This window comes from Micromonospora trifolii, assembly GCF_022229005.1.
In the GTDB taxonomy this organism is placed as follows: domain Bacteria; phylum Actinomycetota; class Actinomycetes; order Mycobacteriales; family Micromonosporaceae; genus Micromonospora; species Micromonospora trifolii.
In genome coordinates, this window is sequence record NZ_JAKKFD010000004.1 from 1 (window position 1) to 57,377 (window position 57,377).

Sequence of the window (57,377 nt, forward strand, 5' to 3'; positions counted from 1 at the left end):
CAAGGACGAGCACGGCTCCGACGAGCGTGGCGGTTACGGCAAGGACGAGCGCGGCTCGGACGAGCGTGACTGGGACGAGGAGCGCGAGTTCGTCTACTACGGCGAGGCCAAGGTCGACAAGGACGCCAAGCCGGGTCGCTACGAGCTCAAGGGCTCCTGCGGCGAGGGCGAGCTCGTCGTGCTGCCGCACGGCGGTGTCGACGGTGGTGACGGCGGCGTCAGCACCGGCACCGACCGGGGTCTGGCCACCGGCGGGGCGGGCCTGCTCGGCGCTGCCGCGCTGGGCGGGATCGTGCTGATGCGTCGTCGGCGGACCGATGGTTCGCTCGTCTGACGTGACGGCGACACCGGCCGGCGGCCGCCACGGGAAACCGTGGCGTGCCGCCGGCACGGCCGTCGTCGTCACCATGGCCATGATCGGCGCCGGCATGATCGGCGCCTCCCTCAAGACCACGCCCACTCCCCGACCGCCGCAGCCGCTGGCCCAGGCCGGCCCCGAGGCCACCCCGCCGGCGAGCACCGCCGACGATGCGCTGCCGGTCGACGGGCAGCCGGTCGGTCAGGCCGCGGCCGGGTTGGCCCGTTCGGCGCCGACCAGCATCGAGATCCCCCGGATCGGTGTCAACGCGACGATCATGTCGTTGGGCACCAACCCGGACGGCACCGTCCAGGTCCCTCCGCTGGACAAGGCCGACCAGGCCGGGTGGTACGAGCCCGGAGCGAGCCCGGGCGAGACGGGCAACGCGGTCATCGTCGGGCACGTGGACTCGGCGGTGCTCGGCCCGGCCGTCTTCTTCGACCTCGGCGCTCTCACCCCCGGCGACACCGTCACCGTGCGCCGCGCCGACGGAGTGCCGGCCACCTTCACTGTCGACTCGGTGAAGTCGTACCCGAAGACGGCCTTCCCCACCGAGCTGGTCTACGGACCGACCGACCGGCCCAGCCTGCGGGTGGTCACCTGCGGCGGCCAGTTCGACCAGGCCGCGAAGAGCTACCCGGACAACATCGTCGTCTTCGCCACCCTGGCGGCCTGACCGGCGGCGCAACGAAACGCGGTCCGGCCGGTCGGGTCACCCCGACCGGCCGGACCGCGTCCGGCGTACCTGACTCAGGCGGCCGCGGAGGTCCGTACCAGGGTGCGGATCTGGCGCAGCAGCACCGACAGGGCGGCGAGATCCGCCCGCGACTCGTCGAACTCACCCATCGCCCGCCGGGCCCGGTGGATCGAGGTGGCGTTCGACTGCTCCCACTGCTGTACCCGCTCGTGCGGCGGCAGGTCGCCCGGGGTGGAGTCGAGTACCTCCGCGGTGAGCGCGGCCAGCGCGGCGTACAGGTCGTACCGCAGCGCCATCCGGGCCAACGTCTGCCAGCGGTCCTCCCGCGGCAGCAGGGAGATCTTCGACAGCAGCGAGTCCACCCGGAACAGGTCCGACAGCACGAAGTAGACCGAGGCCACCTCGCTGACGTCCCGCCCGCTGGCGTTCGCGGTCTCCACCACGTCCATCAGACCGAAGCTGTACATCAGCCGGGTCGCCCGCTCCGCCAGCTCGCGGGGCAGCCCACGCTCGGTCATCGAGTCCATGTGCGCGGCGATGCCCTGGCGCTCGTTGCCGTAGAACAACTCCTCCAGCCCCGGCAGCAACCGGGTGACCCCGTCGCGCAGTCGGGCGATCTCGGCCGGAACGTCGATCGGCGAGCGCCGGTTGGAGACCAGCCACCGCACCGCCCGGTCGAGCAGCCGACGGGTGTCCAGGTAGACGCTGGTCTGCAGCTCCGGCGCCACCTTGTTGTCCAGCGCCTCGACCGCGTCCCACAGGTCGCGCAGGCCGAACACCTCGCTGACCACCACGTACGCCCGGATCACGTCGGCCGCGCTGGCCGCCGTCTCCTCGACCACCCGGAAGATGAACGAGATGCCACCCCGGTTGATCGCCTCGTTGACCAGCACTGTGGTGACGATGTCCCGGCGCAGCCGGTGCCGGCCCATCCGGTCGGCGAACCGCTCGCGCATCGGCGTCGGGAAGTAGTTGACCAGGACGTCGGTCGTCCACTCCTCGTCGGCCAACCCCTCGGTGAGGATCTCCCGCTCCAGGACGATCTTCACGTACGCGAGCAGCACCGCGAACTCCGGCGCGGTCAGGCCGGATTCGCTGCGGACCGCCAGCTCCTCGTCCGGCGGCAGCGCCTCCAACGCGCGGTCCAACCCGCCCGACCGCTCCAGCTCGTTGATCATCCGGCGGTGCACCGGAAGCAGCGAGGCGGCCTGGGCCTGGGCGTTGTTGATCGCCCGAGCCTGGTCGTAGTTGTCCCGCAGCACCAGCTCCGCGACCTCGTCGGTCATCCCGGCCAGCAGCTCGTCCCGGTCGGCCATGGTCAGCTCACCATCGGCCACCGCCGTGTTGAGCAGGATCTTGATGTTCACCTCGTGGTCGGAGGTGTCCACCCCGGCCGCGTTGTCGATGAAGTCCGTGTAGATCCGGCCACCGGTCAACGCGTACTCGATCCGGCCGAGCTGGGTCCAGCCCAGGTTGCCGCCCTCGCCCGCCACCCGGCAGCGCAGGCTGCGCCCGTCCACCCGGATCGCGTCGTTGGACTTGTCGCCCACCTCCGCGTTGGTCTGGGTGGAGGCCTTGACGTAGGTGCCGATGCCGCCGTTCCAGAACAGGTCCACCGGGGCGGTCACGATCGCCTTCATCAGATCCTGCGGCGACAACTGCGTGACGTCGTCGTCCAGGCCGATCGCCGCCCGGACCTGCGGCGTGATCGGGATGGACTTCGCGGTACGCGGGAAGATGCCGCCACCTGCCGAGATCAGCTCCGGGTTGTAGTCCTCCCAGGAGGACCGGGGCAGGTCGAACAGCCGTCGACGCTCCGCGTACGAGGTGGCGGCGTCCGGCTCCGGGTCGAGGAAGATGTGCCGGTGGTCGAAGGCGGCCACCAACCGGATGTGCTCGGAGAGCAGCATCCCGTTGCCGAACACGTCGCCGGACATGTCGCCGACGCCGACCACAGTGAAGTCCTGGGTCTGGGTGTCCAGGCCCAGCTCCCGGAAGTGCCGCTTGACCGACTCCCAGGCGCCCCGGGCGGTGATGCCCATCTTCTTGTGGTCGTAGCCGGCGGATCCGCCGGAGGCGAATGCGTCGCCCATCCAGAAGTTGTGGGTCTTGGAGATCTCGTTGGCAATGTCGGAGAACGTCGCGGTGCCCTTGTCGGCCGCCACGACCAGGTACGGGTCGTCGCCGTCGTGCCGGACCACGTCCTCGGGCGGCACGATCTGCCCGCTGACGATGTTGTCGGTGACGTCCAGCATCGCGCCGACGAACTCCTGGTAGCAGGCGACGGCCTCGTCCCGGTCACCCGGCTTCTGCTTCAACACGAAGCCGCCCTTGGCGCCGACCGGCACGATCACTGTGTTCTTCACCATCTGCGCCTTGACCAGGCCCAGCACCTCGGTACGGAAGTCCTCCCGACGGTCGGACCAGCGCAACCCGCCCCGGGCCACCGGCCCGAACCGCAGGTGCACACCCTCGAAGCGGGGCGAGTAGACGAAGATCTCGAACTTCGGTCGCGGCGCGGGCAGGTCCGGAATGGCCTGCGGGTCGAGCTTGAACGCCACGTACGCCTTCGGTCGCCCGTCGGCGCGCTTCTGGTAGAAGCTGGTCCGCAGGGTCGCCTCGATCAGCGTCAGGTACGAGCGCAGGATCCGATCCTGGTCGAGGCTCGCCACGTCGTCCAGCGCGCCCCGGATCGTCTCCACCAGCTCACCGCTGCGCTGCTGCCGCTGCTCGGTGCTCGACTCGCCCGGCGCGAACCGGGTCTCGAAGAGCTCCACCAGCAACGCGGCGAGCTTCGGGTACGCGATGAAGGTCTGCTCCATGTAGTCCTGCGAGAAGACAGTGCCGGCCTGCCGCAGGTACTTCGCGTACGCCCGCAGCACCACCACCTGCCGCCAGGTCAGCCCGCCGCGCAGCACCAGCTCGTTGAACCGGTCCACCTCGGCCTCGCCGCGCCAGGCGGCCGCGAAGGCGTTCTCCACGTGCGGGCGCACCTCGGCCAGCTCGTGATGCCCCTCGGGCAGCATGAGGCCGAAGTCGTACAGGTAGACCCGACCGTCGATCCGGTCCACCTCGTACGGGTGCTCGTCGACCACCCGTACGCCGAGCGAGTGCAGCACCGGCAGCACTGCGGAGAGCATCATCGGCTCGCCGTAGCGGTAGACCTTGAACCGGACGTCCATGGCCTCGGCCAGGTCGGCGCCCGGCACCCGGGTGCCCGGCCGGGGCGCCAACTGCTTGCGGAACAGGTGCATCTCCAGCTGGCCGGGCTCCTCCAGCAGCTCAAGCTTCGCCAGGTCCTTCATCGCCTCGTACGGCGTGTGCCCGTCCTTGTAGCCCTCCGGGAACGCGTCGGCGTACCGGGTGAACAGGTGCTTGGCCTGCTCGTCGCCGAGCTTGCGCTCCAGCACCAACCGGTAGTCGTCGTCCCAGAGCCGGGTCGCGTCGGCCAACTCCTCGGCCAGCAGGTCGGCGTCGATGTCGCCGGGCGGCCGCGTCGGGTCGGTACGGACGATGAAGTGCACCCGAGCCAGCATCGACTCGGTGACCCGGGTGGTGTAGTCCACCCCGACGCCGTTCAGCTCACGCAGCAGGATGTCCTGCATGCGCAGCCGGTTCTGGGTGGTGAACCGGTCCCGGGGCAGGTAGATCAGGCAGGAGATGAACCGCCCGTACGCGTCCCGACGCAGGAAGACGCGCAGCTGCCGGCGGCCGGCCATCCGCAGCACGCCGACAACCGCGTGGTAGAGGTCGTCGGTCTTGATCTGGAAAAGCTCGTCGCGCGGGTAGGTCTCCAGGATCTGGATCAGATCCTTGCCCGAGTGGCTGCGCTGGCTCAGGCCGGAGCGGTCCAGCACCTCGGCCACCTTGCGGCGTACCACCGGCAGCTCCCGGACGCTCGTCCGGTAGGCGGCCGTCGAGAACAGGCCCAGGAAGCGGCGCTCACCGATCACGTCACCGGCGGAGTTGAAGATCTTGAAGCCGATGTAGTCCAGGTACGCCGAGCGGTGCACAGTGGCACGGGAGTTGGCCTTGGTGATGATGAGCAGGCGCTTCTCCAGCACCTTCTCGTGCGCCTCGGGCGTCATCGACGACAGCGACCGCGCATCCGGCGAGTCGGAGCGCAGGATGCCCAGACCGGTGCCGAGCACCGCCTCCAACGCCTTGCCGTCGACCGGGTCCGCGGCGTCGCCGCCGTCGGCGTCCACCAGCCGGTACTCGCGGTACCCGAGGAAGGTGAAGTGGTCCTGGGCGAGCCAGCGCAGCAGCTCCACCGAGTCGGTGATGTCCTTCTCCGGCACCGGTGGGCGGTTGTCGGAGGTACGGGCCGAGGCCAGCTCGTCGGCGAGCGCGAGGGCACGCTGACGCATCTTCGGCCAGTCCTCCACCGCCTCCCGCACATCGGTGAGCACCCGCTGCAACTCGCGGCGCAACCGGTCCCGTTCGGCCGCGTCCCGAACCGGGTCGATCTCGATCCGCATCCAGCTCTCGATGATGTCGCCGGAGATCGCGTCGTCCGGCTCCACATCCGCGGAAACCTCGGTGAGCCGGCCCAGCGGCTCCCGCCGCACCACCACCAGCGGGTGCACCAGCAGGTGAACGTCGAGGTGGTACGAGTTGAGCAGCGCCGTCACCGAGTCGACCAGGAACGGCATGTCGTCCGTGACGATCTCGACGACAGTGTGGTGCTGGTCCGCGTGCGGTTCGTGGATCCGCAGCTTCAACTCACCCGGCACCCGCTGCTGGGCGAGATCCCGGTGTGCCCGGGCCGCGTCGAGCATCTCTTCCGCCGTGAAGCCGACCAGCTCCTCGTCCGGGGCGAACCGCCAGAAACGGCCGACAAGTGTCGCCGCGTCGTGGTCGTCCCCCGCGAGCGCGACGGCCTGGGCCACCAGGCGCTCCGCGTTGGGGACTGGTTCGTCGAGCTCGGCGTCCTCCACGTCGTCGGCCAGCGCCTCGGCTGGCAGACCCAGATCGTAGATGGTGTCGATGCTCGACCCGGTCAGCCCGGTGACGCCCGTGTCGAGTCGGCCGTAGCCGTCCCCGTCGGTCGCCGAATCGAAGCTGTCATCGTCCCGGCCGGAGTCATCCTGCCGGAGGTCGGGTTCCGGTTTGATCGCCGGACGCCGGTCCATCGGTGCCACTCCCCTCGACCCACCGCGTTGTGGGTCACTCTGCCGCCCAGCCTAGGCCCTGCCGTTGTGCGCCTTCGTCGGCGGACCACTGGCCAGACGTCCGGATCGGGACTTTGTCCTTTCACCCGTTGCGGGTCCGAGGTTGGCCGGCTGCGGGATACCCCGCCACGCGATGTTCATCACACGGGCGCGGCCCGTCTTTGAGCGCGGCCGAGCACCTGGGGGACGTTGGGGACGGCGTTCGCGTACTACCGTGCGAGGGCAGTCCGAGATCGGAAGGACCAGCTTCATGCCCTTGTCGTACCCCCGGCCCCACCGGCCGAACCCCGCCCGACGGCTGACCGCCGCCGTCGCCACGGCCCTGCTCGCGGCGGGTGTCCTGGTCGGTTGTTCGGGTGACGACGGGCCGCAGCGCTCCGTCGACGCCTTCCTCGCGGGCTGGCGCAGCGGTGATCTCCAGTCGGTTGGTCTGATCGACCCGCTCGGCTCGAAACTGCCGTCGGCCGACGTGGCGCGCGAGATCAAGGACCTCTCCGGTGAGCTGGCGGCGACTCCGCCCACGCTGACGCGTCGCGGCGAGCCGAAGATCACGAAGGACATCGCGACAACTACCGTCCAGGTGGAGTGGACCCTGCCCGGTCAGACCCGCTGGGCGTACGACCGGGAGGTGCGGCTCGCCCACGGCGACGACGACCAGTGGCAGGTGATCTGGGACCCGAAGGTGGTGCACGAGCAGCTCACCAAGGGCGACCGGTTGGCGCTGCGTCGCGACGCCGGTGCCCGCGCCGCGCTGCTGGACAACGCCGGGAAGCCGCTGGTGACCCCGCGCCCGGTGGTCCGGGTGGGTGTGCAGCCCAACGGGGTCACCGACCTCAAGAAGCTCGTCAAGGACCTCGACGCGGCGTTCAAGGCGATCCGCCCTGCGCTGGTCCCCGGCGTCGACCTGGCCGACCTGCCCGACCGGGTGGCCAAGGCCGAGCCGGGTGCCTTCGTCGAGGTGGTGTCGCTCCGCGAGGAGGCGTACCGGCAGATCAAGCCCCGGATCTACGACCTGCCCGGCACCAAGTTCGTCTCCGACAAGATCGACCTGGCGCCCACCCGCGAGTTCGCCCGCGCGTTGCTCGGCTCGGTCGACCCGGCGCAGGCCGACGACCTCACCGCACACCCCGACCGGTACGTCGTCGGCGATCTGGTCGGGCACGGCGGGCTTCAGGGCCGCTACGACGAACGACTGCGCGGCGGCCCCGGGCTGACAGTGGTGGTCGAGCGTCCGACCGAGGGCGGCAAACTCGAACCCACCGGCACCGAGCTGTTCCGCCGGGAGCCGCAGCCCGGGCAGGCCCTGAAGACCACGCTGGACGTCGCCGTCCAGAACGCGGCCGACGGGGCACTGCGCGCCGAGTCGCGCCGGTCCGCACTGGTGGCGATCCGGATCAGCGACGGTGCCGTGCTCGCCGCAGCGAACGGCCCCGGCCCGGCCGGGGAGAATCTGGCCTTCGACGCCCAGGTGCCTCCGGGCTCCACGTTCAAGATGGTCAGCACGCTGGGCCTGCTGGACCGGGGCGCTGTCACGCTGGACGGCCCGGTGGACTGCAAGAAGACCTTCACCGTGGACGGCCGGTCCTTCAAGAACTCGGACAACTTCGAGCTCGGTTCGGTGCCGTTCCGCACCGACTTCGCCAAGTCCTGCAACACGGCGTTCGCCGCGCTGGCCCCGAAGCTCGGCGGCGACGGGCTGGCCGCCGCCGGCCGCTCGCTGGGCCTGGAGGGTCAGTGGGACCTCGGCACTGACGCCTTCACCGGCAAGGTCTCCACGGGCGGCAGCCTGGCCGAGCAGGCCGCCGCGTCGTTCGGGCAGGGCACCACGCTGGTCAGCCCGCTCGCCATGGCCGGCGCCACCGCCGCGGTCGCCCGCGGCCGCTTCGAGCAGCCGAAGCTGCTGATCGACCCGGCGCCGGCCAAGCCGGCACCGGCAGGCGAGCAGCTCAAGCCGGAATCCGTGGCGGCGCTGCGCACGATGATGCGCGAGGTGGTCACCGCCGGCACCGGCAGCGCGCTCAAGGACGTGCCGGGAGAGGTGTACGGCAAGACCGGCACCGCCGAGTACGACGACAACCCGGCGCACACCCACGCCTGGTTCGTCGGTTGGCGGGGCGACGTGGCGTTCGCCGTCTTCGTGGAGAAGGGCGGGGCCAGCACCGCCTCGGCCGTCCCGATGGCGGAGCGCTTCCTGCGCGCCCTCCCGACCTCCTGACCCCACGCCCTCCCGGCGCCCAACCTTGATCGACTCGGTTTCGCTGAACCTGCGGTGCCCAAGCCCCTCGGGCACCCCCGGAATCACGGAAACCGAGTCGATCAAGGCTATGGGGCCGGGGGCCGGGTCAGGCGGTGTCGGCTTCGTGCCTTTCGGGCGGGTTCTGTGTCGACGGGGTGGTACGTCGGAGGAGACCTGGGCCGGCCGACGCCGGCGGGCCGACCGGTTCGCGCTCGACCAGGGCCGCGACAGCGGCCGCGACACCCGACGGCTCGGCGTGGGCCCGTCCACCAGTGCCGGCTGACTCCGCCTCGGCCGGTACGTCGTGCGGCACCGCGCTCACCGACGAACCGACGCCGTTGACACCGACGCCGGCAGACCCGACATCGGTAGACCCGAGCCCAGCAGGCCCGACATCAGCGGGGTCGGTGTCAGCAGGGTCGATGCCAGCGGGGTCGATGTCAGCGGGGAATTCACGCCTCGCAACCCGCTCAGCACTGTCGAGCCCGTCAAGCCCAGCCAGCCCGTCGAGCCGCTCGGCACGGGCGGGACGCTCGGCACGGTCGAGCCGCTCGGTGGCGGTCGCGGGCCGGCCGTTGCCGCGCCGCGGGGAGGGCGTCGGCCGGGCCGACAGCAGTCGGGGCGGCACGGCTTCCGGGGCGGTCACCGGTGCCAGACCGGCGACCACTGTGTTGACGATCTCGGCCGCGTACGAGCCGTCCGGGTCGTAGTCGGGATCGAAGACGGTCAGCTCCACACCGAGGCAGTGCGGGGTGTCGACCAGACCGGCGAGCAGGATCTCCAGCTCGACGAAGGCGATTCCACCCGGGTCGGGGGCGTCCACTGCGGGCATCACCGCCGGGTCGAGCACGTCCACGTCGATGTGCACCCAGTAGCCCGCGCAGTCGGCGAGTTGCTCGTGCGCCCACTGGGCCGTCCGGGCGGCACCTTCGGCACGCAGCGCCGGCACCGGTCGGGTGGTGATCCCGGCGGCCTGGAGGTCGAGCCGGTATTCGTCCTGAGCACGGATGCCGAGCACCACCACGTCGATGTCGCGGAAGTAGGGCCGGCGGCCCTCCAGCGCGGCCAGGTCGGCCTGCCCTCGCCCGGTGACCAGGGCCAGGTCCTCACCGGCGGCCGCGCCGACGTAGGAGGCGTTACCGGGGTGCCGGAAGTCGGAGTGCCCGTCGACGAAGACCAGCCCGATCCGCCCGCCGACGGCCTCGCCGAGGCGGTGCATGGCCAGGGCCGAGCCGAGGAGCACGGAGCAGTCGCCACCCAGCACCACCGGGAACTCGCCCCGGTCGATGATCGAGCCGATGCGCTCGGCGAGGGCCAACGAGTAGTCGGCGATCTCCCGGGCGTGGCACACCCCGTCGCCGGGCCGCCAGTCCCCCGGGTCGTACCGCGCGGGGGTGACGCAACCGGCGTCGCGGGCGCGGAGCCGGGCCAGCAGGTCGTGGTCGCGCAGCGCCCCGGGCGCTTTGGCGCAACCCGGGACCGACGTTGGAGTCGGCGGCCGTAGACCGAGATTTGTCGGCGCGTCGAGGACGGCGATCCGGCGCATCGTGAGCTCCCGTCCTCGGTGGTCGGGCGGGCCGGCCGGAACGCCGGCCCGCGCTGGCGTGCTACGAACTCAGAACAGGGCGCTGGCCAGAGCCCGACGCGCCGAGGCGACCGCCGGATCGTCCGGGCCGGCAATGGAGAAGAGCGAGACCAGGTGCTGGCGAACCGTCTCACGGTCCTCACCGGCGGTGCGCCGGACCAGACCGACGAGCCGCGCGTACGCCTGCTCGGCCAGGCCGCTGAGCACCTCGATGTCGGCGGCCAGCAGCTGGGCGGCAACGTCGTCGGGGGCGCTCTCGGCGGCGGCCAGCGCTGTGGACGGGTCGGCGCCGGCCACCCGACGGGCCACCCCGACCTGGGCCAGCCCCGCCGTGGCCGCGGCGTCCGCCGGGGCGTCGGCGAGGATCTTCCGGTACGCCTGCTCGGCGGCGTCCAGATCGCCGCTCATCAGCGCGTCGTCCGCCTCGTCGAGGCGGGGGTCCTCCGGCTCGGCGACGGCCACGCCGCCGGCCTTGAGCACGGCCTGGAGCCACTGCCGCAGCTGTGCCTCGGGCACCACTCCGGAGAAGGCGTCGACCGGCTGACCGCCGACGACCGCGTAGACCATGGGGATGCCCTGCACCCGGAACATCTGGGCGATTCGGGGATTTTCCTGCACGTCGACCCGGGCCAACACCCAGGTGCCGCCGCCCTCGGCGTTCAGGCGCTCCAGGACCGGGGCGAACTCGTCGCTCTCCGGGAAGCCGGCCGCGCCGAAGAACACGACGACGGGCGTGGCCATCGAGCGTTCGAGCACGTCGGACTGGATGGTCGCCTCGGTGACATCCACGATGGCGGTGTCACCGCCGGCGGTGGGCGCGCCGGGGGCGCCGTTGGACGGGCCGCCCTGCGGGGGCGTGCCGGGGCGGGTACTTGCTGGTGCGGGGCCACGCAGCGTGCTGAGGTCGACCGCGCCGCGGGTGAAGATCGACGAGGTGATCCGTGGGTCGCTCATGGTTACCTAGTCTCGCACGTGAGCCCCCGATCTCAGCTCACCCGCAACCCCGACGTTGCAACTCTCACGCCCCGCCCGCACCCCCCGCGATCTTGCACATTCTGTCGCCGGTACGCCGCATTCATGCCTTATGTCGGCACAGAATCTGCAAGATCGACGGGGGTGGGGGTGGGGGTGGGGGCAGGGGTTAGAAGCGGGCTGGCTCTCGGTAGGTGCCCCACTCGGCGCGCAGGGCGTCGCAGATCTCGCCCAGGGTCGCCTCGGCGCGGACCGCGTCGAGCATGGCGGGAATCATGTTCTCGTCGGTGCGGCTCGCGTCGATCATCCGGGTCACCGCCGCGCGGACCGCCGACTCGTCCCGCGCGCCCTTGCGCTCGGCGAGCACCCGGCGCTGCTCCAGCTCCACCTCGTGCGAGATGCGCAGGATCTCCAGCTCCTTGGCGACGGTGCCGCTGTGGCAGTTGACCCCGACGATCTTCTTGTCGCCCTTTTCGAGGGCCTGCTGGTAGACGAAGGCCGACTCGGCGATGTGCCCGGTGAACCAGCCGTCCTCGATACCGCGCAGGATGCCCGAGGTCATCGGGCCGATCTGGTGCGGGCCGTCCCCGCCGAGCTGCCGGATCCGGGCGAAGATCTCCTCCGCCTCGGCCTCGATCTTGTCGGTCAGCGCCTCGACGTACCAGGAGCCGCCGAGCGGGTCGGCCACGTTGACCACACCGGTCTCCTCCATCAACACCTGCTGGGTACGCAGGGCGATTTCGGCCGACTCGTCGGTGGGCAGCGCCAGGGTCTCGTCCAGCGCGTTGGTGTGCAGCGAGTTGGTGCCGCCGAGCACCGCCGCGAGAGCCTCGACGGCGGTCCGCACGACGTTGTTGACCGGCTGCTGCGCGGTCAGCGACACCCCGGCGGTCTGCGTGTGGAACCGCAGCCACAGGGCCTTCTCGCTGGTCGCGCCGTAGACGTCGCGAAGCCAGCGGGCCCAGATTCGGCGGGCGGCACGGAACTTGGCGATCTCCTCGAAGAAGTCGAGGTGCGAGTCGAAGAAGAAGCTCAGGCCCGGCGCGAAGACGTTCACGTCCAGCCCACGCGAGAGACCCAGCTCGACGTAGCCGAAGCCGTCCGCCAGGGTGTACGCCAGCTCTTGCGCCGCTGTCGAGCCGGCCTCACGGATGTGGTAGCCGGAGACCGACAGCGGCTTGTAGCGCGGAATCTCCCGGGCGCAGTACTCCATCAGGTCGCCGATCAGGCGCAGGTGCGGCTCCGGGTCGAAGAGCCACTCCTTCTGCGCGATGTACTCCTTGAAGATGTCCGTCTGCAGGGTGCCGTCCAGCTTGGACAGGTCGGCGCCCTGCCGCTCGGCGGCGACCAGGTACATGCAGAACACCGGCACCGCCGGGCCGGAGATGGTCATCGAGGTGGTGACGCCGGCCAGGTCGATGCCGTCGAAGAGCGCCTGCATGTCGGTGGCGGTGTCGATGGCCACGCCGCAGTGGCCGACCTCGCCGAGCGCCTGCGGGTCGTCCGAGTCGCGACCCATCAGCGTCGGCATGTCGAACGCCACCGAGAGCCCGCCGCCGCCGGCGCCGAGGATCATCTTGTAGCGCTCGTTTGTCTGCTGGGCGTTGCCGAAGCCGGCGAACTGCCGGATCGTCCAGGTCCGCCCGCGATAGCCGGTCGGATACAAACCCCGGGTGTACGGATACTCGCCCGGCCAGCCGATCCGTTCGAACCCCGGATAGGTGGCGCCCTCCGGCGGCCCGTACACCGGCTCCACCGTCATGCCGGAAAGTGTCGTGAAGTCCGCGTCCCGCTTGCGCGCGGCGTCGTACCGGGCCTGCCAGCGCGCCCGTCCGGCGTCGATCTCGTCGGCGTCCATGAGCAGGGCTCCTCCTCGGGTCCTCGACTGCACGTCGAGTGTAAGGCCCCTACCTGAACGATCGCTAAGTCAGCCCGTACTCACGGGTAACGGCGAGCGCCCGCGTCGACGACCGCATGATCGACGTGGAGATCGGGTCAGATCGCGCCGCGCACCCCTCAGATTGGGGGCGTGGTGGGGGTTTCGCTCATCGCCAGGTCGTCGACCCGGATGTTGACCTCATCGACCCGCAGCCCGAAGGTCTCGACCGCCTCGGTCACTCGAGCGCGCACCTGAGCGCTGACCTCTGCCACCTGTCGACCGGCCTGGATCACCAACACCAAGTTGACCACTGCGGCGTCCTCGGTCACGTGGGCCGAGCAACCCCGTCGGGCGTCACCCACCTGGTCCAGCCCGACCCGGTCGAGAACCGCGTTGAAGAACCGGGCGACGTCCCCGCCCAGGTCGGCCACGCCGGGCACCGCGCGGGCCGCCGCGACGGCGATCTTCTCGATCACCTCGTCGGCGACCTGAGTCGTCCCGCCAGCCGGCGCCGACGCCCTGGTCAGCTCCCGCGTTGCTTCCAGGTCCACAGTCGCTCCCCTGCTCCTCACACCACCGAGTCAGCCGTCAGGTTGTTGGGCAGCCGCGCCTCAGGCTCCGGCTGCCGCGCCCGGCTGGTTCAGCTCGATGTCGTCCACCGTGACGTTGACCTGGGTGACCGTCAGGCCGTACTTCTCCACCGCCTCGATCACCGCGGCCCGCACCGCCTCGGTCACGTCGGCCACCACGTGCCCGGCGTCGATCACCAGGACCACGTTGATGACGGCCGCGCTGCCCTTCACGTCGGCCGAGACACCCCGGCGAGCATCGCCCACCGTGTCCAGGCCGACCTTGTCCAGCACACTGTTGAAGAACCGGGCCACGTCACCGCCGAGATCGGCGACACCGGGCACCGCGCGAGCGGCCGCACCGGCGATCTTCTCCACGACCTCGTCGGAGACCGACGTGACACCCCGGGCCGCGCCCGTGGCGGGCTGCACTGCGCCGGCGTTCTCCACCGCGTCCGTCATGATCGCATCTCCCCTGGTCCCGGTGCACTGTGGACCGACCGGCTCGTCAGCCCGCTTCGCGGAAGCCTCACGTGCGGCCACGCGCGGCGAGCCTACTAAAACCAGAGCGACCTTCGCTTGCGGGCGTGAGACGCACTGCGCCGACCGCACCAGCGACGACGTCCGTCCGCACCGGACCGTGTCGGCCCGGCTCGTGCAGGTCGATGCACCGGTCGGCGGAACGCCGGGTCAGCGCGCGAGCTGGGCGAGCAACTCGTCAGCCGCCGTGTACGGGTCGGTGGCGCCCTCGGCGACCTTGGTGGCGAGCGTGGCCAACTCCGTACCGTCGCGTAGTGAGCCGATCCGGGCGCGGAGGATGCCGAGCGCGATCGCCTCGATCTCGGCGGCGGCCCGCGCCTCCTGGCGGCGGCGCAGCTCGCCGTGCTCGACCAGCCAGCCCCGGTGCTTGTCGATGGCGGCGGCGATGTCGTCGATGCCCTCGCCGCGGGCGGCGACCGACCGGACCACCTGGGGCCGCCACTGCCCCGGCCCGCGCTCACCGAGCGCGATCATGCCCTGGATGTCACGGACTGTGGCGTCGACGCCGTCCCGGTCCGCCTTGTTGACCACGAACACGTCGGCGATCTCCAGGATGCCGGCCTTGACCGCCTGGATCGCGTCGCCCATTCCGGGTGCGAGCAGCACCAGCGTCGTGTCGGCGAGCGAGGCGACCTCCACCTCGGCCTGCCCGACGCCGACCGTCTCCACCAGCACCACGTCGCAGCCGGCGCCCTCCAGCACCCGGACCGCCTGCGGCGTCGCCGCGGCCAGCCCGCCGAGGTGCCCCCGGCTGGACATCGACCGGATGTAGACACCCGGATCGGTGGCGTGGTCCTGCATCCGCACCCGGTCACCGAGGATCGCTCCGCCGGTGAACGGGCTGGACGGGTCGACCGCCAACACTCCCACCCGGTGCCCGCGCGCCCGCAGCGCGCGGACCAGCTCGTTCGTGGTGGTCGACTTGCCCACCCCGGGTGAACCGGTCAGCCCGACCACCTGGGCCTGCCCGGCGTACGGCGCCAGCGCCGCGGCGATCGCCGGCAACAGCGCGTCACCGTTCTCCACCAACGTGATCAGCCGGGCCACCGCGCGGGGGTCCCCCGTGCGGGCCCGCTCGACCAGCAGCGGTACGTCCCGGCTGCGGCGCACCGATGTGGCGGCCGCTGCCGGGACGTGCTCAGCCTCGCTCACTGGCTGGCCGCGGCCTTGCCCGGCACGTGGATGATCAGCGCGTCGCCCTGGCCACCGCCGCCACAGAGCGCGGCAGCGCCGGTGCCACCGCCGCGCCGCTTCAGCTCCAGGGCGAGGGTGAGGACGAGGCGCGCGCCGGACATGCCGATCGGGTGACCCAGCGCGATCGCGCCGCCGTTGACGTTGACCTTGTCCGGGCTGATCCCCAGATCCCGGGTGGACTGGACACCGACCTGCGCGAACGCCTCGTTGATCTCGATGAGGTCCAGGTCCGCCACGCTCAGGCCGCCCTTCTTCAGGGCGTGGTTGATCGCGTTGGACGGCTGCGAGTGCAGGGAGTTGTCCGGGCCCGCCACGTTGCCGTGCGCACCGATCTCGGCCAGCCAGGTCAGTCCCAGCTCCTTCGCCTTGGCCTTGCTCATCACGAGCACCGCGGCGGCACCGTCGGAGATCGGCGACGAACTGCCGGCGGTGATGGTGCCGTCCTTGGCGAAGGCGGGGCGCAGCTTGGCCAGCGACTCGACAGTGGTGTCCGGGCGGATGCCCTCGTCCTCGGTGATCACCAACGGGTCACCCTTGCGCTGCGGGATGACCACCGGGGCGATCTCGTCGGCGAAGTGGCCGTTCTTCTGCGCGGCGGCGGCCCGCTGGTGGCTGGCGGCGGCGAAGGCGTCCTGCTCCGTGCGGGAGATGCCGTGCTTGGCACCGAGCCGCTCGGTCGACTCGCCCATCGAGCAGCAGTCCCAGGCGTCGCTGAGCCCGTCGTGCGCCATGTGGTCCTTGACCACCACGTCGCCGTACTTGTAGCCGGTGCGCTGGCCCATCAGCAGGTGCGGGGCGTTGGTCATCGACTCCATGCCGCCGGCCACCACGATGTCGAACTCGCCGGCGCGGATCAGCTGGTCGGCCAGGGCGATCGCGTCCAGGCCGGAGAGGCAGACCTTGTTGATGGTCAGCGCCGGCACGGACATCGGCACGCCGGCCTCGACCGCCGCCTGCCGAGCCGGGATCTGACCGGTGCCGGCCTGCAACACCTGCCCCATGATCACGTACTGGACCTGGTCCGGGCTGACACCGGCACGCTCCAGCGCCGCCTTGATGGCGATCCCGCCGAGCTTCGTGGCCGGGAGGTCCTTGAGGTTGCCCAGCAGCCGGCCCATCGGGGTCCGCGCGCCACTGACGATCACCGAAGCCATGCCTGCCTCCGAGGGGGTGCCGAGCTGTACGCCTTAACGATTGTTCGGTCAGACTAGCGCCATGGCAGAGAACTCCCCCGTCGAGCCCGGTGCGGACTACGTCACAGACATCGGACTTCGCAAGATTGACCACGTCGGGATCGCCGTGGCCGACCTGGACGCCGCGATCGACTTCTACCAGCGGACGTTCGGGATGCGCTGCGTACACGTGGAGACCAACACCGAGCAGGGGGTTCGGGAAGCGATGCTGGCCGTCGGGCCGACCACCGAGGGTGGCTGCGTGCAGCTGCTCGCCCCGCTCACCCCGGAGTCGACGATCGCGAAGTTCCTGGACCGCAACGGGCCGGGAGTGCAGCAGGTCGCGTACACCGTGGTGGACATCGACGCGGCCTGCGCGGCGCTCCGCGAGCGCGGCATGCGCCTGCTCTACGACGCTCCGAGGCGTGGCACCGCGGACAGCCGGATCAACTTCGTCCACCCCAAGGACGCCGGCGGCGTCCTCGTCGAACTGGTCCAACCCGCCCCCACCCCCCACTAACCCCCCACCCCCACCCCTGCCCCTGCCCTGCCCCCACCCCCACCCCTGCCCTGCCCCTGTTGATCAAGAGGTTTGCGTCAGCCTGCGCCCCTCGGGTGACCGAAAGCTCTTGATCAACAGGGAGTGGCGGCCAGCAGGGCCGGGGTGCGCGCACGTCAGTGCGCGGTTGGCGGGGTGGTTGGACACCTTCACGCATTGGCGGATGCAGTTTTTCACAGAGGACTTCCCGGCCTAGCTACCGTTCAGTAACGTCCGGCCCCACAGGAGCGCGACCGGTGCCGGATGTGTCGAATGCCGACATGGCGGTCGTGCCCACCGGCGCCGACGATGGCAGCACCCGGGCCCGTGCGGGTGCGGATGAACCGGAGGTCACCGTGCAGGACATCCTCGAAGCGATCATGGCGGCGGAGGAATCGAACGATCCGGACCGCGAACTCGCCGGCCTCGCCGGGCTGCCCGTACCGGAGAGCTATCGGGGCGTGGTGGTCCGCGCCGAGGAAGCCCGGATGTTCGACGGCATGGCCACCCGGGACAAGGACCCACGCAAGGCGCTGCACGTGCAGGAGGTGCCGACGCCGGAGCTGGCGCCGGGCGAGGCGCTGATCGCGGTGATGGCCAGCGCGATCAACTACAACACGGTGTGGACCAGCATCTTCGAGCCGCTGCCCACCTTCAAGTTCCTGGAGCGCTACGGCCGGGTCTCCGAGCTGACCCGCCGGCACGACCTGCCGTACCACGTGGTCGGCTCGGACGCGGCGGGCGTGGTGCTGCGCACCGGCCCCGGGGTGACCCGCTGGGCCCCCGGCGACGAGGTGGTCGCGCACTGCCTCTCCGTCGAGCTGGAGGACGCGGCCGGGCACGACGACACAATGCTCGACCCGCAGCAGCGGATCTGGGGCTTCGAGACCAACTTCGGCGGGCTGGCCGAACTGGCGGTGGTCAAGGCCAACCAGCTGATGCCCAAGCCGCGGCACCTGAGCTGGGAGGAGGCGGCCAGCCCCGGGCTGGTCAACTCCACCGCGTACCGACAGCTCGTCTCCCACCACGGCGCCAACATGAAGCAGGGTGACGTGGTGCTGATCTGGGGCGCGTCCGGCGGCCTCGGCGGGTACGCCACCCAGATGGCACTCAACGGCGGCGCGATCCCGGTCTGCGTGGTGTCCTCACCGGAGAAGGCCGAGCTGTGCCGCCGAATGGGCGCGGAGCTGGTCATCGACCGGGCCGCGGAGGGCTTCCGCTTCTGGAAGGACGAGGAGACCCAGGACCCGGACGAGTGGCGGCGCTTCGGCGAACGGATCCGCGAGCTGACCAGTGGCGAGGACCCGGACATCGTGTTCGAGCACCCGGGTCGGGAGACGTTCGGCGCCAGCGTCTACGTGGCCCGGCGCGGTGGGACCATCGTCACCTGCGCCTCCACGAGCGGCTTCCTGCACCAGTACGACAACCGCTACCTGTGGATGCACCTCAAGCGGATCGTCGGCAGCCACTTCGCCAACTACCACGAGGCGTGGCAGGCCAACCGCCTCGTCGCGCTCGGCAAGGTGCACCCGACGGTGTCGCGCACCTACCCGCTGGAGCAGACCGGCCAGGCCGCGTACGAGGTGCACCGCAACGCCCACCAGGGCAAGGTCGGCGTGCGCTGCCTCGCACCCACCGACGGGCTGGGCGTACGCGACGGAGAGTTGCGGGCCCGGCACGAGGACGCGATCAACCGGTTCCGGGGCCACTGACCGGTACCGCCGGTTGCCGGGTCCCGACCGGACGGTGGAACGCCGGTTGACCATTGCGCCGATCGCTCATTGTTCTTCCGCCCCCATTAGCGGATAAGCCACCCGGATCGAACAAAGGGCCTCGGGGTAACCCCGGGGCCCTTTTCCGCGTCACGCTGCGTGGCGTCCGACCCGCCAGGACCTGCCAAGATCGCCGATTGGTCCGACCTCGCCGATCGCGGGAGTTGACCATGTAATGAGGGCACGAAAGCTTCGCACCGCTCTTGCGAAGCACCCTGGGGCGTCTGCCAGTATGTCCCAATGCCCCAGCAGCAGTCCTCCCCTCTCGCGTTCTTCGATAACGCGAACTCGCAGCCAGATTTCACCGTTGGCCTGCGCGGCTACAACACCCATCAGGTCGACGACTTCCTCGGCCGGATGACCGCCGCGCTGACCCAGTCCGAGCAGGCCCGTGCCGAGGCCGAGCAGCGGATGAACGACGCCCAGCGTCGGCTCCGCCAGGCCGAGCAGCGCATGAGTGCGCTGGAGCAGAAGCTCACCGACACGAACAAGCAGCTCGAAGAGAACAGCCGGCCCACCCTCTCCGGGCTCGGGACGCGCGTTGAGCAGATCCTCCGGCTCGCCGAGGAGCAGGCCAACGACCACCGCAACGAGGCCAAGCGCGAGTCGGAGGGCATCCTCTCCGCCGCCCGCCTCGAGGCCCGCGAGATCACCGACAAGGCGCGTGCCGAGGCCGCCGCCATGAAGGCGAGCGCCGAGCGCGACGCGGGCAACCTGCGCACTGCCGCCGAGCGCGAGGCCGCCGAGGCCCGGGTGCAGGCCCGCCGCGAGGCCGACACGCTGCGCGCCGACGCCGACCGGGAGACCAAGCAGCTGCGTACGGTCACCGCGCACGAGGTGGCCGAGCTGAAGTCGACAGTCGAGCGGGAGGTCGCCACCCTGCGGGCCACCGCCGAGCGGGAGATCACCCAGCAGCGGGCGAAGGCTGCCCGCGAGGCTGAGGAGAAGCGCGCCGAGGCGACCAAGCTGCTCACCGATGCGCGGGACAAGCGCGACAAGGACCTTCAGGCCCTGGAGCTCCAGCTGGCCGAGCGGCGGGAGAAGGCCGAGCGCGAGGAGTCCGAGCGGCACGCCGCCCAGGTCGCGCAGACCCAGAAGATGGTCAGCGAGGCCGAGCAGCGTGCCCGGGCCGCGCAGGAGCGGGCCAAGGAGATCGAGCAGCGCGCCGAGGCGCGGCGGGTCGAGTCGGAGCGCAACGCCGCCGAGACGGTCGACAAGGCCAAGGCGCACTCGGAGAAGACCCTCAACGAGGCGAAGGCCGAGTCGCAGCGTCTGCTCACCGAGGCTCGCACCGAGGCGGAGCTGACCACGCAGGCCGCCCGCCGCGAGGTCGAGGACCTCACCCGGCAGAAGGACGCGGTCACCTCGCAGCTGGGTCAGATGCTCTCCGGGCTGGCCGGCATCGTGCCGGGAATGCCGGCGCAGGCCGCTCCGGCCGCCAAGCCGGAAGCCAAGAAGAACGAGGGTGGTCAGGAGCGGGTGCCCGCGGAGACCGCCGGCTGACGCGAGGCGCCAGCTCGGGGCATCGACGGCGCGAGGTGACACCGGGTAACCGGTGCCACCTCGCGCCGTATGCGTTTCCTAACCCCTGGTATTCGCTGACCGCAACGGAGTGAAGTAGCTCCCACAAGGGCCGTCCGTATCGCCCCAGCAGGGCCCGATGCGTGTGAGGATGGGGGCATGTCGCACGGCGAGGAACTGTTCGCTCTCGGCGGGGACGTGACGACGGAGCCCAGCTTCGAGTCCGCTCTGCGGGGGTACGAGAAGAAACAGGTCGACCGTTATGTCGCACGTGCTGAGCACGAGATCGCGACCCTCGCTTCCGAACGGGAACAGGCGTACACACAGATCCACAAGCTCGCCGGCCAGGTCGAGGTTCTCCAGCGCGACCTGACCCAGGTGCGCAAGCAGATGAACGTGGTCGACCGGGCGTCGTTCCGGCACCTCGGCCCGCGGGTCGAGTCGATCCTCACGCTCGCCGAGGAGCAGGCCGAGCAGATCCTCACCGACGCGAACGGGGAGATCGAAGCCCGTCGTGCCGCTGCCGAGCACATCATCGAGGAGGCCCGCGAGCAGGCCGCGCGGGCGCTGAAGGACTTTGAGATCGCCCTCGCCGCCCGACGCGCGGAGGAGGAGCGGCACAGCGCCGCCCAGCGGGCCGAGGCGGACGCGACCCTGCGGTCGGCAAAGGACGAGTCGGCGCAGTTGCGCAAGGCCGCGCAGGACGCGCTGGCGAAGGCCCAGCAGGAGGCCACCCAGCTGCGGGATTCCGCCAAGGAGATCCACACCCGGGCCCAGCAGGAAGCCACCAAGCTGCGCGAGACGGCCCGCGAGACGCTGGCCAACGCCCGGCAGGAGGCCGGCGATCTGCGCGACGCCGCCAAGGAGGTGCACGCCAAGGCGCTCCAAGAGGCCAAGCGGCTCACCGACACGGCGACCGAAGCTGGCCGTGCCACCCACGCCAAGGTGCAGCAGGAGGCCAAGCAGATCATCGACGACGCGTCGATGGCCGGTCGGGCCACCCGCGCCAAGGCACAGCAGGAGGCCGAGCGGCTGACGACGCAGGCCACCGAGTCGGCGAAGCGCAGCCGGGCCGAGACCGAGGCGTACGTGCAGCGGATGCGCACCGAGACCGAGGCGTACGTGCAGCACACCCGAGCGCAGACCCAGCAGGAGCTGGGCGCGTGGCGGGCCGGGGTGGAGCAGGAGGTCAACTCCCGTCGGGAGGCGGCCGACCGGGAGTTGGCGCAGCGACGGTCCGCGGCCGAGCAGGAGTTCGCCAAGCGCCGCGACGAGCTGGACAAGCAGCACGCGGCGCGCCAGCAGGAGCTGGAGGCCGGGTTCGCCAGCAGTCAGCAGGAGCTGGAGAGCGGGTTCACCACTCGCCGCGACGAGCTGGAGGCCGAATACTCTGGTCGCAAGGACGAGCTGGAGACCGAGTACACGGCTCGCAAGAACGAGATCGAGCAGGGGGCGGCCGGCGTCCGTCAGGCGGCCGAGCAGGACGCGGCGGCGCTACGTCAGCGGTCCGAGGCGGAGGCCGCCGAGCTGTTGAGCCGGGCCGAGACCGAGGCCGGCGACAAACGCCGCAAGGCCGACGAGCATGTCGCGGCGTCCCGCCGGCAGTTCGAGGAGTACGCGGCCACCACGCAGCAGCACCTGGCCACCACCCAGCAGCACCTGGCGGCGACCCAGCAGGAGTCGGCGGCGGGCCGGCAGCAGTTGGCCCAGGTGATGTTGGAGATCGCCCAGGCCCAGCAGCAGCTGGCGGATCTGCGGCAGGAGACCTGGAAGGCCCGGCAGGAGTCCGACGAGCTTCAGCGTCAGATGTCCGAGCTGCGGTTGCAGAGTGTCGCCGGCCCGATCGACGGCCCGACGGCGCCGGCCGGCGAGGACGGTGCGAGCGGCGGCGTGCCCACTGGTGGGGACGACGGCGTGAGCGTTGCCGCCGGCACGGCCGCCGGGTCGGGTACGGGCACCGGGCTGAAGACGGAGCCCACCGACACCAGGCAACCGGTGAACGCGGGCGCGGAGGAGTCCGGGCAGTCCACGACGCGGCCGGTGGCCGAGCCGATGACCACTGTGGACGGTGGCACGGCGAGCGCCGGGGTGGACGGGGAGCCGACAGTGGCCGCCGTTCCGGGCGAGGGTGGCCGGGGCGCCAAGCCCACCAAGATCACTAGCACCGGCGAGAACGGCAAGCGACCCACCAAGCCGACCACCGACGAGCGCAGCGCCAAGCCCAGCAAGGTCACCATCGAGAAGGAGTGACGGGCACACGCCTGTCGAGGCTTCGAAATCTTGGACACTTTCCGTCAGCGAATGACGGAAAGTGTCCAAGATTCATTTCTGCGCCGGACGGCGCAGGGTCGGGGTGGGGGTCCAGCCGGCTGCGATGAGGGCACGGCGGACGGTCTCGGCGACCTCGTCCGGGCGAGCGCGGACCAGCCAGGCCGGAAAACGCAGGATTCGATCGCCGCTGGTCCAGACGTCGTTCTGCCGACGCATGTCGGCCGCCCACTGCTTGGCGTCCATGTGGTGTGCGCCGTCGACCTCCACCTGCACCCGCCACTCCCGCCAGTACGCGTCCAGCCAGCGGTTCCGGCCGGCCGCGTCGACCCGCTGTTCCTGAAGGTCGGGGGCGGGTAGCCGGTGCCGGCGGCACAGCCGCAGGAAGTCGATCTCGGAGAGCGCCTGCGCACCGCCAGCGATGTCGCTGATGGTCTGCCCGATCAGCCGCCGACGGGGAGCCCGAGGGAGAACGTCGAGCACCGCCTGCAACTCCTCGGGCAGCACCCGGCGTTGCTGGCAACCCGCGGCCAGCACCGACTGTGCCTCGTCCACGCCGGCCGCCCAGCCCGCCGCGTCAGCCAGAGCACGTGCCGTCGTGGTACGCGGTGGGCGGGCACGTTGGAGATGGGCCTCGGGGAGGACCGTGGTGCGGTGGACCAGGACGGCGGGCATGTCGATCGGAAGTCGACGCAGACTGGTCCGCGCAGCACGGCGGGCTGCCGGCACCAGCACGTGCAGCGGCTCCCGCCGCAGTCCCCGTACCCCGGCTTCGGCGGCGGCGGACACCCCGGCCAGCACCGCCCCCGGCCCGGCCGCCAGCACCGCCACCCAGAGCTGCTGGTCGCGTGTGAGTCGGCCGTTGCCGGCCAGCAGGATCCCGCGACAGATCGCCCGCCACCGACCGGAGCGGATCCGGCCCCGCACCGCTCCCTCGGTGAGCAACCCGGCGACCTGCGCTGTGGTCAGCACGCCCGCCTGCTCGAAGGCGAGCCAGTCGAGTGCGTCGGCGTCATCGGCGGGCAGCATCCGGACAGCTTTCGCCGTTACGCGCCGCCTCACCACCAGATCTTGGACAGTTTCCGTTAGGGCCTAACGGAAACTGTCCAAGATCTGCACGGATGCGGCAGGGTCTAGCCGACGTCCGGGGGTAGGCGGGGCACATGGAGCATCAGATTGACGGTCTCGTGGTCGATGGCGACCATGAGGTGGCTACGCTGCTGGCGCGCTGGGAGATGATCAGAAACGGCGCATTGTCCCGCCGCCAGTCGATCGAGCTGATGAAGGAAGTTGTGACCTCATGGACCTGACCGGCGCGCTCTGGCGCACGTCCAGCCGTAGCGGCAACGGTGAGTGTGTCGAGGTGGCGGACAACCTGCCCGGGGCCGTGGGGGTGCGCGACAGTAAGGACCCGACCGGTCCGGTGCTGGTGTTCGCGCCTGCCGCGTGGCGGGCGTTCGTGGCCGTCGCCCGTCAGCCGACGGCCTGAGCCGGGAGGTTTCTGGTGCCACAGCACGACCCGTCCGGCGACGACCCGACCGTGACTCCCGGTCCCCCGCCAGCCGAGAACCCGCAGCCGGCGGAGACGACACAGCAGGCAGAGGCACCACCGCCGGTGCCGGTCCCCGCCCCGGGGGTCGACCCGGACGAGCCGCCGGCGGTCCCGTCCGGAAAGTTCGGCACACCGGGGCGGCCACTGCGCCGCAGCAGCTTCCTGCTCGGCTTCACCGGTGCGCTGGGCGTGCTGCTGGCGTACACCCTCTATCTGGGGATTCGCAATGCCGGCGGCATCCTCGTGCTGGTGGTGATCGCGCTCTTCCTCGCGGTCGGCCTCAACCCGGCGGTGGTCCGACTGGGCCGCTGGGGTGTGCCGCACGGCCTGGCGGTGGCGGGAGTCGCCCTGACTGTGGTGCTGCTGCTCTGCGGCGGCATCGTGGCGCTGGTCCCGCCGATCGTCACCCAGTCGGGGCAGTTCATCGACCAGATCCCGAGCCTGCTCGACGAGTTGCGCCGCAACCCGACGGTCAATGACCTGGTGGAGCGGTACGACGTGGTGGAGCGGGTGCAGGGCGCGGCCAACGCGGAGACTGTCGGGCGGGCGCTCGGCGGGGTGCTGGGCGGCGCACAACTGATCTTCGGCACGGTCTTCCGGACGCTGACCGTGCTGGTGCTGACCATCTATTTCCTGGCCTACTTCGACAAGCTGCGCTCGCTGGGCTACTCGTTGGTGCCCCGGTCGCGCCGGCAGCGGGTGCAGTTGATCGGTGACGAGATCCTGGCCAAGGTGGGCGCGTACATGGTCGGCGCGCTGAGCATCGCGGTGCTGGCCGGCGCGACCACCTTCGTGTTCGCGCTGATCGTCGACCTGCCGTACCCGTTCGCGCTGGCCGTGGTGGTCGCGGTGACCGACCTGATCCCGCAGATCGGCGCCACCCTGGGCGCGGTGATCGTGAGCCTGGTCGGCTTCGCCGCCGACCTGCCCACAGGCATCGCCTGCGCGGTCTTCTTCCTGATCTACCAACAGGTGGAGAACTACCTCATCTACCCGAAGGTCATGCGGCGTTCGGTGGAGGTCAACGAGGTGGCCGCCCTGCTGGCCGCGCTGCTCGGAGTGGCGCTGCTGGGCGTGGTGGGCGCGCTGATCGCCATCCCCACTGTGGCCGCGCTGCAACTGATCCTGCGCGAGGTGGTGCTGCCCCGCCAGGAGCGCCGCTGAGCCTCAGCAGGCCGCACCGGCGGTCAGGCCGGGTCAGTCCGCCTTGGTGGCGGCCGGGCCGGGGACGGGGGTGTCGGCGAAGGCGGCCACCGTCCGGTCGGCGTACGCGCTGACGTCGCCGGCCTCCATCGGGCCGTCCCAGGTCGTCGGCAGCGGCACCTCGACGGCCGGGTTGACGCGCCGGACGATCTCGTCGAGCACCGTCTCCGCGTCGCCCACCCAGAGGTGCTTGGCACCCGGCACCCCGACCACCTCGGCCTGCGGCACGGCGGCGAACCGCTCCCGCGCCTCGGTGGGGCGCAGGTAGTCGTCGAACTCGGGCACCAGCGCCACCAGCGGGCGACCGGAGTTGGCCCAGGTGGCCAGGTCCTCCGGGGCGGAGTAGCGCAGCGGCGGGGAGAGCAGGATCGCCCCGGCGATCGTCGGGTCGCAGCCGTACTTCAGTGCCAGGTCGGTGCCGAACGACCAGCCGACGAGCCAGATGTTGGGCAGCTCGGCGAACTCCGCGTACTCGATGGCGGCGGCCACGTCGTACCGCTCGCCCACCGCGCCGTCGAAGGCCCCCTCGCTGGTGCCGCGCACGCTGCTGGTGCCCCGGGTGTTGAACCGCAGCACGGCCAGGTCGGCCAGCGCGGGCAGCCGCCAGGCCGCCTTGCGGAACACGTGGCTGTCCATCATTCCGCCGTGGGTGGGCAGCGGGTGCAGGCAGACCAGGGTGGCCACCGGCGGCCGGTCGGCCGGCAGTGCCAGCTCACCCACCAGCCGCAGACCGTCGGCGGTGTGCAGCTCGATGTCCTCCCGGCGGCCGGGCAAAATCGACGACGCGCGGATCGCTGTGCTCACCGCCCAAGTCTGTCGCGAAGTCGCCGCCACCGCCCGCCCAGGCACGAACAGGGTGACCCAGGTCGCTAACGGGCCGTTCGCTCAGTAGCGCGGGGCGCCCCGGCCGCGCTGCACCGCCGGGCCGCGCCGGTCCCGGGCACGCCAGCAGCCGCTGTGCCAGTGCCGCCGGTCGGTCAGGTCACCCAGGCCGTCCGCCGGCCAGGCCACCAGGTGCGCCACCCCGGGCGGGATCTCCTGGTTGCAACCGGGGCAGCGGTACGTCTTGACCGACGCCCCCGCGCCGATCCCGCGTACCTGCCAGGCACCGTCGGTCCACTGCTGCACCGAGGCGACGCCCTGACGAACCCGATCGGCGTCCAGGTTGGCGTTGTCGTCCCGGCGAGGGCGATTGCGACGGGGGCTCACAGTCACCAAGCGTACGTCCGGCGGGTGCGGCCGCCCGGGGCGGTCACCAGGTCGCGGGCCGGTCCAGGTGCTCGGCGACCTGCACCCCGCCCAGCACTGTCGCGGCGTCCTCCCCGGTGAAGCCCTTGTTCGGCCAGCCCCAACCGGCGGTGAGATGAGCCTTCGGTATGCCAAGTAGCTCCATCATGCCGCCCTGCGCGTAGCGGTAGGTCGGCCTGCCGGCCGCCGTCGCGTTGGGCTCCCTGCGCTCACCAGCGATGCTGCGCGCGTATTGAAGCCGCACCTCCATCGAGCGATCCCCCCGGGCGTTGACGATCAGCGAGACGTCCAGCGTGGCTGGGAGGTTGGCTACGTTGACCTCGCAGCCAGCCTTCCACGCCCCCGCCGGCAACGTCGTGAGCCGCACCGGAGCGCTGCATTGGTGCGCCACGTCCAGGCGGAGGGCGATCTTGGCCACCCGCAACGCCGCGTCGGTGGGTGCCTCCGTGCGCAGGCGGGCGAAGAGGCCGGGCACCGGCTGCCACCGCAGCACCCAGATCGGAACGGCGCCGCTCGTGGAGAGCCGATCCAGCTGACCATCGTAAGGAATGTCCGCCGGCTGCGGGATGAGCCTGTCGCCCTCCAGGTGGACCCCCTCGGCCACCGCGGCGCTGCGGGCGAGGTAGAAACTGACCGGCGCGGAGCCACCCAGATCGAGCTCGGCGCTTTCCAGGCCGGCCGCCGATCGCCAGCTCAGGTAGCGAGCGCGCACCGGGTCGACGCCGAAGTGCAGCAGATCGGGGTCCTTTCCGACCAGATCAGGTCGGGTCAGGGCGCCCGGCACCCCGGGCGCTGCCGCCGGGGTGGCCGCCCGGGTTGCCGGTTTCGCCCCCGTCCAGGGCACCTCCACGGGTAGCCCACCGCCGCCCGCCACCCCGAGGCCGAGCACCGCCGCCACTCCGAGCGCCGTCCCGCCCACCGCGGCCCGTCGCCGCGTCCGTCGGACCCGGCCCCGGGTAACCGCCCCGCTGGTCAGCTGGCCGATGTCGACGTGGCCCTCGGCGTGCTCCCGCAGGGTTGAGATGATCCGCTGGTCGAGGTCCGTCACTGTCGGCTCCCGTTGGTGGCGGGGGCACCGCAGCGCTCCCGGAGGTTGGCGAGCGCCCGCATCGCGTGGGTGCGGACGGTGACCGGCGAGCAGTCCAGGATCTGGGCGATTGTCGCGTCGTCCAGGTCCTCGTAGTAGCGCAGCACGAGGACCGCCCGCTGGCGGTCGGGCAGGCCGAGGATCAGCCGCCACATCTCGTCCCGGTCGGCGGCCTCGCCGCCGAGGTCGCCGCGGTGCGGCCGGTCCGCGAACGTGTCGATGGCCAGTTCGCGGTTGGACCGGCGGCGCCACCAGGAGATGTTGGCGTTGACGAGCATGCGGCGCACGTACACGTCGGGCCGGTCCGCCCGAGAGATCTTGCGCCACTGCACGTACGCCCGGGACAGCACGTCCTGGGTGAGGTCCTCGGCCCGGTGCTCGTCACCGGTCAGCAGCCGGGCGAGCCGAACGAGGGCCGGGCCGCGGCTGCCGACGTACTCCTCGAAGGTCACACCATGCAGACGCGTTCAACACCCGCAGGCGTTGACCCGTCAGCGGTGCGAGTGGTCACGGAAGCCGCGGCGGGTCTTGCGGCCCAGGTAGCCGGCGGTGACCAGGTGCTCCAGCAGCGGCGCGGGCGCGAAGCCAGGCTCGCGCAGTTCCAGGTACAGCTCGCGCTGGATGGCCAGGGAGACGTCCAACCCGACCACGTCGAGCAGTTCGAACGGGCCCATCGGGTAGCCACAGCCCAGCTTCATGGCGTGGTCGATGTCGTCGGCCGTGGAGTAGCTGGCCTCCAGCATCTTCACCGCGTCGTTCAGGTACGGGAAGAGCAGCGCGTTGACGATGAAGCCGGACCGGTCGCCGCAGACCACACCGGTCTTGCCGAGCGCGGCGCAGACGGCGCGGGCGGTGGCGGTGGCCTCCGGGGAGGTGCGGATGGTGCGGACGACCTCGACCAGCGGCATGACCGGCGCCGGGTTGAAGAAGTGCAGCCCCACCACGTCGGCCGGCCGATGGGTGGCCATCGCCACGTCGATCACCGGCAGCGACGAGGTGGTGGTGGCCAGCACCACGCCCGGCTTGCAGATCTCGTCGAGGCTGGCGAAGAGGGCCTTCTTGACGCTCAACTCCTCGACGACCGCCTCGACCACCAGGTCGACGTCGGCGAGATGGTCGAGCGTGGCGGACCAGCTGATCCGGCCCAGGGCGGCGTCCCGGTCGGCCTCGGCGAGCTTGCCGCGCACCACACCCTTGTTCAGCGAGGTCTTCACCGACTCGCAGACCTTCGCGGACTTCTCCATGCCGCGGGTCACCGACACGACCTCGTAGCCGGCCTTCGCGAAGACCTCGATGATCCCGGTGGCCATCGTTCCGGAGCCGACGACGCCGACCTTCGGGATGGCGCGCGCACCATCGGCGAGCGCACCGTCAGTGGCCAGCGGCGTCGCCTCATCCGGTACGACCACCGGGGAGCCGGGCCGCTCGTAGGTGTAGAAGCCCCGGCCCGACTTCCGGCCGAGCAGCCCCGCCGTCACCATCTGCTTGAGCAGCGGCACCGGGGCGTGCCGGCGGTCCCGCCCGCCGCGCCGGTACATGGTGTCCAGGATCTCGTACGCGGTGTCCAGGCCGATCAGGTCCATCAACGCCAGCGGACCCATCGGCAGGCCGCAGCCGAGCTTCATGGCGGCGTCGATGTCCTCCCGGGTCGCGTAGTGCGACTCGAACATGCCGACCGCGTGGTTGAGGTAGCCGAAGAGCAGCGCGTTGGCGATGAAGCCGGCCCGGTCGTTGATGGTGACGTCGACCTTGCCGAGCCGGGCGCAGAGCGCCTCCACGTCGGCGACCACCTCGGGTGCGGTGACGACAGTGCGGACCACCTCGACCAGCTTCATCACCGGGGCCGGGTTGAAGAAGTGGATGCCGATCACCTGGTTGGGTCGGCTGGTGGCGACCGAGATCTCGGTGACGCTCAACGACGAGGTGTTGGTGGCGAGGATCGTCTCCGGTCGGCAGACCCGGTCCAGTTCCGCGAAGATCCGCTGCTTGAGGTCCAGGTGCTCGGGCACCGCCTCGATGACCAGGTCGACGGAGTGCAGCGCGTCCAGCCCGACCGCGAAGTGCACCCGCTCGTGCAGGGCGTCGCGGTCCGCCTCGGCGAGCTTGCCCTTGGCGACCGCCCGGTCGGTGGAGCCCTTGAGGGTGGCCCGGCCGCGCTCCAGCGCCGGCGCGGAGATCTCCACGGCCACCACGTCGATGCCGTTGCGGGCGAAGACCTCGACGATGCCGGCACCCATGGTGCCCAGCCCCACCACGCCAACGGTGCTGAACTCGCGCGCCACGACCGGCCTCCCCAGAGACTCCGCACGGCCACTGAACGGCCGCTAAGGTTATGCGCGCGAGTCTGCCACGTGACGGTGAGTTGTCGAGACGCCGTGGCATATTTCACCCACGGCGCAGCAGTGCCGCTACGCGGCCGACAGGCTGGTCAGGGCCAGCAACTCCGCGACGAACTCCGCCGGGCGCTCCAGGTGCGGGCTGTGCCCGCAGCCGGGCAGCACCACCTCGTGGTACGCGCCGCCGGCCGCCGCGTACCGGTCGAGCACCGCCCGGGTCTGGCCGACCATCGGCTGCGGTGGGCAGGCGTCCGCGCCGGGCCAGCCGGGCACGAGATCCAGTGACCCCAGGTACGCCAGGTCGAAGAGCGAGGTGTCCGAGACGATGACGTCGACGTCTCCGCGTACCCAGGTGACCGGGGGTTTCTCGGCGACGGCCACCAGCTCGTCAGCGAGCTGGAACCAGGTCGGCGCGAGCGCGTTGAGCACCCCGCGCTCCCCCGGCGCGGTGCCCGGCCAGTTTTCCGACGGCACCGCCGTGCCCGGGTAGTTGTCGTCGCCGGTCGCGGTGGACAGCACGGTGTCCAGCAGCAGTTCCTCGTCGGTGCCCAGCGATGCGGGATCGGCCACATAGGTGGCTCGCAGCACGGCGCGCGGGCTGGCCGGGGCGTCCGTGCTCCGGTCGCCGGCCGTGAGGCGAGCGACGAAGTCCGGGTTCGCGGTGCCGGCACCGGTGCCGGCGAAGTCGGGGGTGGTCGGCGTGCCGGTGAGGTCGCGGGTGCCGCCGAAGCCGTACGGGGAGACCGGTGCGGCGAGCAGCAACGCACCCACCCGGTGCGGATGGTCGACCAGCAGGCGCATCGCCACTCCGCCGCCGAGGGAGTGGCCGACCACCACCGGGCGCGCGTCGGCGCCGAAGAGCGTCGGGTCGTCCAGCAGGGCGGCCACGTCGTCGGCGAAGTCCCGCAGGCCCCGGGTGGCGTCCACCGGGGCGGTAGCGGTGTCGCCGTACCCCCGCAGGTCGGGGGCGACCACCCGCAGCGTCGGTGGCAGACGGCGGACCAGCGGCTCCCAGAACAGCGCGGACGAGCAGTTGCCGTGGATCAGCAGCACCGGGATGCCGTCCGGCGGGCCGGCCACCCGTACCGCCTGGGTGATGCCGTTCGCCGTCACGGTCCGCTGCTCGGTCTCCATCCGCGGCATGCTGCCACGGGTGTCCCCGCCGGTCCAGGTGTCGGATCGCCACCCAACGGAGCTGGCCGGTGTGGCCGGCCCCCAGGAGATCAGCGACGCGACCCCGGTGGCGCGGCCAGCGGCAGCGGCAGCGTCGGTCGGACGTCACGCCGGGACGGGCCGAAGCTCAGCCCCACCGGGTCGGTGAGCGCCACCCCGGGGTCGAACAGGCGCAGCTCGGTACGGCCCAGCCGGATCACGTCGCCGTCGGAGAGTCGTTCCACCTCGGTGATCCGCCGGTCGTTGAGCCAGGTGCCGTTGGTGGAGCCCAGGTCCCGCAGGGACGGGCCCTCCGGTGCCAGCCACACCTCGGCGTGGCGACGGCTCAGGTGTGGGTCGTTGATGACCACCTGACCGGTCGGCGCTCGGCCGATCACCTGTATCTCGGCTCGCATGCGAAAGCTCGCTCCGCGCATCGGTCCACCCGCGACCGTCAGCAGCGGCATCAGTTCCGGATGTTCCTCCATAGACAGTCAGCCCTCCACCCCACACCGTCACTCCGCGCGTCAGCTTGCCATCAGACGGTAGTCGTCAATACCGACCGGCCGGTCAGCCTCTCGTCACCTCCCGGCCATCTGCCGTTCGACGATTCGGGCGGGCCGTACCCGTCACCAACACCCTGACCTGCACTGATCAACGATCGGCCGGGTTGGTGCGACGCCGGTCCCCCGGCCCCGAATCGGGGACCCTACCGGTGAGTAATCCTCGGGTCTAGACTTCCGCCATGACGGCAGTGCATATCCCGGGCGTTCCGGTCATCGACGCGGGCCAGTTGGTCTCCACCAGCCCGGCGACCGGCGCTGAGGCCGGTCGCCTCCCGGTCGCCACCGACGCCGACGTGCGGCAGGCCGTCGACAACGCCCGCGCCGCCGGCGAGTGGTGGGCCGGTCTCGGCTTCACCGGCCGCCGCCAGCGGATGCTGCGCTGGCGCGCCCTGCTCGCCAAGCGCATCGAGCAGTTGGCCGAGTTGGTGCACGTCGAGGGCGGCAAGCCGATCGCGGACGCCATCGTCGAGATCGTCACCGCGATCGAGCACATCGACTGGGCCGCCCGCAACGCCGGCCGCGTGCTCGGCCCACGCCGGGTGCGGTCCCGGCTCATCCTCGCCGAGTTCTCCGGGCACCTCGAATACCAGCCGTACGGAGTGGTCGGCGTGATCGGGCCGTGGAACTATCCGGTCTTCACGCCGATCGGCTCCGCCGCGTACGCCCTCGCCGCCGGCAACGCCGTGGTGCTCAAGCCGAGCGAGTACACGCCCGCCGTCGGCCAGTGGCTGGTGGACAGCTTCGCCGAGGTGGTGCCCGAGCAGCCGGTCTTCACCGCAGTGCACGGGCTGGGCGACGTGGGCGCCGCGCTGTGCCGCTCCGGCGTCAACAAGTTGGCCTTCACCGGCTCCACCGCCACCGCCCGCAAGGTGATGGGCGCCTGCGCCGAGACGCTGACCCCGGTGCTCATCGAGGGCGGCGGCAAGGACGCCATGATCGTGGACAGCGACGCCAACCTGGACGCGGCCGCCGAGGCGTGCGTCTGGGGCGGCATGACAAACGCCGGTCAGACCTGCATCGGCATCGAGCGGGTGTACGCGGTCGACGCCGTCTTCGACGCCTTCGTCGACAAGGTGGTGGCCCGCGCCGGTCAGCTGACGGTCGGGCCAGAGGGCACCGACATCGGCCCGATCACCATGCCCAAGCAGATCGACGTGATCCGCCGGCACATCGACGCCGCGATCACGTCCGGTGGGCGTGCAGTGCTCGGCGGCCCGAGCGCCGTGCAACCGCCGTACGTTCACCCCACAGTGCTGGTGGACGTCCCGGAGGAGTCGGCCGCCGTCCGTGAGGAGACCTTCGGCCCCACGCTGACCATCAGCCGGGTCCGCGACGCGGACGAGGCCGTCGCCCGGGCCAACGCCCTGTCGTACGGCCTCGGGGGTTCGGTCTTCGGCCGGCGGCGCGCGGTGGCCATCGCCCGGCGGCTGCGCTCCGGGATGGCCTCGATCAACTCCACGCTGACCTTCGCCGGCATGTCCACCCTGCCGTTCGGCGGTGTCGGCGACTCCGGCTTCGGGCGGATCCACGGGGAGGACGGCCTGCGTGAGTTCGGTCGGTCCAAGGCGATCACCCGACGTCGGGCCCGGTCGCTGCTGCCGTCGATGACCTTCGAACGTACCCCCGCCGACGTGGCCCGGCTCGTCAAGGCCATCAAGGTCATGTACGGGAGGTAAGTGTCGGATAACCGATCATCAACAAGGATCGGCGTATCCACATGTTTATACGCCGTGGTCACGGCGGTACATTGCGTTAAATGGGCCCCAATCGATTGCGCTACCGCCTTGTCGACAGTGACCAGTCGTGGGCCGCCCGCCGGCGTCGGCACCGCTCGGACTGGCTGGCGCGCACCTTCCCCGACATCGCCGACATGCACGTGGTCGACCTCGGCGGTCGGCTCGGCACCTGGCACCGCGCCACAGTGCGACCGGCCCGGGTGACAGTCGTCAACCTGGAGCAGCCGCCCGCGGTCGTCCCGGAATGGGCCCACGTCGAGCGGGCCGACGCCTGCGACCTGCCCGCGCACCTCACCAAGGGCAGCTACGACCTGGTCTTCTCGAACTCGGTGCTGGAGCATGTGGGCGGGCACGAACGCCGGATCCGCTTCGCCGCCGCCGCCCGCTCACTGGCCGACCGGCACTGGGTGCAGACGCCCTACCGCTACTTTCCCATCGAGCCACACTGGATCGCGCCGGGCATGCAGTTCCTGCCGGTACGACTGCGCACCGCGTTCGCCCGACGGTGGCCGTTGGGGCACAAGCCGACCCGCAGCCACGACGCCGCCATCCACCAGGTGCTCTGGACCGAGTTGTTGGACCGCTCGCAGATGCGTCACTACTTCCCCGACTCGACAATGCTGGTGGAGCGGGTGTTCGGTCTGCCGAAGTCTCTGATCGCGGTGCGCACCGGGTAGGCCGCCGGTCAGAAGAGGGTCAGCTCGTCCTTCACGATGCCGCGCAGCTTGTCGTAGTCCACGACCACACACCGGATGCCCCGGTCGGTGGCGAGCACCCGGGCCTGCGGCTTGATCTCCTGGGCGGCGAAGACTCCGACGACCGGGCTGAGCAGCGGGTCACGGTTCATCAGCTCGAGATAGCGGGTCAACTGCTCCACGCCGTCGATGTCGCCACGCCGCTTGACCTCGACGGCGACCGAGCCCGAGTTGGCATCCCGGCACAGCAGGTCGACCGGGCCGATCGCCGTCATGTACTCGCGGCGGACCAGCGTGAACCCCTCGCCCAGGACACCGGGGTTGGCGGCCAGCAACTCCTGCAGGTGCGCCTCCACCCCGTCCTTGCGCAGGCCCGGATCGACACCCAACTCGTACGAGGTGTCCTGGAAGATCTCCTCCAGGGTGATCCGCAGCTCCTCGCCAGCCTTGTTGACGACCCGCCACACACCGGGGGCCTCCTCCAACCGACACGGCGGGCTCATCCAGTTCAACGGCTTGTACGCCCGGTCGTCGGCGTGAATAGACACCGACCCGTCCGCCTTCACCATCAGCAACCGGGTGGCCAGCGGCAGGTGAGCCGAGAGCCGTCCGACATAGTCCACCGAGCACTTCGCAATGACCAACCGCACCCGACGAGGGTAGCCGAGCACCCACCGGTCGCCAGCGAGCGGCACTGGCGCGTCGATGCGATGCTGAGACCGTGTTCGAAGTCCTCACCGGCACCGGTCTCGCCGCCTCGGCGGGGCTGAACGCCTACATACCCCTGCTCATCCTCGGCCTGCTCGGCCGCTACACCGACCTGATCGACCTGCCCAGCGGCTGGACCTGGCTCGGCAACGGCTGGGTCATCCTCATCATGGCCGTACTGCTCGCCGTGGAGATGGTGGCGGACAAGGTGCCAGTGGTCGACCACATCAACGACGTGGTGCAGACAGTGGTCCGGCCCACCGCCGGTGGCCTGGCCTTCGGCGCCGGCTCCTCGTCGGAGACGGTGACGGTCAGCGACCCGGGGAGCTTCTTCTCGTCCCACCAGTGGGTGCCGGTCGTCACCGGCGTACTGCTGGCGTTGGGCGTGCACCTGCTCAAGTCCGCGGCCCGCCCGGTGATCAACGCGACGACCGCCGGGATCGGCGCCCCGGTCGCCAGCACCGCCGAGGACGCCACCAGCGTGGTGGTCTCCCTGGTGGCGATCATCCTGCCGGTTCTGGTGCTCGTCTTCCTGGTCGGCCTGGCGTTCTTCATCTTCTGGTTCGTCCGCCGTCGTTCCGAACGACGTCGCGAACGAGAGGCCGCCCGCGCCGCCGGCTTCCGCGTCTGAGGGGCGGGCGGGGCTCGCCATACCGGGGTTCCGGGGGTCGACAAAAGCCTAGGATCGGGGCAAGAGCCTAGAGGAGGTCGGCATGACCGCAGCGTTGGAGATGCCCCGAGTCCAGGAATGTGTGGTCGCCGCGTGCGCGTACAACCAGTCGGGTGACTGCCACGCCTTCGCGATCACCATCGGCAGCATGGATCACGCCCACTGCCACACCTTCGTCGAGTCGCCCGTCCGGGGCGGCGTGGAGAGCATGATCGCGCAGGTGGGCGCCTGCCAGCGCGCCGACTGCCGGCACAACGAGCAGCTGGAGTGCCACGCGGCGTCGATCAGGGTCGGCCCGGACAACGACATGGCCGACTGCATGACCTACGCCGGCCGCTGACCCACGTCGGCCGACGACCTGCCCGGACAGCGTTCGATCAGGGCAGGTCGTTGGCGCGACGGATGACAGTCACCAGGTCGTCGATGATGCCGGTGAGGGCGAAGTCCTTCGGCGTGAAGACCCGGGCGACCCCGGCCGCCCGCAGGGTGTCCGCGTCACCGGCCGGAATGATGCCGCCCACCACCACCGGCAGGTCCGCCCGGCCGGCGGCGCGCAGCCCGTCGAGCACCGCGGGCACGGCGGCCAGGTGCGATCCGGAGAGCACGGAGAGCCCGACCAGGTCGACGTCCTCCTCCACGGCGGCGGCGACGATCTGCCCCGCGGTCAACCGGATGCCCTGGTAGACGACCTCGAAGCCGGCGTCGCGGGCACGTACAGCGATCTGCTCCGCGCCGTTGGAGTGCCCGTCCAGGCCGGGTTTGCCGACCAGCAGCCGCAGCCGGCCGCTGCCCAGCTCCCGTGCGGTGGCGGCGACCCGCTCGCGGACCGCCACGAGGCCCGGCTCCCCACCGCCGCCGGTGGCGCCGGCCAGGCCGGTCGGCGCCCGGTACTCGCCGAAGACCTGGCGTAGCGCGCCGGCCCACTCGCCGGTGGTCACCCCGGCCCGCACGCACTCCACTGTGGCCGGCATCAGGTTGGTGGTGGTCGCGGCGTCCGCGCGCAGCCGGGCCAGCGCCGCGTCGACGACGCTCGCGTCCCGGTCGGCCCGCCACCGGCGTACGCCGTCCACGGCGGCCGCCTCGACCGCGGGATCGACCTGCTCGACGGCACCAGCGCCGGCGGCGGTCAGCGGGGAGCTTTCGGTCTCGGTGTACCGGTTGACCCCGACCACCACGTCGGCACCGGACTCCATTCGCCGACGGCGTTCGGCCAGCGACGCGACCAGCGCGCTCTTGAGGTAGCCGGTCTCCACGGCGGCGACGACGCCGCCCAGCTCCAGCACCTTGTCCAGCTCGACCCGCGCCCCGGTGACCACCTCGTCGACCAGCGCGGTCATCACGTGCGAGCCGGCGAAGAGGTCGGGATATTCGAGCAGATCCGACTCGTACGCCAGGACCTGCTGCATCCGCAGCGACCACTGCTGGTCCCACGGGCGGGGCAGGCCGAGCGCCTCGTTCCAGGCGGGCAGTTGGACAGCGCGGGCCCGAGCGTCGCGGGACATCGTCACGCCGAGCATCTCCAGCACGATGCGCTGGATGTTGTTCTCCGGCTGCGCCTCGGTGAGGCCGAGCGAGTTGACCTGCACGCCGTAGCGGAACCGCCGTTGTCTGGCGTCGGTGACCCCGTACCGGTCCCGGGTGATCTCGTCCCAGAGCACGCCGAACGCGCGCATCTTGGCGATCTCCTCGACGAAGCGCACCCCTGCGTTGACGAAGAACGAGATCCGCTGGACCACGTCGCCCATCCGCTCGGCCGGCACCTGGCCGGAGTCACGCACCGCGTCGAGCACGGCGACTGCGGTGGCCAGTGCGAAACCGACCTCCTGCACGGGCGTGGCGCCGGCCTCCTGGAGGTGGTACGAGCAGATGTTGACCGGGTTCCACCGGGGCATCTCGCGCAGCGTGTACGCCACCACGTCGGCGGTGAGCCGCAGCGACGCCGCCGGCGGAAAGATGTAGGTGCCCCGGGACAGGTACTCCTTGATGATGTCGTTCTGGGTGGTGCCGGCGCAGCGGGTCAGGTCGGCGCCCTGCTCCAGCCCGACGGTGCCGTACAGGGCGAGCAGCCACATCGCCGGGGCGTTGATGGTCATCGAGGTGTTCGTGTCGGCGAGCGGGAGACCGTCGAAGAGCGCCCGCATGTCGCCGAGGTGGGCCACCGGCACGCCGACCCGTCCGACCTCGCCGGAGGCCAGTTCGTGGTCCGGGTCGTATCCGGTCTGGGTGGGCAGGTCGAAGGCGACCGACAGCCCGGTCTGCCCCTTCGCCAGGTTGCGGCGGAAGAGGGCGTTGGTCGCCGCGGCCGACGAGTGGCCGGCGTAGGTGCGCATCACCCACGGGCGGTCCCGCTCGGGCAGTCGCCCGGGGAATGCCGTCTCATCCATGGCCGGAGTCTAAGTTACCGTTCAGTAAAAGGAGCTGTGGAAAACCACACAGGTCCATGTCGGGGACGTCCGGGTGACAAGCGCCCGCAGTGGCGCGGACCGCCACACCCCGGGCACCACAGGGCCCAGGCCAGGACGCACACTGGACAGCATGGATGACGAGCTGGCCATCTCCGTCCGAGGGCTGCGCAAGGCGTACGGCGACAACGTGGCGGTGGCGGGCGTGGATCTGGACGTCCACCGCGGCGAGGTGTTCGCGTTGCTCGGCCCGAACGGCGCCGGCAAGACCACAACGGTGGAGATCCTGGAGGGCTATCGCCGCCGGGACGCCGGCGAGGTCACCGTCCTCGGCGTCGACCCGGCCCAACCGGATGCCGACTGGCGTACCCGGGTCGGCATCGTGCTCCAGGGCACCGGCGAGTTCGACGAGCTGACCGTCGCCGAGGTGATCCGGCACTTCTCCGGCTTCTACCCCGACGCGGACGACCCGGACAAGGTGATCGACCGGGTGGGGCTGACCGACAAGGCGAAGGCCCGCACGCACACCCTCTCCGGTGGGCAGAAGCGCCGCCTGGACGTGGCCCTGGGCATCATCGGCCGTCCCGAGCTGCTCTTCCTCGACGAGCCGACCACCGGGTTCGACCCGGAGGCCCGCCGCGAGTTCTGGGAGCTGATCCGCGACCTCGCCGCGGCCGGCACCACCATCGTGCTGACAACCCACTACCTGGACGAGGCCGAGGCCCTCGCCGACCGGGTCGGCGTGATCGCCGGCGGCCGGCTGGTCGAGGTCGCCGCTCCCAACCGGCTGGGCAATCGGCAGGAGGCCCTCGCGACGGTCTCCTGGCGTACCCCGGAAGGGACGCTGGAGAGCGCGCAGAGCGCGACGCCGACGGCCTTCGTGGCTGACCTCGCCGCGCGCTACGGCGGCGAGGTCCCCGGGCTCACGGTGACCCGGCCGACCCTGGAGGACGTCTACCTCACCATGATCGGACACGCGCGATGACGACCACGACGAAGCCGGCGACGCCGGTCACCGCGACCCGCGGCCGACGGCCGGGTGCCGGCGCGCTCGCCCTGCGCCAGGGCCGACTGGAGATCACCCAGTTCCTGCGCAGCCGGGAGTCGGTGGTCTTCACGATGGGCTTCCCCATCATCATGATCCTGATCTTCGCGTCGATCTTCGACGGCACGATCGGCGGCGGGGTGAAGTTCACCCAGTACTTCATCACCGGCATGATCGCGACCGGCCTGATGACTGTCAGCTTCCAGAACCTCGGCATCTGGATCCCGATCGAGCGGGACCGGGGCGTGCTCAAGCGCTACCGGGGCACGCCGATGCCGAAGTGGGTCTGGTTCGCCGGCAAAGTGATCATGGTGGTGGCGATCGGCATCGCCGAGACGGTCCTGCTGCTGGCCGTCGCGGTGGCGCTGTTCGATCTCGACCTGCCGGGCACCGCCGCGAAGTGGTTCACCTTCGGCTGGGTCGCCGTGCTCGGGGTCACCGCGTGCACCCTGTGCGGCATCGCCATCTCGTCGCTGGCCCGCACCGCCCGCAGCGGGTCGGCGGTGGTCACCCCGGTGGCCCTGGTGCTCCAGTTCATCTCCGGGGTGTTCTTCGTCTTCACCGACCTGCCCACCTGGATGCAGCAGGTGGCGGCGGTCTTCCCGCTGAAGTGGATGTGCCAGGGGCTGCGGTCGGTGTTCCTGCCGGAGAGCTTCGGCGCCCAGGAGCCGGGCGGCTCGTTCGAGCTGGGCCGGGTGGCGGTGGTGCTGGTCCTGTGGTGTGTGATCGGTGTGGTGCTCTGCCTGACCACCTTCCGCTGGACCACCAAGCGCGACGGCTGACCCGTTTCCGGGGCCCCCGATCCGCCCCGGGGCTGCCAGACTCTGACGATGGCCGCTCGACCGACCCGGCGCGGGCTCCTGCTCGCGGGAGCAGGGGCGACGGCGTTGGCGGTCGGGGTCGGCTGGACGGCCCGCGACCTGATCCGCCCGTCGCCGACGCGACCCGTCCCCCCGGACGCGCCAGCCGGCGACGAGCGACTGATCAGCCGCCCGTCCGCCGCACGTGGCCGCTCGGTCGACTTCTACACCGCCGTCCCGGACGGGCACGGCGACGGTCAGGGGTTGCCGGTCTGCCTGGTGCTGCACGGCGCGTCCACCACCGCACGGGACTTCCCCGGGCTCGGCCTGGGGCGCTTCCTGACCGACGCGGTGCGTCGCGGCGCGCCGCCGTTCGTGCTCGCCGGAGCGACCGGAGACCGCCTCTCCTGGCGCCCCGCCGGCCGGGACGACCCGCAGCGGATGGTCCGTGAGGAGTTGCCGGCCTGGTGCGCCGAGCGGGGCTTCGACGCCACCCGGCTGGCGGCCTGGGGCTGGTCCATGGGGGGCTTCGGCTCGCTGTTGCTCGCCGCCACCTGGCCGGGGCTGCTGCGGGCAGCGGCGGCCTTCTCCCCCGCCGTGGCGCCCGGTGATGCCGTCTTCGCCGGTGTCGACCGGCTGCGCGGCACCCCGCTGGGCCTCTGGTGCGGTCGCCAGGACGACCTCCTCGCCGACGTGCAGGCGCTGGAACGGGCCCTTCCCGAGCCGGCCGCCCGAGCCGAATACGCCGACGGCCGGCACGACTTCCGATACTGGGGCTCGGTCATACCCGGCGCCCTCGACTTCGTCGCGGCGGCGCTGGCCGCGCCACCCGGCCCGACCTGAGCTGACCGCGGGGGCCCGCGAACGGGCCCCCGCGGCTGCCGGTCTCAGTAGGTGTAGAAGCCCTTGCCGGTCTTGCGGCCCAGGTCGCCGGCGGTGACCATCCGCTGGAGCAGCTCCGGCGGGAAGAACTTCTCGTCGGCGGTGTCGGTGTAGATGTTCTTCGAGGCGTGCAGCAGGACGTCCACGCCGGTCAGGTCGGTGGTGGCCAACGGGCCCATCGCGTGCCCGAAGCCCAGCCGGCAGGCGGTGTCCAGGTCCTCCGCGGACACCACCCCGGACTCGACCAGCTTGACCGCCTCCATCACCAGGGCGGAGATCAGTCGAGTGGTGACGAAGCCGGCGATGTCCCGGTTGACCACGACGACCGTCTTGCCGATCTCCTCGGCGAAGGCCCGCGCGGTGTCCAGCGTGGCGTCGCTGGTCTTGTAACCGCGCACCAGCTCGCAGAGCTGCATCATCGGCACCGGGGAGAAGAAGTGGGTGCCGACGACCGCCTCGGGCCGCTCGGTCACCGCGGCGATCTGGGTGACCGGGATGGCCGAGGTGTTGGTGGCGAGCACCGCGTCCGACTTGCAGATCTTGTCCAGGGCGCGAAACACCTCGTGCTTGATCTCCAGCCGCTCGAAGACCGCCTCGACCACGATGTCCGCGTCCGCCGCCGCCTCCAGGTCGGTGGTCGGGGTGATCCGAGCCAGCGTCGCCTCGACCTCGGACGCCTCGATCTTGCCCTTCTCGGCGAACTTCTCCAGTGACTTCCGAATACCGCCGAGACCCCGGGTGGTGGCCGCGTCGTCCAGGTCGCGCAGCGTCACCTGCCAGCCCGCCTGCGCCGCCACCTGGGCGATGCCGGAGCCCATCAGCCCGGCCCCGACGACCGCGAGTCGACCCGCCATCTGCTTCTCCCTCGCTGCGATTGAGTGCCTGCCTGCACCCTAGTCGGCGAGCCTGAACGATGGCTAAGTGGCGGTCGGGGGGCCTCAGATCTCCAGTGCCGGCTCCTCCGGGGTGGTGCCCCGCTCGACCGCCACCCCGAGCGCACGCAGGTCCGCCACGAAGTCCGGGTAGCCCCGGTCGACGTGGTGCACGTGGGAGACCTCGGTGACCCCCTCCGCGCAGAGCCCGGCGATGATCAACCCTGCTCCGGCCCGGATGTCGGTGGCCCGCACCGGGGCACCGGAGAGCCGACCTCGCCCGCGGACCACAGCGTGATGCCCGTCGGTCTTGATGTCCGCACCGAGCCGCATCATCTCGTTGGCGAACATGAACCGACCGTCGAAGATGTTCTCGGTGATCAGGGAGGCGCCGTCGCTGACGGCGGCCAGCCCGATAGCCATCGGCAGCAGGTCGGTGGCGAAGCCGGGGTACGGCAGCGTCACCACGTCCACCGCCCGGGGCCGCTCGTCCATCCGTACGCGGAAGCCGTCTCCCCGGGTCTCCACCAGCCCGCCGGCGGCCACCACCTTGTCCAGGGCGACCTCCAGGAAGGCCGGGTCCAGCCCGGTCACCGTCACGTCGCCCCGGGTCATCGCCGCGCCGAACGCCCAGGTGCCGGCGACGATCCGGTCCCCCACCGTGGCGTGGCGCACCGGACGCAGACCGGGCACACCGGTGATCCGCAACGTCGACGTGCCCGCGCCGACGATGCGCGCACCCATCTCGTTGAGCATCGTGCAGATGTCGACGATCTCCGGCTCCCGGGCCGCGTTGTCGATCATCGTGGTGCCCTGGGCCAGCACCGCCGCCATCACCAGGTTCTCGGTCGCGCCGACGCTGGGGAAATCCAGCACGATGTCAGCGCCACGCAGCCCGTGCGGGGCGGACGCGATGACGAACCCGTGCTCACCGGAGATCTCCGCGCCCATCCGGGTCAGCCCGGAGATGTGCATGTCCAACCCCCGCGACCCGATCGCGTCGCCGCCGGGATGGGCCACCCGCACGTACCCCCGACGGGCCAGCAACGGGCCCAGCACGCAGATCGACGCGCGCAGCCGTCGGACCAGGTCGTAGTCGGCCTCCGCGCCCGGCTGCTCGGGTACGTCGATCGTCACCGACCGGGACCGGGCCACGCCGCCACGGGCGACCATCGGGTCGACCGGGTCATCCGCCTCGAACTGGACGTCGCAGCCCAGCCGGCGCAGCACCTCCCCCATGATCGCGATGTCGGTGATCCGGGGGACGTTGGTGATCACACTGCGGCCCGGCGCGAGCAGGGCGGCGGCCATCAGCTTCAACGCCGAGTTCTTGGCACCGACCACGTGCACGGTGCCGGCCAGTCGGGCGTCACCGCGTACCCGGATGACGTCGACATCGTTGACCGCCGGATCGCCGGCGTCGCCGGGGCCCACCACCACCGGCCAGCCGGTGGTGCTGTCCGGCCGGGCCGGGATCGTCAGGTCGGGAATCCGTAGGCTGTGCGTCATGGCCGTCCACCTCACGCGCATCTACACCAAGGCCGGCGACGCCGGCATGACCAGGCTGAGCAACAACGAGCAGGTGCCGAAGACCGATCCTCGGATCGCCGCGTACGCGGATGTCGACGAGTGCAACGCGGCGATCGGCGTCGCCCTCGCGCTGGGAAACCTCGACGAGGAGCTTCGCGGCGTGCTGGGGTCGGTGCAGAACGATCTGTTCGACGTCGGCGCCGACCTGTCCACCCCGGTCGAGCCGGAGCCGAAGTACCCGCCGCTGCGGGTGACCGAGGAGTACGTCGAGCGCCTGGAGGGCTGGTGCGACGAGTACAACGCACGCCTGAGCAAGCTCGACTCCTTCATCCTCCCCGGCGGCACCGCAGGTGCGGCGCTGCTGCACGTGGCGCGGACCGTCGCCCGGCGTGCCGAACGGGCAGCGTGGGCGCTGGTCAGCCACGATCCGGAACGAACCAGCACGCTCCCGGCAAAGTATCTCAACCGGCTCTCCGATCTGCTCTTTATCCTGTCAAGAACGGCAAATCCGGCAGGAGACGTGCTATGGGTGCCGGGCGGCAAGCGCTGAACGTCGGCGCTCCGCACCACGTCGAGGTCTGGGTTCCCACAATGCCCGCCACCACGCGTAGCCAAGGCCGACTCCTCGTCAAGCCAGGCCGACCAGCGCCTTGATCAACTCCGGTTCCTTGATGTCGGGGCATCCCCGCCACCAGGACACCCCGACATCAAGAAAACCGAGTCGATCAACCAGCCCGCCGCGCAGGCCGGCTCGCTGAGGAGGCAGGACTCAGCCGCATCGGTAACGGCAGGTGATGGAAACCGCGCCAGACCGACGCACAGTGGCAACGACGGGTTTCCGGGGGAGCCCGCCCGGCGCAGGGATCAAGCCTGACCGCCCGGAGCCGGGCGGGCTCCCCTGGAAACCCCGAAGAGCGACCACGGAAGAGCAGATCAGGCAGCCGGCCAGTCCTGGGAGGCCATACGCGGCGAGACCGCCCCCGGAGGGGCGGCCTCGAGCCAGGAGAGGAAGCCGGTAACCGTGGATCGCGCCATGGCGATCTCCACCGGTGCGTGGTGACTGGTACAGCGGAGGATCACCCAGTCGGCCGGCATGGAGAACCGTTCCTGGCCTTCGGGCAATCGACGGCGTTCCACGGCCAGCCCCTTGCGGGAGAGCACCCGCTTGGGCCGGATGGCGAAGCTGAACATCCGGTACCAGCGCAGCTCATCACCGGCGAACCGGCCGAAGCCGGGCGACCAGCCGCGGCCGTCGAGCATGGTGGAGACCCGGACGCTGAGCCGGATGATGCCACCGCTGCGGGTGACGAGAGCTCGCCGGACGAAGAGGATCAGAAGCGCGCCGAGGATGACGACAACGCCGATTCCGAATCCTTCGACGATCTCCATCCCCGGTGTGGCTCAGCGGCTCTGCGCGGAGACCGGGGTTGCGCTCTCGGCCAGCACTGTGACACCGTCGGCGCTCACCGAGAGGAAGCCGCCGGCCACCTCGTAGGCGACCTGCTCGCCGCCGGCGAGCTTGATGCGTACCTGGCCGGGCTCGGCGAGTTGGCCGAGCAGCGGCGCGTGCCCCGGCAGGACACCGAGCTCGCCTTCGGTCGTCCGGGCGACGACCATTTCGGCGTCACCGGACCAGACCTTCTCCTCGACGGCGACGAGCTCGACGTGAAGCTGCTGTGCCACGCTGTCTCCTTGCTGCGGCTACGGATTGCCGAAAGTCTAGCCTGACGACGCGGCGCGCCCAACGCGGGTGGGGACAACGCCGACCTGACTACTTGGCCTTGTTGACGAATTGCGGGTGCTCCAGCATGAACGGGTCGAGTTGCTCGTTGTGCAGGGCGGTGAAGAAGTCCGGAACCCCGGCCTGGAACTGCTCGCCCAGGTACTTCTTACCCTCGAACACCCCACCGCCGGGCAGCTTGATCATCTCGATGGTGTTCGGGCGGATGTCCTTCAGGGCGAGCCCGAAGTCGACAACGCTGTTGCCCCGACCGTTGAAGATCAAGGACTGGCCGGCGGCGCGGAGCACCTTGTCCAGCTTGATCGGGTTGGACACCACGTCAGCGCTGAACGCCTGGCCGACCATGGCCTTGACGAACTGCTGCTGGTGGCGCTGCCGGCCGTAGTCGGAATCCGGAACGCCGTTCTTCGGGTAGCGCTGCCGGACGTAGTCCAGCGCCTGCCACCCACTCAGGTGCCGGTTGCCCTTCTTGTAGAGCGCCTGCGGGCCGACGTAGCCCTCACCACGGGTGTTGCCCGGCCGCGGCTTGCCGTCCGGCTGCTTGTGCTCGGACTTCACGTCACGCTCGATGTACATGTCGACACCGCCCATGGCGTCGACGATCTTCTGGAAGCCGGTGAAGTTGATGATCGCCCCGGCGTCGAAGCGCTTGATGCCTGTCACGTTCTGCACTGTGGTGGCCAGCAGCTCGAAGCCCCGGGCCGCGTCGGGGTTGCCCCCCGGCACCTTGCTGCCGTACGACATCGCGGCGTTGATCTTCGTGGTCTCGCCCGGGAACTCGGCCTTCTTGAACGACGGGATGTGCACGTAGAGGTCACGTGGCAGCGAGAACAGGTAGGCCCGGTCCATCGAGGCCGGCACGTGCAGCACCATGATCGAGTCGGCAAGTGGCGCGGCCGTCGGCGTACGCGGGTCGATGCCGACGAGCAGGATGTTGAGCGGACCCTTGATCTCGCTCTTCTTCGCCTGGGCGCCCGCCGCCTGGTCGCCGAAGAGGTCGGCCTTGCCGACAGCGCCCTCGTAGCGGGCCATGAGGACCTCGGTGCCGACCAGCACGGCGCCGCTGAGCATGGTCAGCACGGTGCCGAACACCGTGCAGACCCTGGCCCACCGCGGCACACCTCGCCAGATGGACGGCTTGCGGCCACTCTTGCCGGCCTTACCCACGAGCATCTCCGTTCGTTACGCCCACGACGAGGAAGACGGGCGCACGTCGTCGAAAGGTTGCAAAGATCAACGCTCGTTCGGGTGAGCGCGCGGATCGAACCGTAGCTCGGGAGCCTTGGGAGTGACGACCACGAGTAACGGACCGCGACGATGGTAGGACGCGAACATGAACAAAAGACTGCCCCGGCATTGCCGGGGCAGTCTTTTGGCTACGGATCGGATGGGGGCTGGTCAGCCCTTCATCAGCTCCTCAGCCTTGCGCTCCAGGTCCTCGAGACCGCCGCACATGAAGAACGCCTGCTCGGGGAAGTGATCGTACTCACCCTCGCTGATCTTGCGGAACGCCTCGATGGTCTCCTTGATCGGGACCGTCGAGCCCGGCACGCCGGTGAACTGCTCCGCCGCGTAGGTGTTCTGCGAGAGGAAGCGCTCGATCCGCCGGGCGCGCGCCACGGTGATCTTGTCTTCCTCGGAGAGCTCCTCGATACCGAGGATGGCGATGATGTCCTGCAGGTCGCGGTAGCGCTGCAGGATCCGCTTCACCTCGGTGGCAACCTGGAAGTGCTCGTTGCCGACGAACTCCGGGGCGAGGATCCGGGACGAGGACGCCAGCGGGTCCACGGCCGGGTAGATGCCCTTGTCGGAGATCGACCGCTCCAGGTTGGTGGTCGCGTCCAGGTGGGCGAACGTGGTGGCCGGGGCCGGGTCGGTGTAGTCGTCCGCCGGCACGTAGATCGCCTGCATGGAGGTGATGGCCTGGCCCCGGACGGAGGTGATCCGCTCCTGGAGCTCGCCCATCTCGTCGGCCAGGGTCGGCTGGTAACCCACGGCGCTCGGCATACGGCCGAGCAGGGTGGACACCTCCGAACCGGCCTGCGTGAAGCGGAAGATGTTGTCGATGAAGAGCAGCACCTCCTGCTTCTTCACGTCCCGGAAGTACTCGGCCATGGTCAGCGCGGAGAGCGCCACCCGCAGCCGGGTGCCCGGCGGCTCGTCCATCTGGCCGTAGACCAGCGCGGTCTTGTCGATGACGCCGGACTCGGTCATCTCGGCGATGAGGTCGTTGCCCTCACGGGTGCGCTCACCCACGCCGGCGAAGACCGAGGTACCACCGAAGTTGCGGGCAACCCGGGTGATCATCTCCTGGATGAGCACCGTCTTGCCCACGCCCGCGCCGCCGAACAGGCCGATCTTGCCGCCCTTGACGTACGGGGCGAGCAGGTCGATGACCTTGATGCCGGTCTCCAGCATCTCGGTCTTCGGCTCAAGGTCCGCGAAGGCCGGGGCCTTGCGGTGGATGCCCCACCGGTCGTCGGCCTCGAACGTCTCGCCCTCTTTGAGGTTGAGCACCTCGCCGATCGCGTTGAACACCTTGCCCTTGACCGCGTCGCCCACCGGCACCGTGATCGGCTCGCCGCGGTCACGCACCTCGGCGCCACGGACCAGGCCGTCGGTCGGCTGCATCGAGATGGCACGGACCAGGTTGTCACCCAGGTGCTGGGCAACCTCCAGGGTCAGCGTCTTCTCACCGCCGGACAGGTTCACCTTCACGTTCAAGGCGTTGAACAGGGCCGGCATGGCGTCGCGCGGGAACTCGGCGTCGACGACCGGGCCGATGACCCGGACCACGCGACCCGTGGCCGTCTTGGTCTCTACTGGTGCAGTCATCACACTTCACTTCCCGACGCGGCCAGCGCGTTGGCGCCGCCGACGATCTCGCTGATCTCCTGGGTGATCCCGGCCTGGCGAGCCGAGTTCATCTCGCGCGTGTACTTCTCGATCATCTCTTCGGCGTTGTCGGTGGCGCTCTTCATCGCCCGCCGCCGTGCCGCCGACTCACTCGCCGCCGACTCGATCAACGCCGCGTAGATCCGCGTGTTGATGTACCTCGGCAGGAGCGCGTCGAGCAACGCCTCCGCCTCCGGCTCGAACTCGTACGCCGGCAGCAACCCCTCGGAGCGCGGCCGGTCCTCCACCTGCATCGGACCGATGACCTTGGTGACCGGGCTCTGCGTCATGAGCGAGTGGAACTCGGTGTAGACGATGTGCAACTCGTCGACGCCGAGCACCCCGTCCGCTCCGGCGCTGCCGTCGACGTCGTCCGCACCGGCGGTGAACGCCTTGATCAGCGTCTCACCAACGGTACGGGCGTCCTCGAACGACGGCTGCTCGCTGAACCCGGTCCAGTTCGCCTCGATCGGCCGCTCGCGGAACCGGTAGAACCCGACGCCCTTACGCCCGATGACGTAGAGCACCGGCTCCTTGCCGTCCGCCTTGAGACGCGCGATCAGCGACTCCGCCATCCTGATCGCGTTGGAGCTGTAACCGCCGGCCAGGCCACGGTCGCTGGTGACCAACAGGATGCCGGCCCGCCGCACCCGCTCACGCGGGGTGAGCAGCGGGTGGTCGATCCGCGCGTTGGACGCCAGCGCCGTGAGCACACCGGTGATGGCCTGGGCGTACGGCAGGGACGCCTGCACCCGGGCCTGAGCCTTGGCGATCCGGCTCGTCGCCACGAGCTCCATCGCCTTGGTGATCTTCTTCATCGACTTCGCCGAGCGGATCCGTTGACGAAGAACGCGTACCTGGGCCGCCACGGGATCAGCTCTCGGCCGGGCGGTCGGTCGCGCCGTCGCGGAAGCGGGTCACCGTCTCGCGGTTCTCGTCGCCCTCAAGCGGTGCGGCCGGCGCGTCGTTGACCTTGCGCTCGTCCTCCTTGTTGAGGAAGACCTGCTTGAACTCGGCGATCGCGCTGTCCAGCGAGCCGATGATGTCATCGTTCCACTGGTTGTCGGCGATGCCGGCCAGCACACCCTCGTGCTTGTGCCGCAGGTACTGGAGGAACTCCGACTCGAAGCGCCGGACCTCGCCCACCGGAATGTCGTCCAGCTTGCCCTCGGTGCCGGCCCAGACCGAGACGACCTGCTCCTGCACCGGGAACGGCGAGTAGTTCGGCTGCTTGAGCAGCTCGACCAGGCGCGAACCGCGGTCCAGCTGGGCACGGGAGGCCCGGTCCAGGTCGGAGGCGAAGGCGGCGAACGCCTCCAGCTCGCGGTACTGGGCCAGGTTGAGCCGCAGCGAACCGGCGACCTTCTTCATCGGCTTCACCTGCGCGGCGCCACCGACCCGGGACACCGAGGTACCGACGTTGATCGCCGGACGGACGCCCTGGTTGAACAGGTCGGTCTCCAGGAAGATCTGGCCGTCGGTGATCGAGATGACGTTGGTCGGGATGAAGGCCGAGATGTCGTTGGCCTTCGTCTCGATGATCGGCAGACCGGTCATCGAGCCGCCACCCAGCTCGTCGGAGAGCTTCGCGCAGCGCTCCAGCAGGCGGGAGTGCAGGTAGAAGACGTCACCCGGGTACGCCTCACGGCCCGGCGGGCGACGCAGCAGCAGCGACACGGCGCGGTACGCCTCGGCCTGCTTGCTCAGGTCGTCGAAGACGATCAGGACGTGCTTGCCGCCGTACATCCAGTGCTGCCCGATGGACGAGCCGGTGTACGGGGCGAGGTACTTGAAGCCAGCCGGGTCGGAAGCCGGCGAGGCGACGATGGTGGTGTACTCCATCGCGCCCGCCTCCTCGAGCTGCCCCTTGATGGAGGCGATCGTGGAGGCCTTCTGGCCGATGGCGACGTAGATGCAGCGAACCTGCTTCTTCGGGTCGCCGGTGCGCCAGTTGTCCCGCTGGTTGAGGATCGCGTCCAGGGCGACAGTGGTCTTACCGGTCTTCCGGTCACCGATGATCAGCTGCCGCTGACCCCGACCGATCGGGGTCATCGCGTCGATGGCCTTGATACCGGTCTGCAGCGGCTCGTCGACGGACTGCCGGGACATCACGTTCGGAGCCTGCAGCTCCAGCTCGCGGAAGCCCTCGTTGGCGATGTCGCCGAGCGCGTCGATCGGCTCACCGAGCGCGTTGACCACGCGGCCGAGGAAGGCGTCGCCGACCGGAACGGAGAGAACCCGCTCGGTGCGCTTGACGCGCTGCCCTTCCTCCAGCTTGGCGGAGTCACCGAGAACGACGACGCCGATCTCCCGGACGTCGAGGTTCAACGCCACGCCGAGCGTGCCGTCCTCGAACTCCAGGAGCTCGTTGGTCATGGTCGAGGGCAGGCCCTCGACGTGGGCGATACCGTCGCCGGTGTCGGCGACGGTGCCGACCTCCTCGCGGGAGACGTCGGACGAGTAGGAAGAGACGTAGCGCTCCAGGGCGCCGCGGATCTCCTCCGTCGAGATGGTCAGCTCGGCCATCCTCTGCTTCCTTAAAATTCAGGGGCCCGGGATACCTAGTACCGACCGGTCCGAATGGCGTCTGTCAATCCGGGCGCTGACTGCTCCAACAACCCCGACCTGAGCGGCAGGGCCGCTCAGCCGCGGGGCGGCGAAGCCGATCAGCGCTTCGCGAGCGCGTTGCGGGTCTCGTTGAGGCGGCGCAGGATGGTGCCGTCGTACAGGTCGGAGCCGACCCGCACGCTCACGCCACCCAGGACGTGGGGGTCCACCGTCTGCTTGACGGAGACCTCTCGACCGTATATCGCGCTGAGGCTCGCACCCAGCCGGCGCTCGTCCTCGTCACTCAACGGGGCCGCGACGGTCACGTACGCCACCTGCCGGTCACGTCGCTCGGCGGCGAGTTCCACCAGCCGGGTGAGCGCGCCGGTGAAGGAGCGCCCCCCGTACCCGCCGAGTGCGACCTCGACGAGGCGGACGGTGACCGGACGGGCCTTGTCAGCGAGCAGCTCGCGGGCCAGGGTGGCCCGCTGCTCGACCGGGGCGACCGGGTCGGCGAGCGTGTTGCTCAGCGCCGACTGACCGGAGACGACCTGACCGAAGCGGAACAGCTCGTCCTCGACCTCGCCCAGCTCGCCGGCCTTGTCGGCGCTGGCCAGCAGCGCCTCCACACCCAGCCGCTCGGTGCCGTCGAGCAGCTCCGACGGTGCCGACCAGCGGCCGGCGACCAGCGACACGAGCAGGTCGAGCGCGTCCGCGCCGATCCGCCCGCCCAGCATGTCGCCGAGCAGAGCGCCGCGGTCCTCGCCGGACCGGGACGGCTCGGAGAGCGCCCGGCGCAGCCGCGGCTCACGCCGCAGCAGGGTCGCCACGGAGAGGATGGCGTCGGCGGTGGAGGCCACCGCCGACGGCTCCGCGCCGCGGACGTACGAGTCGAGGCGCTCGGCCGCGACCTTGTACGACTCCCGGCTGGCGGCCTGCATCAGCGGGCCCCCGTGCTCTCGAGACCGCTCAGGAACCGGTCGACGGTGCCCTTACGCCGCGCCTCGTCGGCCAGCGACTCACCAACGATCTTGCTGGCCAGGTCCACAGCGATCGTGCCGACCTCCGCGCGCAGCTCGCGCACGATGGTGGCCCGCTCGGCGGCGAGCGCGTCCTTGCCCGCCTGGATGACCCGGTCGGACTCTTCCCGCGCCTTGGCGAGGATGTCCTGCCGGATGCCCTCGGCGTCGGCCCGCGCGTCGTCACGGATCTTGGCGGCGTCGGTCCGGGCCTCAGCAAGCTGGGCACGGTACTGCTCGAGCAGCTGGTTCGCCTCGGCCTGGGCGGCCTCGGCGCGCTTGATGCCGCCCTCGATCGCGTCGACCCGAGCCTGGAACGTCTGCTCCATGCGCGGGAAGACGAACTTCATCAGCACAAAGCAGAGCACGGCGAAGGCGACCGTGCCGACCACGATCTCCTGCCAGATCGGAATGATCGGGTTGTGGTCTGACTCACCACCCTCGGCGGCGAGGAGGAACAACATGGGTGACCTCCCGGTCGGAAGGGGCGGGTACTACTTGGCCCAGATGAAGCCGAAGGCGATGCCGAACAGCGCCAGCGCCTCGATGACGGCGAAGCCGATCCAGACGTACGGCAGGGTCATGCGCGACGACTCGGGCTGCCGGGCGGTCGACTGGATGTAGGCGGCGAAGACCAGGCCGACGCCGATGCCCGGGCCGATGGCCGCGAGACCGTAGCCGATGGCGGCGGTGCTGCCGTTGACCTCGGCGAGAACGCTAACGTCCATTGGTGTGGTTCCTCCTGGTTATCACGCGTGACTCTCACGCGGGACGACAACGGGTTGGTGCGTGGATCAGTGCTCTTCGGCGAGCGCGCCCTGGATGTAGCTGGCGCTCAGCACGGTGAAGACGTAGGCCTGCAGGACGATCACCAGCGCCTCGAGGAGGGTCAGCGCCACTGTCATCACCCAGGAGACCACCGAGATCGGCGCCAACCAGGCGTTGGCGTTGAGCATCGCGAAGCCGCCGAGCGTGAAGACCAGCAGGAGCATGTGGCCGGCGAACATGTTCGCGAAGAGACGGACGGCCAGCGAGAACGGCCGGATGATGAAGGTCGAGAACGCCTCGATCGGGATCAGCAGCGGCAGGATGTACCACGGTGCCGGCGGGATCAGGGCGTGCTTGAAGTATTTGCCGAAGCCGTGGTGCCGGATGCCGATGTAGTTGAACAGCACGTAGCTGATCACCGCGAGGATCGCCGGGAAGGCGATGTGCGAGTTCGGCGAGATCTGGAACAACGGGATGATCGCGAACGCGTTCGTCACCAACACGAAGCAGAACAGCGTCGTGAAGTAGGGAGCGAACCGCACACCCTGGTGACCGATCATGTCGACCGAGATGTTGTTCCGGACGAAGCCGTAGATCGACTCAGCGAACCACTGCTTCTTGGTCGGCACCAACTTCGGGTTCCGGTAGGTCGCCAGGAAGAAGATGATCAGAAAGCCGACCGCGACCCAGATCATCAACGTGAACTTGGTGAACCACGGAGCGTTCTCCACGCCCCAGGGCACGATCGCGGGCAGGTAGAAGTCGTCCACACTGGGTGGGAATGCCGCCTGGCCCGCTGCCAGAACGTTCGCCTGTCCGAACACCGTGTCCCTTCCTAAGTAGGCGTGCCGAGCCGACGGACGACGAGGATGATCCCCCCGGTCACGCCGAGCACGACGCCGATGCCGGTGGCGACGCCACCGGTATCGAGCCACTGGTCGACCAGCCAGCCGATGAAACCCCACACGAGCATGCCTCCGATGAGGTAGCTGAGCGCGGTCCAACCCTGACCGGCGCCGGACGGATAGTCGTCCGGTTCACCGGCGGGACGGGGGGTTTGGTCACCAGCCATGACGGGGCGAACGATATCAGCCGGGAAGACGAGGCTGTGCCTCACCCCCCGCACAACCATCGTTGTGTGGGCTTCTCGTGGGCGCCGTCGTCTGTGGGCACGCTACTCCCCTTCCGCCCGTCGGAAAATGACCGGAGGCCGACACATCGCGGCGCGTCCGCGTGTTGGGACGACCGGCCGCCGGCCAGGTCAACCCTGCGGACGACGGGCGTGCACCGTGGTCAGCCACCAGAGGTGCACCGCTGTCCACACTGCCACCCCGGCGACGATGCCGAGGCAAAGAGGGATCAACCCGGGCCAGCCGGTCGACGCCACCGCCACCAGCACCGCACCCAGCAGGCTGAACTTCAGCACGTACAGGCCCACCCCGAGCGGCAGCAGCAACTGCGGGTTGACCTGGTCGGCCCGGGCCAGCACCACAGTGGTGAGGGTGTAGCTGAGCACAGTGACCCCCACGCCGGCCGCCGCGCCGAACGCGGCCGTCAGGCCGCCGGTCACGCCGCCAACCACCGCGGCGACCGCGGCGAGCGCCGCCGACGCGCCCAGCAGCACCGGCAGGTGCCGCAGCCGCCACCGCCGGTCGGCGCCGGGCTCGACCACCCCGGGCTCAGCCACGGGGGTACGCCGGGAACGCCGCGACCAGCTCGGACACCTCGGCACCGAGCCGGATCAGCTCGTCGGCACCACCCGGAGCCCCGGGATCGGTGCGCACCGCACGGGCGATCAACGTCGCCACCTGACGCAGCTCCCCCTCGCGCATCCCCTGCGTGGTGACGCTCGGCGTGCCCACCCGGATGCCGGAGGCCACCATCGGCGGCTGCGGGTCGTACGGGATGGCGTTCTTGTTCAGGGTGATCGACGCGGCGTCGCAGCGGCGCTCGGCCTCGGTGCCGGTCACCCCCAGCTCCCGCAGGTCGATCAGGGCGAGATGGGTGTCGGTGCCACCGGACACCGGGCGCATCCCCTCGTCGGCCAGCCCGGCGGCCAGCGCCTGGGCGTTGCTGACCACCTGCCGCGCGTACGTCTGGAACTCCGGCTGGGCGGCCTCGCGCAGCGCGACAGCCTTGGCCGCGACCGCGTGCATCAGCGGGCCGCCCTGGGTGAACGGGAAGACCGCCTTGTCGATCCGCTGGGCCAGCGACTCGCGGCACAGGATCATGCCGCCGCGCGGCCCGCGCAACACCTTGTGGGTGGTGGCGCAGACGACGTCGGCGTACGGCACCGGAGACGGGATCGCCCGACCGGCGACCAGGCCGATGAAGTGCGCGGCGTCCACCATCAGGTACGCCCCGACCTCGTCGGCGATCTCCCGGAACCGCGCGAAGTCGATCAGGCGCGGGTACGCGGTGGCCCCACAGATGATCAGCTTGGGTCGGTGCGCCCGCGCCAGGTCCCGTACCTCGTCGTAGTCGATCTGCTCGGTGTCCGGCCGGACCGGGTAGCCGACCGGGTGGAACCACTTGCCGGAGAAGTTCACACGGCTGCCGTGGGTGAGGTGCCCGCCGTGCGGCAGGTCCATCGCCAGCACCGTGTCCCCCGGCTGGACCAGCGCGGCGTAAGCGGCGAGGTTGGCGCTCGCCCCGGAGTGCGGCTGAAGGTTGGCGTGCTCGGCCCCGAAGAGCTCCTTGGCCCGGGCGATGCCGATCTCCTCGGCCCGGTCCACCTCGGCGCAGCCGCCGTAGTAGCGCCGGCCCGGGTAACCCTCGGCGTACTTGTTGGTCAGCGTCGAGCCGAGCGCGGCCAGCACCGCCGGCGAGGTCAGATTTTCGCTGGCGATGAGCTGCAAGCCGCCCCGCAACCGGTCCAACTCGCCGAGGACCACACCGGCGATCTCCGGGTCGGTGGCCCTGAGCTGCGCGAAATCCGGCCCCCAGAAGGTGCTCGTCTCGGTCTCCACAGCGAACGAGTCTAGGGGGCCGCAGACTGGGACCTGTGAGATGCCTCGTCACCGGAGCGACCGGCTACATCGGCGGGCGGCTGACGCCGCTGCTGCTCGCCGACGGACACACAGTGCGCTGCCTCGCCCGCAAGGCGGTGCGGCTGCGCGACGTGCCCTGGGCCTCGGCGGCCGAGATCGTCGAAGGAGACCTGAGTCGACCGGAGACGCTGGCCGCCGCGTTCGCCGACGTGGACGTGGCCTACTTCCTGGTGCACTCGCTGGGCCGGTCCGACTTCGAGGCGGCCGACCGGGCGGCGGCGACCAACTTCGCGGCGGCGGCGCGCGCGGCCGGTGTACGGCGGATCGTCTACCTGGGCGGCCCGGAGCCGGCGTCCGACGCGGAGGTGCCCTCCCCGCACCTGCGCTCCCGCGCCGAGGTGGGCCGGATCCTGCTGGAAAGCGGGGTGCCCACCGCGGTGCTCCGCGCCGCGGTGATCATCGGGTCCGGCTCGGCGTCGTTCGAGATGCTGCGGTACCTGACCGAGCGGCTGCCCGCCATGATCACCCCCCGCTGGGTCCGCAACCGGATCCAACCGATCGCGGTCCGCGACGTGCTGCACTACCTGGCCGTCTGCGCCGACCTGCCGGCCGAGATCAACAGGGGCTTCGACGTCGGCGGGCCGGACGTGTTGACCTTCCGCGAGATGATGCAGCGCTACGCCCGGGTGGCCGGGCTGCGCCAGCGGATCATCGTGCCGGTCCGCCCGCTCACCCCGTCGCTCTCCTCGCACTGGGTCGGTCTGATCACCCCGGTGCCGAACAAGATCGCCCGCCCGCTGGTGGAGAGCCTGATTCACGAGGCGGTGGCCCACGAACACGACATCGCCCGCTACGTCCCGGACCCGCCCGGCGGGCTGACCGGCTTCGACGAGGCGGTGGCGCTGGCGCTGGCCAAGGTCCGCGACGCCCAGGTGGAGACCCGCTGGTCCACAGCGAGCGGCCCGGACGCGCCCGCGGAGCCACTGCCCACCGACCCGGTGTGGTCCGGCGGCACCGCCTACACCGACGTCCGGGAGCGGGCTGTGGACGCACCACCGGCGGCGCTCTGGCGGGTGGTCGAGGGCGTCGGCGGCGAACACGGCTGGTACTCGTTCCCTCTCGCCTGGTCGATCCGCGGTTGGCTGGACCGGCTGGTCGGCGGGGTCGGGTTGCGGCGGGGTCGACGCGACCCGCACCGACTCCAGGTCGGTGAGGCGCTGGACTTCTGGCGGGTCGAGGAGATCGTTCCGGGCGAGTTGCTGCGACTGCGCGCCGAGATGCGGCTGCCCGGCCGGGCCTGGCTGGAGATGCGGGTACTACCTGCCGACGACGGCCGCAGCCGCTACCAGCAACGCGCCGTCTTCCTGCCGCGCGGCCTGCCGGGGCACGCCTACTGGAAGTCGGTGGCCCCGTTCCACGCCGTGGTCTTCGGCGGAATGGCCCGCAACATAGCCCGAAACGCCGAACAGACCCCCTGACGCGCCCCGCGCCCCGCTCCCCGCTCCCCGCTCCCCGCTCCCCGCTCCCCGCTCCCCGCTCCCCGCTCCCGCGATCTTGCACTTTGGGTTGCCGATTTGCGGTGCATCGGCATCTTTTGTCACGACAGAAAGTGCAAGATCGGCGAGTGGGGTGGGGTGGGGTGGGGTGGGGTGGGGTGGGGTGGGGGGTGGGGGTTGGGGTTAGTTGCCGGCTTGGGGTTGGGGTTGGAAGGCGGTTCGTTCGCTCGGCGGAACGAAGTCGCGGACCGGTTGGTCACGCAGAGCGAAGGCGAGCACCTCGCCGACAGCGTTCACCATCTGGGCCTGCACCGCCTGACCGACCGCGTCCCGGGGATCGTCCGGGTTCGCGGCCATCGAGGCGACAGCGAGCTGCGGCGTGAACGCCACCACCGTCTCCGTCTCGTACCGCTCCGAGCTGCCGGTCTTGCCCGCCACCGGACGGCCGAGCTTCGCCCGCAGCCCGGGTGCTGTGGCGCCGTCGCAGCGCCCGTACATCGACTGGTCGCCGACCGGGCAGCGGGCCGCGTCGGTGGCCGCCCGGGCCACGTCGGCGTCGAGCACCTGTCGGCAGTCCGGCTTGGCCGCGTCGACGGGTCGGCCGCCCGAGTCGGTGATCGAGACCACCGGCAGCGGCGCGCACCAGGTCCCCTCGGCCGCCACAGTGGCGTACGCGCTGGCCAGGTCCAACGGGGTGGTCGCGGCCACGCCGAGGGTGAACGGGCCCCAGTCCTTCGCGCCGTAGCGGGCCAGCTTGGCGTCGGACTCGGCCCGCAGCACGATGCCGAGCCGCTCGGCCATCTCCACCACCCGGTCGGCGCCGACCTTCTCGGTGAGCCAGGCGAAGTACGTGTTCACCGAGCGGCCGAACGCGCTCCACATGGTGCGGGGGCCGTCCATCGACGACGGGCTGGCGTTCGCCGGGCACCACCGGCCGTCGCAGCTCGCCTCACCGGTCACCG

Annotated in this window: 51 protein-coding genes and 2 pseudogenes (1 of these 53 running past the window's edge); 19 read left to right on the forward strand and 34 right to left on the reverse strand. The window is 70.7% G+C overall.

The genetic code is table 11. The features are described from left to right. Both NIE79_RS04160 and NIE79_RS04165 read left to right on the forward strand, forming a co-directional pair. The coding region (locus NIE79_RS04160; protein WP_504893274.1) for a GVDTG sorting domain-containing protein at positions 1–334 on the forward strand (334 nt) is incomplete at its 5' end. Then, positions 318–1,034, forward strand: a complete 717-nt coding sequence (locus NIE79_RS04165) for a class F sortase (protein WP_274523592.1) — start codon at positions 318–320, stop codon at positions 1,032–1,034. The genes NIE79_RS04160 and NIE79_RS04165, both read left to right, overlap by 17 nt. 74 nt (positions 1,035–1,108) lie before the next feature. On the opposite strand, the gene NIE79_RS04170 is transcribed toward NIE79_RS04165, so the two are convergent. After that, positions 1,109–6,190, reverse strand: a complete 5,082-nt coding sequence (locus NIE79_RS04170) for an NAD-glutamate dehydrogenase (protein WP_238677283.1) — start codon at positions 6,188–6,190, stop codon at positions 1,109–1,111. Between the two features lie 289 nt (positions 6,191–6,479). Between NIE79_RS04170 and NIE79_RS04175 the strand changes: the two genes are divergently transcribed. After that, the gene (locus tag NIE79_RS04175) at positions 6,480–8,444 is read left to right on the forward strand and encodes a penicillin-binding transpeptidase domain-containing protein (protein WP_238677284.1); all 1,965 of its coding nucleotides are present in this window, start codon (positions 6,480–6,482) and stop codon (positions 8,442–8,444) included. Between the two features lie 571 nt (positions 8,445–9,015). Here NIE79_RS04175 and NIE79_RS04180 read toward each other — a convergent pair. The 7 genes and pseudogenes from NIE79_RS04180 to NIE79_RS04210 form a co-directional block, all read right to left on the reverse strand. Continuing rightward, positions 9,016–10,011 (reverse strand): annotated as a pseudogene (locus tag NIE79_RS04180) (arginase family protein); the annotation flags it as partial. 69 nt (positions 10,012–10,080) lie between these two features. Next, a complete protein-coding gene (locus NIE79_RS04185; RefSeq protein ID WP_238677285.1) occupies positions 10,081–11,004 on the reverse strand; it encodes a tetratricopeptide repeat protein in 924 nt (307 codons plus the stop codon). A 187-nt stretch (positions 11,005–11,191) separates the two neighbouring features. Further along, positions 11,192–12,880: a coenzyme B12-dependent isobutyryl-CoA mutase large subunit gene (icmA, locus tag NIE79_RS04190; RefSeq protein WP_238677286.1), complete on the reverse strand. Its 1,689-nt coding sequence runs from the start codon at positions 12,878–12,880 to the stop codon at positions 11,192–11,194. Between the two features lie 158 nt (positions 12,881–13,038). Further along, positions 13,039–13,452: an Asp23/Gls24 family envelope stress response protein gene (locus NIE79_RS04195; protein ID WP_238677287.1), complete on the reverse strand. Its 414-nt coding sequence runs from the start codon at positions 13,450–13,452 to the stop codon at positions 13,039–13,041. Positions 13,453–13,512: 60 nt separating this feature from the next. Further along, positions 13,513–13,932, reverse strand: coding sequence for an Asp23/Gls24 family envelope stress response protein (locus NIE79_RS04200; protein ID WP_238677288.1), 420 nt, complete (start codon positions 13,930–13,932; stop codon positions 13,513–13,515). Between the two features lie 228 nt (positions 13,933–14,160). Further along, positions 14,161–15,162, reverse strand: coding sequence for a methylmalonyl Co-A mutase-associated GTPase MeaB (gene meaB / locus NIE79_RS04205; RefSeq protein WP_238677289.1), 1,002 nt, complete (start codon positions 15,160–15,162; stop codon positions 14,161–14,163). Next, positions 15,159–16,358: an acetyl-CoA C-acetyltransferase gene (locus tag NIE79_RS04210; RefSeq protein WP_238677290.1), complete on the reverse strand. Its 1,200-nt coding sequence runs from the start codon at positions 16,356–16,358 to the stop codon at positions 15,159–15,161. Before NIE79_RS04210 ends, meaB begins: the two co-directional genes overlap by 4 nt. Before the next feature lie 61 nt (positions 16,359–16,419). Between NIE79_RS04210 and mce the strand changes: the two genes are divergently transcribed. The 4 genes from mce to NIE79_RS04230 all read left to right on the forward strand — a co-directional run bounded on the left by mce (position 16,420) and on the right by NIE79_RS04230 (position 22,457). Further along, a complete protein-coding gene (gene mce, locus NIE79_RS04215; RefSeq protein WP_112621592.1) occupies positions 16,420–16,896 on the forward strand; it encodes a methylmalonyl-CoA epimerase in 477 nt (158 codons plus the stop codon). Positions 16,897–17,270: 374 nt separating this feature from the next. Beyond that, positions 17,271–18,626 carry a crotonyl-CoA carboxylase/reductase gene (gene ccrA / locus NIE79_RS04220; RefSeq protein ID WP_238677326.1) on the forward strand — a complete coding sequence of 452 codons (1,356 nt, stop codon included), beginning with the start codon at positions 17,271–17,273 and terminating at the stop codon, positions 18,624–18,626. A 300-nt stretch (positions 18,627–18,926) separates the two neighbouring features. Further along, positions 18,927–20,189 carry a DivIVA domain-containing protein gene (locus NIE79_RS04225; protein ID WP_238677291.1) on the forward strand — a complete coding sequence of 421 codons (1,263 nt, stop codon included), beginning with the start codon at positions 18,927–18,929 and terminating at the stop codon, positions 20,187–20,189. A 177-nt stretch (positions 20,190–20,366) separates the two neighbouring features. Continuing rightward, on the forward strand, positions 20,367–22,457 hold the full coding sequence (locus NIE79_RS04230) for a coiled-coil domain-containing protein (RefSeq protein WP_238677292.1): 2,091 nt from the start codon (positions 20,367–20,369) through the stop codon (positions 22,455–22,457). A gap of 72 nt (positions 22,458–22,529) precedes the next feature. Here the strand turns inward: NIE79_RS04230 and NIE79_RS04235 are convergent, their stop codons facing one another. Next, positions 22,530–23,504, reverse strand: coding sequence for an endonuclease domain-containing protein (locus NIE79_RS04235; RefSeq protein ID WP_238677293.1), 975 nt, complete (start codon positions 23,502–23,504; stop codon positions 22,530–22,532). A 134-nt stretch (positions 23,505–23,638) separates the two neighbouring features. Here NIE79_RS04235 and NIE79_RS04240 point away from each other — a divergent pair. The 3 genes and pseudogenes from NIE79_RS04240 to NIE79_RS04250 all read left to right on the forward strand — a co-directional run. Then, positions 23,639–23,785, forward strand: a pseudogene (locus NIE79_RS04240) (DNA-binding protein); the annotation flags it as partial. Beyond that, a complete protein-coding gene (locus tag NIE79_RS04245; RefSeq protein ID WP_238677294.1) occupies positions 23,776–23,964 on the forward strand; it encodes a DUF397 domain-containing protein in 189 nt (62 codons plus the stop codon). The pseudogene NIE79_RS04240 and the gene NIE79_RS04245, both read left to right, overlap by 10 nt. Before the next feature lie 126 nt (positions 23,965–24,090). Continuing rightward, a complete protein-coding gene (locus NIE79_RS04250; RefSeq protein ID WP_238677327.1) occupies positions 24,091–25,191 on the forward strand; it encodes an AI-2E family transporter in 1,101 nt (366 codons plus the stop codon). Between the two features lie 33 nt (positions 25,192–25,224). Here NIE79_RS04250 and NIE79_RS04255 read toward each other — a convergent pair whose 3' ends face one another. The 7 genes from NIE79_RS04255 to NIE79_RS04285 all read right to left on the reverse strand — a co-directional run bounded on the left by NIE79_RS04255 (position 25,225) and on the right by NIE79_RS04285 (position 31,541). Then, the gene (locus NIE79_RS04255; protein WP_238677295.1) at positions 25,225–26,034 is read right to left on the reverse strand and encodes an alpha/beta hydrolase; all 810 of its coding nucleotides are present in this window, start codon (positions 26,032–26,034) and stop codon (positions 25,225–25,227) included. Between the two features lie 81 nt (positions 26,035–26,115). After that, entirely contained in the window at positions 26,116–26,439 is a 324-nt protein-coding gene (locus NIE79_RS04260) for an Rv1322 family protein (protein WP_238677296.1), read from the reverse strand. Positions 26,440–26,482: 43 nt separating this feature from the next. Further along, positions 26,483–27,526 (reverse strand): hypothetical protein, encoded by a 1,044-nt coding sequence (locus NIE79_RS04265; protein WP_238677297.1) that lies wholly within the window; start codon positions 27,524–27,526, stop codon positions 26,483–26,485. Beyond that, a complete protein-coding gene (locus NIE79_RS04270; RefSeq protein ID WP_238677298.1) occupies positions 27,523–28,017 on the reverse strand; it encodes a SigE family RNA polymerase sigma factor in 495 nt (164 codons plus the stop codon). The genes NIE79_RS04265 and NIE79_RS04270 overlap by 4 nt, the downstream gene beginning before the upstream one ends. A 39-nt stretch (positions 28,018–28,056) precedes the next feature. Continuing rightward, complete coding sequence (locus NIE79_RS04275; RefSeq protein WP_238677299.1) at positions 28,057–29,847, reverse strand: 3-hydroxyacyl-CoA dehydrogenase family protein; 1,791 nt, start codon at positions 29,845–29,847, stop codon at positions 28,057–28,059. A gap of 126 nt (positions 29,848–29,973) precedes the next feature. Beyond that, positions 29,974–31,044: an alpha/beta hydrolase gene (locus tag NIE79_RS04280; RefSeq protein WP_372471410.1), complete on the reverse strand. Its 1,071-nt coding sequence runs from the start codon at positions 31,042–31,044 to the stop codon at positions 29,974–29,976. Between the two features lie 80 nt (positions 31,045–31,124). After that, a complete protein-coding gene (locus NIE79_RS04285; protein WP_091405846.1) occupies positions 31,125–31,541 on the reverse strand; it encodes an FHA domain-containing protein in 417 nt (138 codons plus the stop codon). A 257-nt stretch (positions 31,542–31,798) separates the two neighbouring features. On the opposite strand from NIE79_RS04285, the gene NIE79_RS04290 reads away from it, so the two are divergent. After that, positions 31,799–33,295 (forward strand): aldehyde dehydrogenase family protein, encoded by a 1,497-nt coding sequence (locus NIE79_RS04290; protein ID WP_238677301.1) that lies wholly within the window; start codon positions 31,799–31,801, stop codon positions 33,293–33,295. Between the two features lie 80 nt (positions 33,296–33,375). After that, a complete protein-coding gene (locus NIE79_RS04295) occupies positions 33,376–34,032 on the forward strand; it encodes a methyltransferase domain-containing protein (protein WP_238677302.1) in 657 nt (218 codons plus the stop codon). Between the two features lie 8 nt (positions 34,033–34,040). Here the strand turns inward: NIE79_RS04295 and nucS are convergent, their stop codons facing one another. Continuing rightward, entirely contained in the window at positions 34,041–34,700 is a 660-nt protein-coding gene (gene nucS / locus NIE79_RS04300; protein ID WP_124773555.1) for an endonuclease NucS, read from the reverse strand. Between the two features lie 71 nt (positions 34,701–34,771). Between nucS and NIE79_RS04305 the strand changes: the two genes are divergently transcribed. Together NIE79_RS04305 and NIE79_RS04310 are read left to right on the forward strand one after the other, a co-directional pair. Continuing rightward, positions 34,772–35,389 carry a DUF4126 domain-containing protein gene (locus NIE79_RS04305; protein ID WP_238677303.1) on the forward strand — a complete coding sequence of 206 codons (618 nt, stop codon included), beginning with the start codon at positions 34,772–34,774 and terminating at the stop codon, positions 35,387–35,389. A gap of 82 nt (positions 35,390–35,471) precedes the next feature. Further along, complete coding sequence (locus NIE79_RS04310) at positions 35,472–35,768, forward strand: DUF1540 domain-containing protein (protein ID WP_238677304.1); 297 nt, start codon at positions 35,472–35,474, stop codon at positions 35,766–35,768. A 37-nt stretch (positions 35,769–35,805) separates the two neighbouring features. On the opposite strand, the gene NIE79_RS04315 is transcribed toward NIE79_RS04310, so the two are convergent. Next, positions 35,806–37,812, reverse strand: coding sequence for an ethylmalonyl-CoA mutase (locus NIE79_RS04315; protein ID WP_238677305.1), 2,007 nt, complete (start codon positions 37,810–37,812; stop codon positions 35,806–35,808). A gap of 151 nt (positions 37,813–37,963) precedes the next feature. On the opposite strand from NIE79_RS04315, the gene NIE79_RS04320 reads away from it, so the two are divergent. Genes NIE79_RS04320 through NIE79_RS04330 form a run of 3 tightly spaced genes read left to right on the forward strand, consistent with a single transcriptional unit; the run spans position 37,964 to position 40,518 of the window. Next, positions 37,964–38,815: an ABC transporter ATP-binding protein gene (locus NIE79_RS04320; protein ID WP_238677306.1), complete on the forward strand. Its 852-nt coding sequence runs from the start codon at positions 37,964–37,966 to the stop codon at positions 38,813–38,815. After that, the gene (locus NIE79_RS04325; RefSeq protein ID WP_238677307.1) at positions 38,812–39,657 is read left to right on the forward strand and encodes an ABC transporter permease; all 846 of its coding nucleotides are present in this window, start codon (positions 38,812–38,814) and stop codon (positions 39,655–39,657) included. The genes NIE79_RS04320 and NIE79_RS04325 overlap by 4 nt, the downstream gene beginning before the upstream one ends. 48 nt (positions 39,658–39,705) lie before the next feature. After that, positions 39,706–40,518 carry an alpha/beta hydrolase gene (locus NIE79_RS04330; protein WP_238677308.1) on the forward strand — a complete coding sequence of 271 codons (813 nt, stop codon included), beginning with the start codon at positions 39,706–39,708 and terminating at the stop codon, positions 40,516–40,518. Positions 40,519–40,562: 44 nt separating this feature from the next. Here the strand turns inward: NIE79_RS04330 and NIE79_RS04335 are convergent, their stop codons facing one another. Next, on the reverse strand, positions 40,563–41,411 hold the full coding sequence (locus NIE79_RS04335; RefSeq protein WP_110561611.1) for a 3-hydroxyacyl-CoA dehydrogenase family protein: 849 nt from the start codon (positions 41,409–41,411) through the stop codon (positions 40,563–40,565). An 84-nt stretch (positions 41,412–41,495) separates the two neighbouring features. Further along, the gene (gene murA / locus NIE79_RS04340) at positions 41,496–42,938 is read right to left on the reverse strand and encodes a UDP-N-acetylglucosamine 1-carboxyvinyltransferase (protein WP_238677309.1); all 1,443 of its coding nucleotides are present in this window, start codon (positions 42,936–42,938) and stop codon (positions 41,496–41,498) included. Between murA and NIE79_RS04345 the strand changes: the two genes are divergently transcribed. Beyond that, entirely contained in the window at positions 42,937–43,509 is a 573-nt protein-coding gene (locus NIE79_RS04345; protein WP_091405871.1) for a cob(I)yrinic acid a,c-diamide adenosyltransferase, read from the forward strand. The two genes, murA and NIE79_RS04345, sit on opposite strands and share 2 nt — an antisense overlap. Positions 43,510–43,892: 383 nt before the next feature. Here NIE79_RS04345 and NIE79_RS04350 read toward each other — a convergent pair whose 3' ends face one another. The 13 genes from NIE79_RS04350 to glyA all read right to left on the reverse strand — a co-directional run bounded on the left by NIE79_RS04350 (position 43,893) and on the right by glyA (position 54,898). Next, on the reverse strand, positions 43,893–44,348 hold the full coding sequence (locus NIE79_RS04350; protein ID WP_124857610.1) for a DUF2550 domain-containing protein: 456 nt from the start codon (positions 44,346–44,348) through the stop codon (positions 43,893–43,895). A 12-nt stretch (positions 44,349–44,360) separates the two neighbouring features. Beyond that, positions 44,361–44,642, reverse strand: a complete 282-nt coding sequence (locus NIE79_RS04355; RefSeq protein WP_030333186.1) for a F0F1 ATP synthase subunit epsilon — start codon at positions 44,640–44,642, stop codon at positions 44,361–44,363. A gap of 88 nt (positions 44,643–44,730) precedes the next feature. Further along, on the reverse strand, positions 44,731–45,873 hold the full coding sequence (locus NIE79_RS04360; protein WP_238677310.1) for an LCP family protein: 1,143 nt from the start codon (positions 45,871–45,873) through the stop codon (positions 44,731–44,733). Positions 45,874–46,098: 225 nt separating this feature from the next. Continuing rightward, the gene (gene atpD, locus NIE79_RS04365; RefSeq protein WP_238677311.1) at positions 46,099–47,535 is read right to left on the reverse strand and encodes a F0F1 ATP synthase subunit beta; all 1,437 of its coding nucleotides are present in this window, start codon (positions 47,533–47,535) and stop codon (positions 46,099–46,101) included. Continuing rightward, positions 47,535–48,464: a F0F1 ATP synthase subunit gamma gene (locus NIE79_RS04370; RefSeq protein WP_238677312.1), complete on the reverse strand. Its 930-nt coding sequence runs from the start codon at positions 48,462–48,464 to the stop codon at positions 47,535–47,537. The genes atpD and NIE79_RS04370 overlap by 1 nt, the downstream gene beginning before the upstream one ends. A 4-nt stretch (positions 48,465–48,468) precedes the next feature. Then, entirely contained in the window at positions 48,469–50,121 is a 1,653-nt protein-coding gene (gene atpA, locus NIE79_RS04375; protein WP_238677313.1) for a F0F1 ATP synthase subunit alpha, read from the reverse strand. Between the two features lie 140 nt (positions 50,122–50,261). Beyond that, positions 50,262–51,083 carry a F0F1 ATP synthase subunit delta gene (locus NIE79_RS04380; RefSeq protein ID WP_238677314.1) on the reverse strand — a complete coding sequence of 274 codons (822 nt, stop codon included), beginning with the start codon at positions 51,081–51,083 and terminating at the stop codon, positions 50,262–50,264. After that, positions 51,083–51,622 carry a F0F1 ATP synthase subunit B gene (locus NIE79_RS04385; RefSeq protein WP_112584053.1) on the reverse strand — a complete coding sequence of 180 codons (540 nt, stop codon included), beginning with the start codon at positions 51,620–51,622 and terminating at the stop codon, positions 51,083–51,085. The genes NIE79_RS04380 and NIE79_RS04385 overlap by 1 nt, the downstream gene beginning before the upstream one ends. A 33-nt stretch (positions 51,623–51,655) precedes the next feature. After that, the gene (locus tag NIE79_RS04390; protein WP_238677315.1) at positions 51,656–51,889 is read right to left on the reverse strand and encodes an ATP synthase F0 subunit C; all 234 of its coding nucleotides are present in this window, start codon (positions 51,887–51,889) and stop codon (positions 51,656–51,658) included. 66 nt (positions 51,890–51,955) lie between these two features. Next, positions 51,956–52,753, reverse strand: a complete 798-nt coding sequence (gene atpB / locus NIE79_RS04395; RefSeq protein WP_112584020.1) for a F0F1 ATP synthase subunit A — start codon at positions 52,751–52,753, stop codon at positions 51,956–51,958. Positions 52,754–52,764: 11 nt separating this feature from the next. Beyond that, entirely contained in the window at positions 52,765–53,001 is a 237-nt protein-coding gene (locus NIE79_RS04400) for an AtpZ/AtpI family protein (RefSeq protein ID WP_091405894.1), read from the reverse strand. Positions 53,002–53,190: 189 nt separating this feature from the next. Then, on the reverse strand, positions 53,191–53,616 hold the full coding sequence (locus tag NIE79_RS04405; RefSeq protein WP_238677316.1) for a hypothetical protein: 426 nt from the start codon (positions 53,614–53,616) through the stop codon (positions 53,191–53,193). Continuing rightward, positions 53,609–54,898, reverse strand: coding sequence for a serine hydroxymethyltransferase (gene glyA, locus NIE79_RS04410; RefSeq protein ID WP_308193132.1), 1,290 nt, complete (start codon positions 54,896–54,898; stop codon positions 53,609–53,611). Before glyA ends, NIE79_RS04405 begins: the two co-directional genes overlap by 8 nt. A gap of 35 nt (positions 54,899–54,933) precedes the next feature. Between glyA and NIE79_RS04415 the strand changes: the two genes are divergently transcribed. After that, positions 54,934–56,397 carry an SDR family oxidoreductase gene (locus tag NIE79_RS04415; protein WP_238677317.1) on the forward strand — a complete coding sequence of 488 codons (1,464 nt, stop codon included), beginning with the start codon at positions 54,934–54,936 and terminating at the stop codon, positions 56,395–56,397. Between the two features lie 201 nt (positions 56,398–56,598). Here NIE79_RS04415 and NIE79_RS04420 read toward each other — a convergent pair whose 3' ends face one another. Continuing rightward, on the reverse strand, positions 56,599–57,377 hold the 3' end of the coding sequence (locus NIE79_RS04420) for a transglycosylase domain-containing protein (RefSeq protein ID WP_238677318.1). It continues 1,333 nt past the right edge of the window; 779 of the gene's 2,112 nt are visible here — the last part of the coding sequence; its start codon lies beyond the right edge, outside the window; it ends in the stop codon at positions 56,599–56,601.

Coding starts and splice junctions, on each gene's coding strand:
- NIE79_RS04165 (WP_274523592.1), top strand. CDS start 318: ATGGTTCGCTCGTCTGACGTGACGGCGACACCGGCCGGCGGCCGCCAC.
- NIE79_RS04170 (WP_238677283.1), bottom strand. CDS start 6,190: ATGGACCGGCGTCCGGCGATCAAACCGGAACCCGACCTCCGGCAGGAT.
- NIE79_RS04175 (WP_238677284.1), top strand. CDS start 6,480: ATGCCCTTGTCGTACCCCCGGCCCCACCGGCCGAACCCCGCCCGACGG.
- NIE79_RS04185 (WP_238677285.1), bottom strand. CDS start 11,004: ATGAGCGACCCACGGATCACCTCGTCGATCTTCACCCGCGGCGCGGTC.
- icmA (WP_238677286.1), bottom strand. CDS start 12,880: ATGGACGCCGACGAGATCGACGCCGGACGGGCGCGCTGGCAGGCCCGG.
- NIE79_RS04200 (WP_238677288.1), bottom strand. CDS start 13,932: ATGACGGACGCGGTGGAGAACGCCGGCGCAGTGCAGCCCGCCACGGGC.
- NIE79_RS04210 (WP_238677290.1), bottom strand. CDS start 16,358: ATGGCTTCGGTGATCGTCAGTGGCGCGCGGACCCCGATGGGCCGGCTG.
- mce (WP_112621592.1), top strand. CDS start 16,420: ATGGCAGAGAACTCCCCCGTCGAGCCCGGTGCGGACTACGTCACAGAC.
- NIE79_RS04225 (WP_238677291.1), top strand. CDS start 18,927: ATGCCCCAGCAGCAGTCCTCCCCTCTCGCGTTCTTCGATAACGCGAAC.
- NIE79_RS04230 (WP_238677292.1), top strand. CDS start 20,367: ATGTCGCACGGCGAGGAACTGTTCGCTCTCGGCGGGGACGTGACGACG.
- NIE79_RS04235 (WP_238677293.1), bottom strand. CDS start 23,504: ATGCTGCCCGCCGATGACGCCGACGCACTCGACTGGCTCGCCTTCGAG.
- NIE79_RS04245 (WP_238677294.1), top strand. CDS start 23,776: ATGGACCTGACCGGCGCGCTCTGGCGCACGTCCAGCCGTAGCGGCAAC.
- NIE79_RS04280 (WP_372471410.1), bottom strand. CDS start 31,044: ATGCCGCGGATGGAGACCGAGCAGCGGACCGTGACGGCGAACGGCATC.
- NIE79_RS04285 (WP_091405846.1), bottom strand. CDS start 31,541: ATGGAGGAACATCCGGAACTGATGCCGCTGCTGACGGTCGCGGGTGGA.
- NIE79_RS04290 (WP_238677301.1), top strand. CDS start 31,799: ATGACGGCAGTGCATATCCCGGGCGTTCCGGTCATCGACGCGGGCCAG.
- NIE79_RS04295 (WP_238677302.1), top strand. CDS start 33,376: ATGGGCCCCAATCGATTGCGCTACCGCCTTGTCGACAGTGACCAGTCG.
- NIE79_RS04310 (WP_238677304.1), top strand. CDS start 35,472: ATGACCGCAGCGTTGGAGATGCCCCGAGTCCAGGAATGTGTGGTCGCC.
- NIE79_RS04315 (WP_238677305.1), bottom strand. CDS start 37,812: ATGGATGAGACGGCATTCCCCGGGCGACTGCCCGAGCGGGACCGCCCG.
- NIE79_RS04320 (WP_238677306.1), top strand. CDS start 37,964: ATGGATGACGAGCTGGCCATCTCCGTCCGAGGGCTGCGCAAGGCGTAC.
- NIE79_RS04325 (WP_238677307.1), top strand. CDS start 38,812: ATGACGACCACGACGAAGCCGGCGACGCCGGTCACCGCGACCCGCGGC.
- NIE79_RS04330 (WP_238677308.1), top strand. CDS start 39,706: ATGGCCGCTCGACCGACCCGGCGCGGGCTCCTGCTCGCGGGAGCAGGG.
- NIE79_RS04335 (WP_110561611.1), bottom strand. CDS start 41,411: ATGGCGGGTCGACTCGCGGTCGTCGGGGCCGGGCTGATGGGCTCCGGC.
- NIE79_RS04345 (WP_091405871.1), top strand. CDS start 42,937: ATGGCCGTCCACCTCACGCGCATCTACACCAAGGCCGGCGACGCCGGC.
- murA (WP_238677309.1), bottom strand. CDS start 42,938: ATGACGCACAGCCTACGGATTCCCGACCTGACGATCCCGGCCCGGCCG.
- NIE79_RS04350 (WP_124857610.1), bottom strand. CDS start 44,348: ATGGAGATCGTCGAAGGATTCGGAATCGGCGTTGTCGTCATCCTCGGC.
- NIE79_RS04360 (WP_238677310.1), bottom strand. CDS start 45,873: ATGCTCGTGGGTAAGGCCGGCAAGAGTGGCCGCAAGCCGTCCATCTGG.
- atpD (WP_238677311.1), bottom strand. CDS start 47,535: ATGACTGCACCAGTAGAGACCAAGACGGCCACGGGTCGCGTGGTCCGG.
- atpA (WP_238677313.1), bottom strand. CDS start 50,121: ATGGCCGAGCTGACCATCTCGACGGAGGAGATCCGCGGCGCCCTGGAG.
- NIE79_RS04380 (WP_238677314.1), bottom strand. CDS start 51,083: ATGCAGGCCGCCAGCCGGGAGTCGTACAAGGTCGCGGCCGAGCGCCTC.
- NIE79_RS04390 (WP_238677315.1), bottom strand. CDS start 51,889: ATGGACGTTAGCGTTCTCGCCGAGGTCAACGGCAGCACCGCCGCCATC.
- NIE79_RS04400 (WP_091405894.1), bottom strand. CDS start 53,001: ATGGCTGGTGACCAAACCCCCCGTCCCGCCGGTGAACCGGACGACTAT.